Raw genomic sequence first — 54,729 nt, forward strand, 5'->3', positions numbered from 1 at the left:
GCGCCGCCCGGACCTCACCCACTCACCAGGACCAAATTGCTGAACTTGACGCACACAACTGCCCGGCCGAGCCGGTTCCGATCCCGTGTGTTCGTCAAGAACTCGTTCAGGTTAACGCTCGAAAGCCTCGCCCCGGCGAGCGTCCTGTCCCGCGCGAGACCCATTTCCGCGGTATTCGATTCAAACCCGAACGATCCGGAGGATTCATGGCGGCCGCATCGCTCGATCTTTCCTGCTCGCACGATCCGCAAGCGTTCCCGCTCGCTGCGGAATCCGACATCAGCCGACCACTGCGCCGCGCCCGCCGCCGGCGCAGGCGCCAGCCGTGGCTGCGCCGGATCGTGCTGGCGTCGGCGTGCATCGCCGTGATCGCGCATTTCGCGACGGATCCGGAGCAGGAATCCGGGAAGGTCGCGGGCAAGCCGGTCCATGACCTGCAGACGGCGACCGAGGCGGCCCTCGTCGCGCCGCCGCCCCGCTGGGAGCCCTTCGAGGAGGCATCATCGCTCTTCGCGCTTCGATCCCCGGACGGAGTGCTGCAACCCGCGGACACGATCCGTCGCCACCGCTCCGGGGCTCGCCAGGATGGCTTTGTGTTCGGGAGCCCGGGCGACGAGGGCTATGCACAATTGACCATCACCCGAAACCTCGATGAGGCGCCGACGAGCTTCTTCGTCGAACTCGTCCGGTTGGCGGGGGAGGCCGGGTTGGCCATTACGCGCAGCCAGCAGGGCTTCTCCGTCGAGACGAAATTCGGGCCCTTCGAGGCGGCCGGCATCACGGCGTCCGGGCCGGCCCGGCAGGATTGCATCGCCTTCCGCTTCGCTGAGGCCTCCATGAGCCTGCGAATGGGCGGGTGGATTTGCGGATCCGAGGAGCGCCCCGTCGATCGCGGTCATCTTGCCTGCCTAATCGACCGTCTCGCCCTGATGCCGGGAGCCGATGACGAGGCGATGGACGAGTTCTTTGCACAGGCGGAGACCCGACGCGACCCCGTCTGTGCCCCGGCAGCGCCCGTCGCCCATCGCGACGGCACGGCTACTGCGGCGCGAAAGGGTTCTTGAAACCACCGGCGCGCGCGGGCGCACGCGGCGGGTAGTGCTCGGCAAGATAGTCGAGGATGCGATTCCGGTCGGCGCCCTCGACGGCCGGCATGCCATGGCGCTCCGTCATCCAGTCGAGCGTGCTGTCCCATTGCTGGCGGCTCATGCCTTGGCTCGAGACGAGCTTGAACCCGTGGCAAGCCGTGCAAAGACCGAAGGTCTCGTCACGGCCCGCGCCGGCCGGCAGGTCTTCGACCTGCTCGTCGCGGGGCGAGAACGCACCTTGAGCCACGGCCGGCCCGGCGAGGATCAGGGCAAGCACGCTGCCGAGAAGAAGGCTGTGCATCACGTCTACCCGATGAGGATCGCGACGCGTTGCATCGTGTTGCCGCCGTAACCCTGCGGATTCCAGTTCGGAGCGACGGGCGGCTGCATGCGGCCGCGCGAATCCATCGCCCGCGCCCAGATCTCGAAATAGCCGTCGCTGGGAAGGGTGAGCGTCGTCGTCCAGCGGTTCCAGTCGTAGCGATTGCGCACCGGCGCGAGCGTAGTTTCCGACCAGGTCTGGCCGTAATCGATCGAGACGTCCACGCGCGCCACGGTGAGATCGCCGGCCCAAGCCGCCCCGCGCAGGGCGACGCTGCGCGTTCCGGCCGGAAGCTTGGTGCCGTTCGCCGGGTTCGTGATGATCGACCGCACGGGCATGGATTCGAGAATGCGGAAATTCTTCTCGTCCGCCTTGCCGCCCGGAACCATCGGATTGATCGGCACCCACCCGATAGGACGTGCCGGTCATGCCGGGCCCGTCATGCTCGCGATCCCGGAGCGTGATCCGGTTGAGCCATTTGTGGCTGGCGGAACCCGGCCAGCCGGGGACGAGGAGGCGCACCGGGCCGCCGTGGATGTTCGGTAAGGGCTCGCCGTTCATCGCGAAGACGAGCAGGTTCATATCGTTCATCGCTTTCGCGATCGGGACACCGCGCGAGAGCGTCTTCTTGTCGGGATCGCCCGATAGGTGCAGGTCCGCCCCGTGATGGGCGGTGTAGATTCCGGAAGGCTTGACGCCGGCGGCCTTCAGGACGTCGGCGAGCGGCACGCCCGTCCAATCCGCGCAGCCGGCGCCGCCATTCGTCCATTGGTTGCCGCGCGCCTGGGGCTGGAAGAAGGACCGGCCGTTACCGCCGCACTCGAGAACCATTCGGTATGTCTTCGGCTAGAAGCGGCTCTTCAGCTCGCCGAGCGTGAGCTTCAGCGGCGCGTTCACTTCGCCATCGATCGTGATCTCCCAGGAATCCGGATCGGACGGGCTCTCGGGGATCTGGCCGTTGTTGCGGATGAAGAACTTCTCCGTCGGCGTCGTCTCGTCGTCGAGGAGGTGCTCGGGCGTCTCGGCCACGAGCGGGCGCTCGCCGAGCACGGAGAGGTTCGGATTCTTGCCCGGGAAGTCGAGCGGCTGAGGCCCCGGGCTCGAGCCGCTTCCCGAGGATGTCCCTTGCGCGAAGGCAGCCGGGATGAACCCGGACGGAATCGCTGATGCGAACGGGATTGCGCCGCCGACCGCTGCGCCGAGCGCAGCAAGTCCGGCACCATTCAGGAATCCTCTCCGGTTGGGCCCTGTACGACGGCCGAAGATTTCCGCTTCGGCCCGCTCGGAATCGTCCGAATAGAGCTCTTCGAGTGAACGTTCGATCCTGGACATGGCGTCGTCTCCCTGCTGCCCGTCATCTTTGGCGATGAACTTGCCGGAACCGCCCGGGGCGGTTCCGGCGGCCAGGATCTAAGCCGCTTTGCCGACGGGCAACAAGCGTACATCCCGGATTCATGTGGACACGTTGGACAGCCGGAACTTTCGAGCCTCCGCGTCTTTGTCAAAGGGCTCTCATCATGAGGCGCAAATTCGCGCCAGGAGGGGTGTCGTGAAGCGCTCGACGTTCGTGGGGTTGGTCACACTTGCAGCATTGGCAGCCATCCCGACGCTGGCGGAGGCGCAGAGCCGCCGGGCCAACGGACCGCTCATCTTGCGCGTGCAGCCGCGCAACTTCCTGGATCCCGGCACGGTCGTGGAGCCGGGCTCACTGAACCGCGGCGCGAGCGCATTCGCGCAAACGCAGGCCTACGTCCTCTCACCACCCTACGCGAACTGGGGTGACCGCTTCGGTGAAGGGCGGCTGCCCAATCCGATCACCGGACCCTATGTCGGCGCGACCAATCCTTTCGGCCCGATCAGCTGGCGGTAACGCCCCACCTCTCCCGCCAGGGGAGAGATGAAGAGCAAGGTTGGTACAACGACGACGTCGATCAGTCGCGTACCATCCTACGACAGAGTCTCCAGCTCCTTCACGATCGCGTCGCCGAGATCACTCGTGGCGACCGCATTCGCGCCGGCCGGTGCGATGTCCTTCGTGCGCAGGCCCGCGGCGAGCACTTGGGCGATCGCGCGCTCGAGGAGATCTGCTTCCTCGATGAGGCCGAAGGAATAGCGCAAGGCCATCCCGAAGGAGCCGATCATCGCGAGCGGATTGGCGAGGCCTCTTCCCGCGATGTCCGGCGCCGAACCGTGCACGGGCTCGTAGAGCGCGCGCCGGTGGCCTGTCTGCGAATCCTCGGCGCCGAGCGAGGCCGAAGGCAGCATACCGAGCGAACCCGTGAGCATCGCGGCGATATCTGAGAGGATGTCGCCAAACAGGTTATCGGTGACGATCACATCGAACTGCTTCGGCCAGCGCACGAGCTGCATGCCGCAATTGTCAGCGAGCACGTGCTCGAGCTGAACGTCCGCGAACTCGTCGCCGTGCACCTGCGTGACGACCTTGCGCCACAGCACCCCGCTTCGCATGACGTTGTGCTTTTCCGCGGATGAAACCTTGTTCCGCCGCTTGCGCGCGAGATCGAAGGCGACGCGCGCGATGCGCTCGATCTCGCCGGTCGTGTAGATCTGCGTGTCGATGGCGCGCTGCTGGCCGTTCTCGAGCGTCACGATCTCCTTCGGTTCGCCGAAATAGACGCCGCCCGTGAGTTCGCGCACGATCATGATATCGAGGCCTTCGACGACCTCGCGCTTCAGCGACGAGGCATCGGCGAGCGCGGGATAGCAGATGGCTGGCCGGAGATTGGCGAAGAGGCCGAGATCCTTGCGCAGCCGCAGGAGACCGGCCTCCGGACGGGCCTCGTAGGGCACGCCGTCCCATTTCGGTCCGCCGACGGCGCCGAAGAGGACCGCGTCGGCGTTCATGGCGCGCGCCATCGCGGCATCACTGATCGCGACGCCGTGCGCGTCATAGGCGGCTCCACCGACGAGATCGGTCTCGGTCTCGAAGCCGGTGCCGCGCTTGCGGAACCAACCGATCAGCTTCTCGACTTCGCGCATGACCTCCGGGCCGATGCCGTCGCCCGGCAGGAGAAGAAGTTTGTGTGTGGCCATTGCGGTGCCCCTTTCGATGCCGTGGGTGTAGGCGGGGCGATATGGGCTTGGCAAGCAGGGCTGCGGGTCCCGCACGGCCCGGCGGAGCGTGCCCTACGTGCGCAGGGCAGTGACCTCGATCTCGACCTTCATCTCGGGCTTCAGGAGCCCGGTAACCGTAAGGGTCGCGGCCGGACGGATATCCTTCAAGACCGTGCCGCAAACGGTGAGCACCGGCTCCGCGAAGGCGCGATCGGTGACGTAATACTGGCAGCGGACGATATCTTCGAGCGAGGCCCCGCATTCGTCCAGGACGCGCGCGATCGTCGCCCAGGCATTGTGCGCCTGGGCGACCGGATCCTCCGGCATCGTCATCGTGGCATAATCGTAGCCGGTCGTGCCGGAGACGAAAATCCACGGCCCGTGCACGAGGGCTCGGGAATACCCGAAGGCTTCCTCGAACGACGAGCCCGTGGAGATCCGGCGGCGCATGCCATCAGCCTCGGCGCAGGACCGACAGAACCTTGCCGCCCGGACGCCCGGTCTGCGGCATCCCGATGCGCCGCTCGATATCCTTGATGGCCTCCCGGGTTTTCGACCCGACCCGGCCGTCCGGTTCTCCGACATCATAGCCCTGGGCCGTCAGAAGCCGCTGCAGTTCCCGCCGCTCGGCGCGCGACAGCGGCGGATCGTCCGTTGGCCACGCCGTCTGGATTCCCGGCCGGCCCCTCAGGATATCGCTGAGGATCGCGATCGCGAGGCCGTAGGACTCGGCGGCATTGTAGGAATAGAGCGCATCGAAGTTCCGGGTCACCAGGAAGGCGGGGCCATTGAGCCCGGCCGGCGCGATGATTCCGGCCGGGTAGTCACCCGAGAGCGGGCGCCCATCGACACGCGTCACGCCCATGGCGGCCCAGGAGGAGACCGCACGCTTGTTCTTGCGTCCCAGCAACCCTGCCTTGAAGCCGCCGGGCAGCCTGACCTCGTAACCCCAGGGCATTCCTGACTGCCATCCGGCGCGCTTGAGGAAATTGGCAGTCGATCCGAGGGCATCCGGGACCGAACTCACGATATCCCGCCGGCCGTCCCCGTCGAAGTCGACGGCGAGGCGCTGAAACGTCGAGGGCATGAACTGGGTATGGCCGAAGGCGCCGGCCCAGGATCCGCGCAGGCCGGCCGGAGCGATGTCTCCGTCCGCGATGATCTTGAGTGTCGCCATCAGCTCGCCCGTGAAATAGTCCTGCCGGCGCGGGGCGTAGCAGGAGAGCGTCGCGAGCGACTGCACCAGCGGTCGGCCGCCGATATCCTTGCCGAAATTGGACTCGACGCCCCACACGCCGGCGATCACGTAGCGGTCCACGCCGAAGCGCGCCTCGGCTGCTGCGAGAGCCTGGCCCCAGCGGCGCATGGCGTCACGCCCGTCCCCAACCCGCTCCTCGTCGACGAGGAAGCCGAGATAATCCCAGATCGGCGTCTTGAACTCCGGCTGGTTGTTCATGAGGTCGAGGATCGTCAGATCCGGCTCCACCCCTGCCAGGGCGGCATCGAAGGTAGAGCCGGAAATGCCGCGCGGGGCTGCCTTGGCCTTCAGGCCGGCGAGACAGGATCTGAAATCCGCCTGCGCGGCGGCAGGCGTTGCAACGAGAAGCGGAAGGAGGAGAAGGAGCGAGCGTCGAATCATGGCAGGACGCTTGTAACGGGATTGTGGTTAAGACGAGGGTAAGGCGGAGAGACCGAAGGTCTCAGGGCCTGCAGCGATCCCCGAGGACCGCTCTCCCGTTTTCGCCGCAATGCGCCTATATGAGGCGTCCGAACCCCTCATTGTGAAGGCCCTCTCATGGCGACGGCGCTCGACATCGCCAAGCTCGACTCTCGTACGACCTCGCCCGTGGCACGGGACGCCGCCGGCATCGAGAAGACTCCCGATATCGCCAAGGTGACGCCTGCCGCGGATGCGCGGCGCTCCCTCGTGGGTCTGACACGGGAAGAGCTTCACGCGGCGCTCGCGGAGATCGGGGTGCCGGAGCGGGAGCTCCGCATGCGTGTCACGCAGCTCTGGCACTGGATCTATCTGCGCGGCATCCGTGACTTCGACGCAATGACGAATGTCGGCAAGGCGTTGCGCTATCGGCTTGCAGAGAGTTTCACGCTCGACCGGCCCGAAGTTGTGTCGGAGCAGGTGTCCCGCGACGGGACCCGCAAGTGGCTCCTGCGCATGACCTCGACTGGCCCCCTCGACAAGGGAGCCGAGATCGAATGCGTCTACATCCCGGAATCAGATCGCGGCACGCTCTGCGTGTCGAGCCAAGTCGGCTGTACGCTCACCTGCTCGTTCTGCCATACCGGGACGCAGCGGCTCGTCCGTAACCTGACGACCGCGGAAATTGTCGCGCAGGTCATGGTCGCCCGCGACCGGATTGGCGACTGGCCCGGCGCAATGCCGCCGGACGGCGCGCGCGAGCAGGGCCTTCTGCCTACCGAGGGCGAGCGCTTCGTCTCGAACATCGTCTTCATGGGGATGGGCGAGCCGCTCTACAATCTGGATGCGGTCACGGCGGCGATCCGCGTGATGAGCGACAACGAGGGCCTCGGCCTGTCGCGGCGGCGCATCACGGTCTCGACCTCGGGCGTCGTCCCGCAGATCGAGCGCCTCGGCGCGGAAGCGAACGCGATGCTCGCGATCTCGCTGCATGCGGTGCGCGACGAGCTCAGGAACGAGCTCGTTCCGCTCAACCGGAAATATCCGATCGCGGAACTCCTCGAAGCGTGCCGCAACTATCCGAGGCTCTCGAATGCGCGGCGCATCACCTTCGAATACGTGATGTTGAAGGACGTCAACGACAGCGATGCGGATGCACACGCGCTCGTGCGTCTCCTCAAGGGCATTCCCGCCAAGATCAACCTGATCCCGTTCAATCCCTGGCCCGGCACGCGCTACGAATGCTCGGATTGGGAGCGCATCGAGCGCTTCTCCGAGATCGTGTTCCGGGCCGGCTACGCCTCTCCGGTGCGCACGCCGCGCGGGCGCGATATTCTCGCGGCCTGCGGTCAGTTGAAGAGCGAGACCGAGAAGCTGCGGGCGCGCGCCCGCATGATGATGGAAGCCGGAATCGGCGCCGAGGGTGTCTATGCCCTCGGCGACTCGGCTTCATGAGGATTCTCGGCCGGCTGCTTCTCGACGCCCTCGCGCTCGTGCTCGCCGTCCCGACGGGAGCGGTCGTCCTGTCCGTGGCGCTTGTCACCATGTTTGGCGAGGAATTCCTCCGCATGGCGCCGGACTTCCTCGATCTCATGGTTTCCGCCGCCATCGTGGACCCGCTAATCGTCGCGGAGGGCTTCGCAACGCTCCTGTTCCAGATCCTGCCGGTGCTGCTGCTGCTCCCGCCGGCCTTGACGCTGCTCGCCGGCGAGATCCTCGATATCCGCAGCATCCTGTTCCACGCCGGCGCGACCGGCGTTGTCACGGCTGCCCTGCCGTTCCTTCTCCGCTCCGCGGAGCGCGCTGCCACGCCCGAGGAGATCCGCCTGAGCCTCGCGCTGGGGATCGCAGGTCTCGCCTCGGGCACGATGACCTGGCTGATTGCGGGGCGCTCGGCCGGGTTCTCACGGCCCGAGCCCGTGATGCGCTGAAGCCCCTCGGGTCTCGTCCTATCGCGAGGCGACGAGGATTCTCAGCGCAAAGGCGGAGAACAATCCCGCGAAGCCGTAATCGATCGCCCGCAGGAGCCGCGGCCGGCTGCGCAGGAGCGCAATCACGCGCTCTGCCGCCAGGATCATGAGTACTGCGAGCGGCACCGAGAAGGCGACGAAATACAGCCCCAGGAAGAGAAGCTTTCCGGAAGCGTGCGGATCGCCGGCCTCGACGAATTGCGGCAGGAACGTCACGAAGAAGAGAACGACCTTCGGGTTGGTGAGATTGATGCCGACGCCGAGCATGAAGCTGCGCCAGAACGAGGCGGAGCCCGGACGATCCGTGGAGACGTTGAGGGCCGAGCCGTGCCGGACCGCGTCGACGGCCAGCCAGAGCAGGTAAAGCGCGCCAACGATCTTGAGCGCCGTGAATGCGGTCGCGGAGGCCGCGAGCAGCGCGCTCAGCCCGAGCGCGGCGAGAAGCGTGTGACAGCAGCAGCCCGCCATGGCGCCGAGCATAGCCGCGATGCCCGCCTTTCGGCCGCCCGCGATGGTCTTTGCCAGGAAGAGGCTCATATCCGGACCGGGCGTAATGAACAGCGCGAAGCACGCCAGCGAATAGGCGAGGAGCACCCCGGATTCGGGGAGAAAGCTCATGGGATCCTCGAAGTGTCGAAAAAGGCTAGGCCCTGACGCGTTCGCCCGGGTTTCGCTGCAAGGGCTGCATAGCAGGATCTTGCCGAAACCGCACCGGGGCCCCATTCGTTGTGACCGCCGGTGATCTGCCGAGGTTTAGGGAGAGGGGAAACGATGTCCGCACACGCCATGACCGCCCGCGCCGGGAAGGGCATCGTCCGAACGATCCTCGTTGCGAGCGCCGTCTTGTTTCTGCAGGCCTGCGGAATTAACAACATTCCGACTCTGGAGGAGCACGCCAAATCGGCCTGGAGCGAGGTGCAGAACCAGTATCAGCGGCGCGCCGACCTCATCCCCAACCTTGTCGAAACCGTACGCGGCTATGCCCAGCACGAGCGCGAGGTCCTGCGCGAGGTCACGGAGGCCAGAGCCCGGGCGACCCAGGTTCAGGTCGATGTCTCGACAGTCACGAATCCCGAAAAATTCCGGGAATTCCAGGAGGCTCAGAATCAGCTCACCGGCGCCATCGGGAGGCTGCTCGCGACGGTCGAGCGCTATCCCGAACTCAAGGCGAACGGGAACTTCCTGGCATTGCAGTCGCAGCTCGAGGGCACGGAGAACCGGATCGCGGTAGCGCGGCGTGACTACATCGAGGCAGTCCGGCAGTACAACACGGAGCTACGCACGATCCCGGGCCGGTGGATCGCCGGGTTCGTGTATCCGGATGCCAAGCCGATGGAGACTTTCGCGGCCAGCGCCGGCTCGGAACGGCCGCCGCAGGTTCGGTTCTGATCCGGACCGGGTGGAGCGAGCCCCATCGTGATCTCGCGGCTCTCGCAAGGCACGGCCCGGGTCATCCTGATCTTGGCCGTGATCCTGCTCCCGCTGGTTGCACTCGCGCAGAGCTTTCCCGCTCTGACCGGCCGGGTCGTCGATGCGGCCGGGATTCTATCTCCGAGCGATGAGGCGGCCATTGCCGAGCGGCTACGGGCTCATGAGGAACGCACGACGAACCAGGTCGTGGTCGCGACCGTGCGCAGCCTCGGCGGCACATCGATCGAAGATTATGCAAACCGCCTCTATCGCACCTGGCAGCTGGGGCAGAAGGGCAAGGACAACGGCGTCCTTCTGCTCGTCGCCCCGAACGAGCGGCGGGTTCGCATCGAAGTCGGCTATGGCCTTGAAGGCACGCTGACGGATGCGCTGGCGAGCGTCATCATCAACACGACCATCGCGCCCCGCTTCCGCCAGAACGACTTTGCCGGCGGCATCAGGGCCGGCGTGGACGCGGTGATCTCGATCCTGAGCGACGACAGCGGGGAATGGAAACGCCCGGTGGAGGTGCGGGACGACAGCCGGACCGAGATCGATCCGTTCACCGTCCTGATCCTGCTCATCGTTCTATTCTACATCATATCCCGGTTTCTCTCCCGCGGTGGCCCACGCGGCCCGCATCGAAGGCGCCGCGGCGGCTGGATCATCCTCCCGGGGCCAGGCTGGGGCGGTGGCGGCTGGTCGGGTGGGGGCGGCTGGTCCGGCGGAGGAGGCGGCGGATTTTCCGGTGGCGGCGGCTCGTCCGGCGGTGGCGGCGCGTCGGGAAGCTGGTAGTCGGGTCGGGAAGCCGCACAGCCGGCCGTCGCCGGGGATCGCGCGCATGCCGGAATAGGGGTCGTGATGATCAATGCCGAGGAGCGGGAACAGCTCGCGCAAGCCATCCGGGATGCCGAAGCCCGGACGGCCGGCGAGATCGTTGTCGTCGTGGCCGCACAGGCGAGCGACTACAGGTCCTTTCCGATCCTTTGGGCGCTGCTCCTCGCGCTCGTCACGCCCTGGCCGCTGATCTGGCTCACCGGCCTGTCGCCGACGCGGATCTTCCAGATCCAACTCGTCGTCGCCCTCGTGGCGAGCGTCATCCTCTCTCTTCCGGAGCGCCGGCACCGGCTCGTGCCGGACCGCGTCAAGCGCGCGCGCGCCCACCAGGCGGCTTCTCACGAATTCGTGTCACGCGGGCTGACCCGCACCCGAGGGCGTACCGGGGTCCTGATCTATGTCGCCGTCGCGGAGCATTTCGCCGAGATCGTCGCCGACACGGGGATCAGCGAACGCGTCGACCCGGACATCTGGCGTCACCTGATCGAGGAACTGCTCGAAGCGGTCCGCCAGGGCCGGGCTGCAGAGGGGCTTCTGAAAGCGGTCGAGGCCGTCGGACGTATCCTCGCCGAGCATGCGCCGCCCCACGCAGATGACGAGAACGAATTGCCCAACAAGGTCATCGTGACTTGAGAACTGGCGCGGATTGGGCGGGAGGAGATTCTTGTCGAAGACGGAGTCGCATCCGATGATGCGACACTGGCCTTTTTCGTCATACCGGAGCAAGCAAACCCGGAAGGCGCCTCGAACGGCTGAGGGAGCCCTACCCCCCGCTCAGCCAGGCCGGCCGCCGCTTGTGCCAATCCGTTGCCTGCTGGTAGGCGAAGCCGATTCTCAGGACGAGTCCCTCGTCGTAGCCCCGGCCATTGATCTGGAGCGCCGTGGGCAGGCCCTCGGACGTGAAGCCGTTCGGGATCGACAGGGCGCAGAGATCCAAGAAATTGGCGAGCCGCGTGAAATGGGCCGGGGTCACGGCCTGGTCGACCTCGTCGAGCGGGATCGCTGCCGTACGCGTGGTTGGCGTCAGGAGCGCGTCGATGCCCTGCATGGCCTGCGCATAAGCGGCCTTGACGTCCGCACGCCTCTGCAAGGCCTGAAGGTAGTCCCGGGACGAGATGCTGCGGCCGGCCTGGACACGCCCTCGGACGTCGGGATCGAGAGCGAGGCGTGCGTCGTCGACGGTCTCGGCGAGAATGGCATAGGATTCGGCACTCATGATCCGGCCGTTGCTCACGGCGACATCGTCGAAGCCGCAGGGCAGCGTCGCGTCGACGATTTCCGCGCCGAGCTGCTCGAGTTGCCGGAGCGACTCGTCGTAGGCAGCGAGCACCTCCGGCGCGACATCTTTCCGTTCCGAATCCGGCATCCGCGCGAGGCGCAACCCGCGGACTCCCCGCTTGAGGTCCGACAGCGGAGCTCCGGCCGGGCAGGCCAGGGTCTTCAGGTCGCGCGGATCGAGCCCCTGCATGACCTCGTAGAGGAGCGCCGCATCCTCCACGGAATGGGCCATCGGCCCCGGGGTGTCGAGGCTCGGGCTCAGCGGCAGGACCCCATAGGTGCTGACCCGTCCGACCGTGGTCTTGAGGCCGCTAAGCCCGCAGAAAGAAGCCGGCAGGCGAACCGAACCGCCCGTATCGGTGCCGATCGCCCACGGCACGAACCCGGCGGCCACGGCCACACCGGAGCCGCTGCTCGATCCGCCCGGGACGCGCGCGGTTTGGAGATCCCAAGGATTCCAGGGCGTGCCCATGGATTTGTTCGTGCCCCAGCCTCCATAGGCGAATTCCACAGTATGGGTCTTGCCGATCACGATCATGCCGGCTGCGATCAGGCGCTGCACCAGGGTCGCGGTCACGGCGGAACGGCGCTCCCGCCATATGGCGGCGCCCCCGGTCGTGATCCGGCCGGAGATCTCGACGAGATCCTTGATCGCGATCGGAACCCCGTGCAGCGGACCGACGGCATGTCCGGCCCGGATCGCCTTGTCGGCCGCTTCGGCGGCCAGCCGGGCCTCCTCGGCATAGACCTCCGTGAAGGCATGGAGCTTGGAGTCCCGGCTCTCGATCCGGGCGAGACAGGCCTCGACCACCTCGACCGGCGAGAGCCGGCGCGCAGCGATGCTCGCCGCGAGTTCGTGCACGGGCAGGATTGCAGGGTCAGTGGTCATGGAATGCTCCAGGCGATGCCGAAACGGGTTGACGATCACGATCGATAATGAAGCGGTTGCGCTTTGTCACACCGGTAGGCTCTGCGACGCGCATGGGAACAGTCTCTCCGACTATGCCTTTATGCGGGCCTGATGTCGGGTGACATCAGAGACCAAGATAAGCCTTCCTGATCATCGGGTGGCCCTGGAGTTCCGCGGATGGTCCGTCGAGCACGAGGCGGCCATTCTCCAGCACATAGACGCGATGGCTGACATTCAGGACTTGCTTGACGTTCTGCTCGACGAGCAGGATCGGCAAGCCGGTCTCGGCCACGCGGCGGATGGCAGCCATCACTTCCTTCACGAGAAGGGGAGACAATCCAATGCTGGGCTCGTCCATGATCAGCATTTTCGGGCCGAGCATGAGGGCGCGCGCGATCGCCACCATCTGCTGCTGCCCACCGGAGAGCTGCGCCGCCTTGGCATTCGCAAATGCAACGAGATCCGGAAACAGATCGTAGACGCGCTTCAGATTCCTGTCCCGTTCGGCACGGGCCCGCGGGAGATACGCGCCGAGCATGAGGTTGTCCTCGACCGTCATGTTCGGGAAGAGCTGCCGTCCCATGGGGACATGGGCGAGGCCCTTCTCGGCCATGTGATGCGGACGAACTGCGCTGATTTCTTCGCCGTCGAAGACGATCCGGCCGCTCCACGGCGCAATCATCCCGGAGATCGCCCGCAGGATGGTCGACTTTCCGCTGCCGTTGCCTCCGACGAGGCCGACGAGCTCGCCTTCGTCGACGTGAAGGGAGACGCCGAACACAACCTTCAGGCTGCCATAGCCGAGTTCGAGGTTTTCGACTTCGAGGATAGGACGCCCGGCCATCAGTCGGTCCCGAGATAGGCTTGGATGACGCGCTCGTTATCCATGACTTCTCTCGGCGGCCCCTCCGCGATCTTCGCGCCGCTCGCCATGACGATGACGTGGTCCGACAGCTCGATGATCGCTTCCATGATGTGCTCGACCATCAGGATCGCGAGGCCCTTGTCACGCAGTCCCGCGACGAAGCTGATCATCTCGCGGAGCGACGGCGGATTTAGGCCCGCCATGATCTCGTCGAGGAACAAGACGCGCGGCTTGACGGCGAGCGCCCTGGCGAGCTCGAGCCGCCGCCGGCGCGCAAGGTTGAGGTCCATGGCCGGCTGGTCATAGCGATCCGCCAGCCCGACCTGCTCCAGAACATCCATGGCGAGCCTTTCCGCCGCCGCGCGCCTTCGCTCGGTCAGGAAGGCGGGCACGAGCACGTTCTCGAGCACCGTGAGCTCCTCGAACGGATGTTCCGTCTGGAAGGTCCTGCCGCAACCCTCGCGGGCTCGCTTGAAGGGCGGGAGGCGACTGACGTCGCGGCCGAACAGAGTGACGGTTCCGGCCTCTGCGGGAACGAAACCGGTGAGCGCGTTGAAGAGGGTGGTCTTTCCCGCTCCGTTCGGTCCGATGAGGCCGAGAATCTCTCCGGCTCGCAACGTGAGAGAGACGTTGTCGACGGCGGTCACGCCGCCGAATCGGACGGTGATCCCGTCAGCCTTGAGCGCGCTTTGCATAGATTCTCCGCGTGAGCGTACGCGACCATTCGCCGACGATGCCGCGAGGCAGGAAGAGAACGACGATCAGGACGAGGAAACCGTAGATCAGCAGGTTCGCCTCGGCGAAGGTGGTCCGGAAGATTTCTCCCGCACCGATCAGAACGAGCGCACCGGTTGCAGGACCCCAGACCGTGCCGCGTCCGCCGATGATGGCGGTGAGCGCAATCTGGACCGACACGAGCAGAGAGAAGAGCGTGTGCGGCTCGAGAAAGGACAGGACGATCCCGTGGAGGCCACCACTGAGCGCCGTCAGAGCGCCCGACAGCATGAAGGCTTTGAGCTTGACGCTCGCTGGGTCGATCCCAGCCGCCATGGCGGAATCCTCATCCTCGCGAACGGCGCGAAGCTGATATCCGAATCTGGCGCGCGAGATCAGAACGACGCTCCCGATCGCCAGCACCGCAAAGGCCAGCGCGAGATAAAACTGTGTCACGCGGGAGAAGAGATCGATCCCGAAAGGCTCCGGCAAAGTCGCGATGAAGACGCCCGTCGCGCCTCCCGTGAGCCAGCCCTCGTTGATGGCGATCATGCGGAAGATCTCCGCGAAGGCGATCGTCGAGAGCGTGAAATAGGGGCCGCGCAACGTGAAGGTGAGACGCCCCCAGCCATAGGCCAGGGCTGCCGCAACCAGCATGGCCAGCAGCACAGACCACCAGGGATCGATTCCGTAGCGCGATTGGCCGAGCGCAACGAAATAGGCGCCCAGCCCTACGAAGGAGGCATGTCCGAGACTGACCTGACCGTTCCAGCCGCCCAGGATATCCCAGGCCGTCGCCCAACCGGCGAAGAGCAGCACCGTGATGGCAATCGTCAGATACGCCGGAAACGCAAGAGGATAGAGGGCTCCGACGACGATCAAGGCGCCGAGGCCGAGTAGATGTCCGTTCATACGCGTTTGACCGTGCGACCGAAGAGACCCTCGGGACGCAGAAGCAGGACGAGCAGGAAGGCAATGAGTCCATAGGCGTCACGGTATTCCGATAGGAAATACGATGCGCCCAGAACTTCGGCCAAGCCCAGGAGCAGCCCGCCCGCAATGGCGGCCGGAATGTTCCCGAGGCCTCCGAGGACCGTCACGACGAAAGCCTTGAGGGTGTAGGTCGCGCCGGCGAAGGTCGGCGTCGCGAACAGGAGCGGAATCAGCGTGATGCCGGCGATCATGGCGAGCGTCGTGCCGATCCCGAAAACGATGCTGTGGATGCGCCGCGTGTCGATTCCGACGAGCTCCGCGCCGAGCCGGTTCTCGGCGGTGCCGCGGATCGCGCGTCCGATCTCGGTGCGGTTCAAGAGCCAGTAGAGGGCGGCGATGATCACCGTGGTTGCCGATCCGGCGAGGAGCAGCACCACGGAGATATTGACGCTGCCCAGAGTGATCGTGGCCGAGGCATAAGGGACCTGGACCGAGCGCGGCTCGGCGCCGAAGGTCAGAAACAAGAGATTGCCGATGATGAGCGAGATGCCGAGCGTCGCGAGCAGCGATGCTTCCGGAGGCGCATCCGCAATCGTGGCGAGCACGAGCCGCTCGATCGCAAAACCGATCGCAAAGCCGAGGGGCAGGGCGATGAGGATAGAGAAATACGGGTCGAGGCCGAAGACGAGATTGAACAGGATCGCGCTGTACATCCCGAGAACGACGAAATCGCCATGCGCGAAATTGATCGTGCGCATCACGCCGAAGACCAGCGTGAGTCCGACGCCGATCAGAGCATAGACGCCGCCGATCAACAGCCCGTTCAGGATGTTCTGCAGGAGGATCGCGATATCGGTCACCGTCGCTGAACTCCGGGTTGCCTGCCGGGAACCGCCACGGCGTTCCCGAACTCGCGAGACGAAAGGTTCGACCGAACCTGTCGAGACCGGGGGAGCGACGGCGCCGTCGCTCCCCCGCATTCATGTCAGCGTTCGGACCATGGCGGCGTCGGGTGACGGACCTCCGCGGCTGCGAGTTCGGCCGGGAAGACCGTCACGTGCTGGCCTCCCTGGATCTGCAGAACCAGGCTGCGGATCGGATTCTGGTTCTTGAAGCCGTCGAAATTCTCGAATCGGACGGTCGTGACCGGTGTCTTGAGATCGGTCTTCTCGAGAGCTTCGCGCACGGTCTCGCGTGACGTCGATCCGGCGCGGCGCAACGCATCGGCCGCGACCGCAAGGGCCAAGTAGCCTTCGGCCTCGTAGAAGGACGGTTCGGAGCCGGCGCGCGCCTTCAGGCGCTCGTAGAGATCCTTGGCGCCGGGATAATTGACGTCCCTGCTCCAGCTCACGACCGTTGCAATGTATTCCGAGATATCGCCGACCTGCTGGATGAAACTCGGCAGCGCGGCCGAGGTGTCGATGGCGATTGCTTTCGCGTTCAGGCCGACCTCGCGCATCTGCCGCGCAATCGCCACGCCGTCGTCGGCGTATGAGACGATGTAGAGGACATCGGGCTGTACCGACCGGAAGCGGTTGAGGATCGGACGGAAATCCGTAACGCCCTGGTCATAGGCCTGATCCCCGACGATCTTGTAGCCGCGCTCTTCCGCGAGACGCTTGCCGGCTTTCGCCAGCGAAGTCGGCCATGCGCCATTGCCGTACAGCATGGCGACATTGGTCAGGGGAATATCCGGCTTCTTTTTCTTCAGAAAGTCGAAGTAGTTGAAATAGGTGGTCGCAACGATCGTCGAGTTGTGCTTGGCGCGAAACACCCAGGGAGAGCCTGGATTCGTGATGCTGTCGTCGGCGCTGCCGAGCACGATGAGCGGAATCTTCCGGCGTGTCATGAACTGCGCCATTGGGCCCGTGATCGACGACGCGTAGGAGCCGATGATCAGCGGAACGCCCTGCCTGTCGAGCGCTTCGACGGCTGCCAGAGCGCTTTGCGCCTCCGAGCGATCATCCTGGACGACGAGTTCCAGCGGCTGGCCATTGATGCCGCCATTCGCGTTGATCTCGTCCAGCGCGACCTGCATTCCCGTCCGGTAGCGTTCGCCGAACGTCGCGAAGTTGCCCGAGAGAGAATTGACGACGCCGACCTTGACCTGGGCTTGGCTCGGAGCCCCGAACGTCACCAGCGACGCGGCCAGGGCTGCTGCAAAAGCGAACCTCATTACCTCCTCCGTCCGTGTTGTCACCCAGATGGTGACGGAGCCGCTCTCGCTGAATGCGGACGCTCCTTCGCATAGTCATAGATTGGTCGGTGACTGAGTGTCAGCCCGAAAAGCGGCGGATCCAAGCGGTTATCCCGCGCTGCGGAACCGCAACCCGCCGTGGCTCCGAAGCCTCGTGAAAGCCCCGCCTCGGGCGAGGCGAAACAAGCTTTCGGATCAGCGCAGAAGGCGTTCGATCAGCGACCGGGTCCGTGTCGTGTAGGGCGGATCGAGTAGGCGTGAGAGTGCAAACCGGCTCTGACGCACGACAGCCCGTCGGTTCGAGAAGGTGTCGAAGCCTGCCCGGCCGTGGTAGCGCCCGAAGCCGGAGGCTCCCACGCCGCCGAAGGGCAATCCATCGATCGCTGCCTGGGTTACGGTCCCATTGACGACGAGCGCTCCAGCCCGCGTGCCGTCAAGAACTGCGCGTTCCGCGGCACGGTCGCGCGTGAAGAGATAAACGGCCAGCGGGGTCGGTCGCGTCCGGATCCGGCTGATCGCGTCGCCAAGATCTGCGACCGTTTCGAGCGCGAGCACGGGTCCGAAAATCTCCTCGCAGGACAGGGGCGATCCAGGCCGGACAGGCGCGAGCACCAGCTCCGCGGGACGTGTGCCGCACCCGGCTTGGCCAAGTGCCTCGATCCGTTCTCCCGCTACGAGCGCATCGAGACGAGCTCTCTGACCATCCGAGGCTATTCCGGTGACAAGGCCATCCGGGTAGAGGCGGCGCACTGCCTCCTGCAGGGCTGCCGTAAAGGTCTCGCGCGCGATGCCGACGAGCAGCACGGTGTCGGGAGCGATGCAGGTCTGGCCGGCATTGAGCCCCTTTCCCGCCACGATCGCGCGTGCCACCTCGCCGAGATCGGCGTCGGGCAGCACCAAGACCGGACACTTGCCGCCGAGTTCGAGTGTCATCGGTGTGAGATTCTGCGCGGCAGCTGCCATGATCCGGCATCCGGTCCCGGTCGAGCCGGTGAAAAAGAGATGGTCGAACGGCAGCCGTGTGAAGGCCTCGGCCACGTCGGGACCGCCGGTGACCACCTGTGCGATCTCGGGCCCGAGCGCCTCGTTCAGGAGATCGGCCAGAAGGGCGGCGGTCCTGGGTGTCGCCTCCGAGGGTTTGAGGGCCACCCGGTTGCCGGCGGACAGGGCGGATACCAGCGGCAGGACCGCGAGCTGGAACGGGTAGTTCCAGGGGGAGAGCACGCCCACCACGCCGAGTGGCTGCGACACCTCCCAGGCGCGCCCGGGCCAGAACGGTAGGCCCACCGCCACCCGCCGCGGCTTCGCCCAGCGTGCGAGTCGCGGCCGGGCGTTGCGGATGGCTCTCACCGTCACCAGCACCTCGGCAATCAGCGTCTCCTCGCGAGCACGTCCACCGAAATCCGCATCGATCGCCGCTGCAATGGAGACGCGAGCCTCGAGGGTTGCCCTTTCCAGGTTGGTGAGCAGGCCTTTGCGGGTGGCGATGGGCAGGCCGCCATCGCGGCGATCCGCCATGCGCAGGACCTCGTAGGCGGCTGCAGCGGCGCTCGTCACCGGGTGACCGTTTCCCCGAGACGGTCGAGCGCACCGAGATCGACGGGAGCGAAGGTCACCCTTTCTTCTGCCACCGTGACCTCTTCGACCGCCACGGTGCGCCAGCCTGCAAGTTGTGCGATCGTCTCCTGCACGATCGTTTCCGGGGTCGAGGCTCCGGCGGTAAGTCCGAGGACGGATATGCCGTCCACGAATGTCCGCGGCAGCTCGCGCGCCTCCTCGACGAGGACGGTCGGACGGTTCGCAGCCTCGCCGAGGTCGCGCAGCCGGTTCGTGTTCGAACTGTTGCGGGCACCGCAGACCACGAGGCGCTCTGCCCTCGCGGCGACCGCGCGCAGGGCCGCCTGCCGGTTCTGCGTGGCGTAGCAGATCGTCTTCGTGTCCGGCCCCACGATGGCGGGAAAGCGCGCCTTCAGGGCCGCGATGATCTCGCGCGTATCGCTCACGGAAAGCGTGGTCTGGGTCACGTAGGCGACTCGTTCGGGCTGGGGGAGCGTGAGCCGCGCCACGTCGGCGATGCTCTCCACGACCAGGACCCGCCCCTCCGTCTGGCCGCAGATGCCTTGGACCTCCACGTGGTCGGCATGGCCGATCACGATCACCGTGCGGCCCTCGCGGGCGTGCCTGCGCACTTCTGTGTGCACGCGCCGGACCAGCGGACAGGTGGCGTCCACCAGTGGGAGCCGGCGCAGGTCCGCCTCGTCATAGACCTCCCGCCCGACACCATGGGCGCTGAGCACCGTAACGGCCCCATCCGGGATCTCGGATAGATCATCAACGAAGACGACATCGGCCTGTTTCAGGGTTTCGACGACGCGGCGGTTATGCACGATTTCGTGGCGTACATAGACCGGCCCGGCCGCTCGGCTGCGCACCATTTCGACGGCGTGGATGGCGCGCTCGACGCCGGCGCAGAAGCCTCGAGGAGAAGCAAGCAGGACGGTCAGCGGCTCCACGAGATCGCCTCCTTGGCTCGGGCAGGCCAGTCGAGCGCGGCGTTGCTCCGCTGCCAGCAGGCCAAGCGCGCCGCCGCTTCTCCGGCCCTGACCGAGGCCTCGATGGTGGCCGGCAGCGGCCCTCCCCAGTCTCCAGCGAGATCGAGGTTGACGAGACCTGTCGGCGGAAATCCGAGAGAATCGCCCACAGCATGACGGACGGTGGCACGCTTTTCCATGACGACGCGTGCGGGCGGCGCGGTCTCGGGCGCTGCGATGCCGATCGCCTGCAGTGCCGCGCGCACCTCGGGCCAGAGGCCGCCAGCGACTCTCGGGTCGGGCGGATCGATCACGCTCTTCGACGCCGAAATGGTGACGCTCGTGTGATCGGACCGCGCGAGCACCCATTGCGTCCGTGCCCCGCGCAGACCCACGAGTCTCGGCGCGGAGGCCCCCGGGGTCCGGTAGTGCACGTTGAGAATCGCCTCGGTCTGTCGTGGCACGGCGAGAGAGGGCAGCAGACGCCCGGCCTCCCAGGGTGGTAGGGCCAGCGCAACGCGATCGCCTTCTCCGAGATCAATGATTCCGTCCGCGAAGGCGAGGCCGGCCACTCGATTCCCTGTCCGAACGAGACCACGCAGGCGCGCATTGGTGACGATTTCGGCAGAAAGGGCTCGCAGGCGTCGCAGCGCCGGAGCGACGAGATCTTCCGTCAGGCCATGGCGGGCCACGAGGAGGCGCGCCGAGCCCGGCCAGGCGACTCGCCGCACGACATAACCGAGGCGGCGGGTCGAGGCAGTGGCTACGGGCGTATTCAGCACGGCGACCGTCAGCGGCTCGACGAAGCCCTCGAGGAGCGAGCTCTGAGGGAATGCTGCAGCGACGGGACGGTCCCGCAGCGGCAGCGCCAGCCGGGCGAGACGCAGGAGATCGGTGAGACGCAAGCCTGCCGGGCGCTTCGCAGGGTCGATCCAACTCCATGGGGAGAGGCCGACCCGGGCGAGGCGTCCCGACCGCAGGTCGAGAACGGGAATGCCGCCCGGTTCCGGCTCGATCCAGCCGGCGCGCGCGCCGATCTCTTCCAAGAAGGCGAGCGCCCTGGTGTTCGCAGTCAGGAGAGCATGCGTGCCGTTGTCATGAACGAACCCGTCCCCTGTCGCGATCGTCCTACACCGGCCACCAGCCTGCGCAGCCGCCTCGTAGAGCGTTACGGGAAGTCCGGCCTGAGCCGCTGTGATGGCTGTCGCCAGACCCGAGATGCCCGCGCCGATGACGTGAAGCGCTCCTGTCATGCCGGCCTCGCTGCGAGGGTCATGAGGCGGAGACGATCCGGGAGACCAAGATGTGGTCGGCTGGTGCACTCAGACCAGCCCCGCTTCACGAGCCGCGCCAAGACACAGCGGTAAGCTTCCATCATGAGGATCGCAGGCTTGAGCGCGCGGCGGTCGAGGCGCGCCAGCATGATATCGGCCGCGGCAAATCCCGCCTGCGCTTCGGCCGCAAGATCTCCGCAGGCTGCGACCAACCGTGGATCGCGCAAGAGGTCGGTCGCCGGGCGAGAGGCAAGCCCGTCGCCGATGCGAGACAAGGGGATGTAGACGCGGTCGAGGCGTGCATCCTCCTCGACGTCGCGCAGGATGTTGACGATCTGGAGGGTGCGGCCGAGCAACAGGGCAAAGTCCCGCGCTTGCGGGACTCCGAACGCCGCAATCGACAGAAGGCCCACGGAGCCCACGACACGGCGGCAATAAAGATCGAGAGCGGGATCGTCGGCGAGACGAACCCGGTCGACTGCATCCGCCTCCATGCCGTCGAGGACGTAATGAAACTCCTCGCACGGGAGTGCGAAATGCCGGCAAGCCCAGGCGAGCTCGCGCCCAAGCGCGGTAGCCGGGGCATGCGCCAACGCGTCGATATCGCGCCGCCAGCCATGGAGGAAGCGGATCTTCTCGGCCGGTGGAGCAGCAGAATCGGCAATGCCGTCGACCACGCGGCAGAAGGCATAGATTGCGTTCATCGCCCGCCGGCGCTCGCCTGAAAGGGTCGCGATGGCAAGCCGGAACGAGGATCCCGACCGGCGTACGATGGCTCGCGCCACACGTGCCTCGGCCCCCTGCCGATACCGAATCCGAACGGCGGCTGCAGCAAGGGCGAGCCCCACGTCGATTCGTCCGAGGGAAATCCGCCGGAGGAGCGGATCTTCCCGTCGCAAACGCGATGCGAGCCGTTCCGCAAGAGTAATCGTCACCGCGCTCTCGGCAGCCAAGCGCCGGCTGCGCAGCCGCTCGGGCAGGCAGGCTGCCTCCTGGAGCAGGGCGTCTACTTGGTCGAGCGCCGCATCGAGCACAGGGCGTCGCTCCGGGGCCGCCTCGGGGCGGAGGAAGATCACCTCTCCGCCGGCTCGCGCGAGCCAAGGCTGCGGCAGATAGATCCGGTCGAGACGCGCCGCGTCCTCGCCGAGATCCTGGAGATGGTTGAGGATCTGAAGAGCCGTGCAGAGAGCGTCCGCCGGTGCCGCCGCATCGGCTCCCTCTTCATGCAGCGCCAGCAGAAACCGCCCGACCGGGACGGCGCTGCGCTCGCAATAAGCCAAGAGGTCTGCCCAGTCGGAATAGCGCGATTTCGCGGCATCCTGGCGGAAGGCTTCGAGCAGGCGCTGCGCCTCGGGGATGCCGACCCCGAGCCGTTCATATACGGCGGCAAGATGGGCTGCATGTGGCTCGGCCGGATCGGCCGCCAGCAGCGACCGCTCCAGGGCCGCCAAGCGTGCAAGCTTCTCCGCCGGGTCGAGGGCCGGATCGTCCGCGATGTCGTCTGCCTTCCGCACGAAGCGGTAGAAGGCGAGAATCGGCTCCCGCAGGGAGGGGGCGATGAGGCGGGACGCAACCGGGAAGTTCTCGTCCCGGTGCGCCTTGGCAGGCCGGCGCGTTCGATCCGCCATGCTCACCTCGCGGGATAAAGCCGGCCTTTCCAGCCGGCGGCGTGGCGGCGTCCCCGCAGGAGCGCCGTCCACTGAATCATGAGGGCGGTCGACACGCAGAATGGATGCAGTACGACCGTCCAGGCGCTTTCACGAGCCGCGAGCGTCACCGCGGCGCGAAATCCGAAGGACAGGGCCAGGGCTGCCGCGACCAGAAGGGCCGGGGCAGCGCCGGACAGCGCTGCGGGGAGGAGGAGCACCGGGAGCACGTGCCCGCCGAAGAGGAGCGCTGTCCAGATCGGCAGGGCTCGTCCGTTAGCCATGCCCTCGCGGGCGTTCTTGTCGAAGCCGGCCCAGGCTTCGACAAGGCCCCGGTACATGCGGCAGGTGGCGAGATCAGTGCCCGAGACGATGTCGGTCACGAAGCCGTGGCGCCGGAGGAGGCGTGGCAGATGCAATCCATCGTGGATGAAGCCGCGAATGGCGCCGTGCCCGCCCACCCTTCGATAGACATCGGTGCGCACCATGACGAGCTGGCCACAGGCCGCGCCGAGGCTTGGATCGGGCGCGCGACGCATCAGCGCGACAGGGAGATAGCCGATCATCAGAAGGTTGATCGCGGGCACGGTCAACAGCTCGCCGAGTGTGCGCATCTCCTGTCGGGGCACGCCGCTCACCAGCGGAAAGCCCTCATCCTCCATGTGAGTCGCCAGGGCCGCAGCCGCATGAGAAGCGAGACGCACATCCGCGTCGATGAAGAGAAGATGCGTCCCGGTGGCGGCTTCGGCGAGCCGCTGGCATGCGTGGACCTTGCCGGTCCAGCCATCGGGCAGGGGCGGCGCTGTGACGAGTCGAAGCCGCGGGTCTGCCGCGGCGAGATTACGGACGATCCCGGCGGTGCGATCGGTCGAGCCGTCGTCCATCACCACCACCTCAAGATCCACGTTCCGGCTCGCGAGGGCCGCCGTGACCGCCGTGCCAATGTTGTGCTCCTCGTTGCGGGCGGGCACGAGGATCGATACGCGGGTACCGGATGGCGCCCGTTGGTGGGACAAAGGCCTCATCAGGCGAAGATTCCAGCCTCCGAGCAGCGCCGGCATCGCCGCGAGCGCGAGCGCGACGAAGGCGAGCATGATCATAACGCCCTCCTCTCGTGCGCAGGGTCCCATCTGTTCCCCTTGAGCCGGGCGACGAGAGCCCTCCAGTGGTCGTAGATCCCGCCGATGCCGGCACGGCCGGCCAGCAGGACCTCGAATCGGGCGGGATCTCGGGTGATCACATCGGCACTCAGCCGGTCGAGAGTCCGGGTCAGGGCCGTTTCGAGAAAGGCCAGCCGGTCTCTCCGCGGCATCCCGGCGAGATCGCGACCGGCACATGGCTCACCGAAGGCGAGGCAGGCCTCTCCGCCTCGCTCCGTCCAGAAGGCATATTCGATGGCGAGCGGGACCACGACGGCGCCTGGCGCGAGTTCGCACAGACGCGCGATCCCGGGCTTCAGCGCCAGAGGCCGCTCGCGCACATCAGCGAAGCGCCCCTGGGCGGCAATCCAGATCGCCCGGTTCGGCCGAGAGAGAATATCGGCGCTGTCGCGCAGGAAGGCCGCCGCTCCTCTCGGGCCGGACAGATCGATGCCGTAGCCGCCGATGCGGCCGAAGAAATAGTACTTGTCGAGCATCGCGGCATCGAGCGGCGCATAATGCTCGTGCTTGGGGAAGAACCGGCTGGCCGAGAGAATGTAGACGACGCCGTCCCACCAGGCCGGGTGGTTCGAATAGACCACGAGCGGCCCCTCGCCCGCGGCAAGGTGGGGCGGGCCGCCCCATTGGGCGAGACGCAGGGCATTCATGTGCCGCACGAAGAAGCGGGCGAAGGACCGAGAGAAGAACCGGAAGAGAACCGGGGAGTGGCGAGCGGTCGGCGTCGCGCTTCCGCGCCATGCCGGAACATATGCACGAACCGCTTCGTCCCGCAGGAAGGTTCCGCGGCTGGCAGGTGTCGTGTCGCGGTCGCCTCTCATGACGCGTGCCGCAGGCTGCCTCCGGAGTTTGTGTCGAGAGCCCCTGATGTCGACGGCAGGCTACGCTTGAAATCCGCGTCGAGGGCATCTGCCGCGATCCATCCCGACATCATCACCATGGGCATGCCGGGCCCGGGATGGGCGGCGCCTCCCGCCAGGTAGAGTCCCCGCAAGTGCCGGCTGCGATTGCCAGGCTTGAAGGCGCCGAGAAAGCGGCCGTGGCTGGCGAGCCCATAGATGGCGCCGTTCAGCACCTTGTAGCGCTCGTGGATGTCCTGAGGCGTGAGGTGTCGCTCGATGATGATGCGCTCTTCGATGCCGGTAAGGCCTGCAGTACGCTCGAGCTTGTCGAGGATCACGCGCCGGTAGTCCGGCAACAGACGGGTCCAGTCGTGATGCGGGCGCAGATAGGGCGCGTGGACGAGCACATAGAGCGCCTCGCCGCCCGGAGGGGCGACGCTCGGGTCGGTGCAGGAGGGCGCGGCGATGTAGCAGGTCGGGTCCGGCGCCGGCTCGCCCCTGCCGTAGATGAAATCGAACTCCTCTTCGGGATCCCGCGAGAACACGAAATCGTGGTGGAGCAGGTGATCGTAGCGCCGGTCGAGGCCGAGGTAGAGGACCACGCCCGAGCAAGCCGGCTCGAACCCCTTGCGTTCGTAGCGGGCCGCCGCATCGCCTCCCACGAGTTCGCGATAGGTGCGGATCGAATCCATGTTGGACACCACGGCGTCGAAGGCGAGCCGCTCGCCGGCGGCGGTGCGCACTCCGCTTACCGTTCCCGCCGCGTGGTCGAGACCTGTGATCTCAACGCCGGGCCGGAACTCCGCACCGAGCTCGGCCGCGAGCCGTGCCAGCGCTTCGGCGACGGCGCGCGTACCGCCCATCGGGTACCAAACGCCCTCCGCGGCCTGCATGTGGGCGATCGCGCACAGGACCGCCGGCGAGCCGTACGGCGACGAGCCGACATACTGCGTGAAGTGATCGAGCATCTGCGCGAGCCGGTCGTCCTTTACCCTCGCGCGAATGGTGCCGGCCACCGAGGTGCCCATCCGAAGCGCCAACACGTCGCGCAGGGTCGACGGGTTAAGGTTGGCGCGCAGGTCGATCGTATCGAACAGATCCTCGACGGGTTTCCAGAAGAAGAAGCGATCTGACACGGCGTGCAAATGGGCCGAGAGCTTCTGGAACCGACGGTAGCCTTCGCCGACACGGCGGCCCGGAGCAAAGCGGTCCATGCTCTCCGCCATGGCCGATATATCCTCGACGAGATCGATCCGCGATCCGTCGGCGAAGAAGCAGCGCCACTGGGGATCGAGCCGGCGCAGATCGAGGTAGTCCGTGATGTCCCGCCCCGCCTCGGCGAAGATGCGCTCCAGCACCCGTGGCACCGTGAGGATGGTCGGCCCCATGTCGAAGCGGAAGCCGCCCTGATGCAGCACGGCCGCCTTGCCGCCCATCCATTCATTCTTGTCGAAGAGAGTGGGTCGATATCCCCGCGCTGCGAGCACGCACGCAGCGGCAAGCCCTCCGAGCCCGCCTCCGATAACCGCAACCGATCTGGCCTCGGTCATCGGGCCATCCCTTCCTCTTCGAATTCCGTCGCGATGGACACCGCGAGCTTGCGGATTTTCTTGAGGCCTTCCACCGACATAAGGGCACTGGAGGGCCCGATCTCCGCGACAGGCACGCATCTCATTGCGCTTCCTCCAGGGCTGTGGCGATCTGTCGGTTTCGGAAGAACCAGCGCGCCTGCGTCCGCTCGGCCCGCAGGTCCTCGAGCAGCAGACGCACCGTGATGCGGGCGCCCTCGTAGATCACCGGCAGGCCGCTTCCGGGATGCGTGCCGCCGCCCACGAGATAAAGCCCCCGCCCAAGCCGATTGTGCGGACGGAAATAGAGCATCTGGCGCAAATCATGGGCGAGATTGAAGGTTGCTCCCTCGTTGACGGTTTGGGTGTCGCGCCAGTCGAGTGGCGTGAGAATGCGCTCGTAGCGGATGCGTCTCTCGATTCCCGCCAGACCGAACGCTGCAAGCCGCTTCAGCACGAGCTCGCGGTAACGGGGGGCCTCGACATGCCAGTCGACCCGCGCGCGCAAATTCGGCACGGGCACGAGCACATAAAGGCTCGTGCAGCCGGGCGGCGCCATGCCGGGATCGGTGCGCCCGGCATGCTGCACATAGATCGACGGCTCCTGCGAGAGCACGCCCTTGCCGATCTCGCGGATGTTGCGCTCGTAGTTGCGGGCGAGGAGGATCGTGTGGTGTTCGAGCGCTCCGACTTCCCCTTCGATGCCGAGATAGAGCATGAAGGTCGAGCATGAGAGGCGTGCCCGTTCGATCTTGGCGTCGGGCCAGCGGCGGCGATGCTCTTCCGGTACGAGGCGGCGCACAGCATGGCCGAAATCGCCGTTCACCACGACGGCATCGGCCGGAATGCTTTCCCCGCCCGCCACGACCCCCACGGCGCGGTCGCCCCGGTAGAGCACCCTCTCCACGGGTGTGCCGAGCCGAATGTCGACGCCCATGCGCCGGGCCAGCGCCGCCATGGCATCGGACACGGCTCCGCAGCCGCCGACCGGATGGTAGACTCCGTGCTCGTATTCCAGGAAGCTCAGGATCGTGAAGAGGCTCGGGCACTGGAATGGCGACATGCCCAAGTACTTGCTCTGGAAGGAGAATGCCAGACGGACGCGCGGGTCGCTGAAGTACCGGCGCAGATCCCGGTCGACGCTCACGTGCGGCCGCAGGTAGCGGAGTGCCGCCATCATCGCGGGCGAGGCGATCGCGCCAGGGTGGCAGAAGGCCTGCTGCAGGACCGGCATGAACGCCGCAAACTTGGTCCGGTTGTCATCGAGGAAGCGTCGCACCTGGCGTGCATCCGCCCGGGACAGGAGCGCGATCTCGCTTTCCAGCCGATCGACCCGGGGCGTTGCGCGGATCTCCCCTCCACCTTCGAAGATCAGGTGGTACTGCGGATCGAGGCGTTTCAGGCTGATGTGATCTTCAAGCCGCTCGCCGCACGCGGCGAAGATCTCCATGAGAATTCGCGGATATAGGAAAAAGGTCGGGCCGACATCGAAGCGAAAGCCTCCGGGCGCGGTAAACGTCCTGGTCCGTCCGCCGACGAACTCACTCTTCTCAAAGAGCGTAACCGACAAACCGGCTCGGGCGAGCAGGAGCGCCACGGCAAGCCCGCCCGGTCCTGCTCCGGCAATTGCGACCCGTCGTTGAGCAACGCCGTTCCGGCCCACTCGGCTGAAATCCAAGCTCAGCTCCCGCTCCCTGCGCCGCCTGATGCAGGTCGCAGGATCTGGTTTCGGTCGACGCTACAAACGGGCCTTCAGAAGCATAGGTCGCACCTGGACAGATTCCAGCGTCTGCTACAAATCCGGTCTCCGATTGCCGGATACCGGTCAGGAGGCAGCATGGCTTTTCCGCGTGGGCAAATCGCACTGACTGCATGCCAGGTTCGCATGGCTCGCGCTGCACTTCGCTGGAGCATCGAGGAACTGGCCCGGCATTCGGGGGTCAGCGAGAAGACGATCCGCAGGATCGAGAAAGTATTCGGTGTGCCGCCCAATGTGACGCTCGACACCTTGGAGAAGCTCCAGGCTTGTTTCGAGGCAAGAGGGATGACTCTGATACCCGAAGATGGAAGCCCTAATGGACCTGGCGTGCGCTATGGACGCTACCCGGGGCGCGAGATCGATGGCATTCCGACTGCCGGGAGAGAAATGGCAGCGGAATGACGTCACGCAGCAGCGGGAGCTATCTGTTGTCGGTGGTTGCTGCGCTCCGCATCGTCGCGACGATGTGGTCTACCATCGCCTCACCCCGTTGCGTGAAGCCGACCCGGTCATTCTCGATGCTCACGAGACCGAGCCGCTCCAGTTCGGCAATGGCATCCGGATCCGCATGGTGGCCGGCGCCGTCATCCTGGATGATCTGCTTGACGCGACTGCCACTTTCCAGTTGGTGATAGATCGCGAAAGCGAAGACCGCGAGCGCTTTGTCACTGATCTGGACCGCATCCGGCATGGTGTCCTCCCGAAAGCCTGCTGGCGAAGGTTCGCGCCCGTTAAGCCTCGTGACGTCGTCGAATTCGCGAAAACTCGATGCAGTTCGAGAAGGTTCCCCAAAAGCTGCGAGCTGCCGGCGCGGACGGAAATTCGCCGCAAGCTCTTGTCCCCGGCAGGAGTCTTTGCAGCGGGGCTGTGTTTGTGCTGCTCGCGCATCGTACGGGAAAAGTGGCCCCGCTTTTCCGCCTCGAACGATGCGCTACTCAAGGACCAAAGCATCGGATTAGCCCCAATAGTGGAATCCACTTTTGGGTCCGATGCTATAGGAGCGCGTGAAGGCGGGATGCGTTTGACGGCGCTGTTCGCAGGACGGCCTGCGGAATGGGTGACCGCCGAGAAGCTGACTTCTCGATCGTGGGGCTGAAGATGGTCTTGGCGGTATCTTACATCCCGCTGCTGATGGCCGCCCCGAGGATCGAGCCGGGCTTGGCCCCCCTCCGACCCTGAACCAGCACGACGAAGCCATCGCCGGAGCCGCGCGCCACCAACAGGGGAACGTCCACCCGGGAGCTGCCTCCGGTGAATTCGCCGATCCGTGTGACTGCCAGGACGACATTCGCATAGGTGATGGTGCGACCCCGGTTCTCGCCGCGGCCGATCTCGACGGTGCGGGCCTTGACGACGGGCAGAACATAGAGATCGGCCGGGTCGCGGGTCGGCTCTCCTTCGATCATGATCGAGGCCTGCGCGCCGTTCTCGGCAAGGCTCACCCGCAGGGGCAATGCGCTCTGGTGCAGGGCCTGCTCGATCTGCGCGCGATCCGAGCCGATGACGGAAATGCGCCCGTTGATTACGGCTTGCGGCGTGAAGACCTGCCGGTCGCCGCGCGCATGGGAATAGCCCCGCTGGCGCGCGGAGAAGGAGGCATGCGCGAGCGTGTCCTTCCAGCCGAGATAATCCCAGTAGTCGACCGGCAGCGTCAGCGCGATCACGTCGGGTCTGCGGGCCAATTCCGCCAGATTTGCATCGGCAGGCGGACAGGACGAGCACCCTTGGCTCGTAAAGAGCTCCACGACGGCGCGCGGGCTCCTGTCGGGCTCGGATTGCGCGAGAGCACCGCTCCCCGCCAGAAGTGTGCCGGCGAGGATGCCGAGGCTGCCGAACAGCCGGACGAGACTCGTAACCATGGTCGCGACTCAACACGAAACCGTCGTCGACGGAAACTCACGTTGCGTTGAAGCGTGGTTCGAATTGCATGCGGTGGACTGATTCAGCGCCGGCTCGGGCGGCCGGCCGGCGCGGGAGCACGCCAGCGCCGATGCATCCACAGCCACTGGCCGGGATGCTCTCTGACCCAGTCTTCGACGACGGACGTCATCGCCTGCATCGCGCCGGTCACGTCGATCTGGCCCTCCGCGTCGCGCGGCAGATCGAGGGGCGGCGTCAATTCGAGACGGAAGCGGTACTCGGGCAGGCGGATGACGCGAACGCCGTGGACCGGGCATTCAAAACGGCGAGCGAACTTGGCGAGAATCGGATTGGCGAGGGCAGGCCTTCCGAAGAACGAGACTCCGACGCCGCGGGTGAAGTGCTGGTCGACGAGCATGCCGAGATGCCCGCCGCGCTCGAGAACACCCTGCATCGCGAAGGCCGCACCCTGGCGCGCCGCCTCAAGGCCGCCCATCGTCCCGCTGCGGACCTCGTGAACGAGGCTCGCGACCGCCGGGTCGTTCGGAGCGCGGAAGACCGCAGTGGCTTCGAGCCCGAACCGCGCCGCGCAGATCGCCGGAAGCTCCCAGTTTCCGAGATGCGCGGAAAAGATGATGCCGGGCCGGCCATCATCGCGGAGCGCGAGGAAATGCTCGATTCCCGCGACCTCGATCCGGCCTTCGTCCGGGTGCTCCGGGTCCCAGTCGAACAGATGCTGGAGATGGGCATATTCCGCACCCGTCCGGCCGAGATTGTCCCAGGCCTCGAGAGCGATCTCGCGCACCCGCTCTTCCGGGAGGTCCGGGAAGGCGGCGCGGATGTTCGCAAGCGCCGTGTGGTGAGCCGGCAGGAGGCGGCCGAATCGGCGTGCCAGCGCTCCCCCGACATCGCTCGCCCGATCCGGTCCGAGCTTGCGCGCGAGCGCGAATACACTCCGCGTAAGGCCGACCATCGCGGGCGCTGCGGCGCGGGCCGCGAGGTTGCGGCGCCGGGACGGCGCCATGGGAAGCGGGCGCATCTTCAAAGGGTGATCACCACTTTGCCGAAGACGCGCCGGCTCTCGAGCCGTTCGAGGCCTCTCTGGAAATCGTCGAGCGGGAAGACGGAATCGATCACCGGATGGAGACCCGACGCCATCTTGTCGAGGGCGTCTGCGATGTTCCGAAGCGTGCAGCCGAAGGAGCCGAAGATCCGGTATTGCTGCTGGAAGAGCTGCATCAGGTTCATCGTCGTCGAGACGCCGGAAGTCGATCCGCAGGTCACGAGCCGGCCGCCCCGCTTGAGACACAGGAGCGAGCCGTTCCAAGTATCGGCGCCGACATGCTCGAAGACGACGTCGACGCCCTTCCGCTTGGTGAGACGGCGGACCTCGCCCTCGAAGCGTTCCGTCCGATAGTTGATCACGTGATCGGCGCCGAGCGCGCGCGCCTTCTCGGCCTTCTCGTCGTCGCCGACGGTCGTGAACACCGTGCAGCCGATCGCCTTCGCCATCTTGATCGCGGCGCTGCCGATCCCGGAGCCGCCGGCATGGACGAGGATCGACTCGCCGGGCTCGAGCCGGGCATTGTCGAACAGCATGTGCTGGACGGTTCCAAAGCCGATCGGCGCGCAGGCGGCCTGCTCGAAAGACACTCCCGGCGGGACCTTCACGACGAGGCGCTCCGGGCGGTTCAGCAATTCGCGGGCAAAGCCGTCGATGTGGAAGCCCATGATCCCGGCGACGTTCTCGCAGAGATTGTCGCGGCCCTCCCGGCAGGCCTTGCAGGTCCCGCAGGTATCGGCGCCGTACATCGTAACGGGATCTCCGGCCTTGAAGCGTGTGACATCCGGCCCGACGGCCACGACCTCGCCCGCAGCCTCGACGCCCGCAATCTGGGGCATCTTGCGCTTGGCGAAGGCCATGCCGCGGAAGCCCCAGACGTCGAGATAATTGAGCGCCAGCGCTCGGACGCGGATCTGGACCTCTGCGGCTTCCGGCGCGGGAGGCGGATCGATGTCCGTCAGGCGAAGGTCGCGGTCGCCGAAAAGCTGAAGGGCGCGCATGGGATCGGGTCGCTCCAGGTGAGACCGCCATGGAGAGCGGGTAGCGGGGCCGGCAAGGCAGGAAGGTGCGGATTACAGGGTTTGGGACGCGAGCGAAATCACGATCCCTGTCGCAACATACCGCACCGCGTCGGAGCGGAGCGGAATATCAGCGATGCACTCCGATCATGGCAGTGAGCCCGCCATCGACCGGAAGGGTTGTGCCGGTGATATAGGCCGCGGGCTCGCTGAGGAGGAAGGCCGCCATGCCGGCGATCTCCTCGGGTTTCGCAAAGCGGCCGGCCGGGATCTGCTTTTCCATACCGGCCCGGTAGGTGGCATAGGGCGCCATCATGTCGGTGTCGATGAAGCCGGGCGCGATCACGTTGACCGTGATGCCGCGTTTGGCGGTCTCGATCGCGAGCGTCCGGGCGTAGGACAGGAGCGCGCCTTTCGAGGCCGCATAGGCCGCGTTGCCGGGATTGCCCTGCAGCGCCGCCACCGAGCCGATGGCGACGATGCGGCCGTTGCGGCTGCGGATCATGCCGCGCAGGAGCGTCTTGGCGATCCGGGTCATCGACCAGAAATTCACCTGCATCGCCGCCTCGGCCTTGTCCTGGGCCATGGTGGCGGCGAGCACGTCATAGGGCTGGCCGGCATTGTGCACGAAGCCGAAATAGGCCTCGTCGGCGAGCGTCTCGCAGAACGCCTCGATGGCGGTCTTGTCGGCGAGATCGAGCTCGCGCGGCGTGACGGTTGCGCCGGGATGGGCGGCGGCGAGATCTGCCGCGAGCGCCTGCGCGGCCTCGCCCGAGGACCGGTAGGTGAAATGGACGTCATGGCCCGCCGCCACGAGCGCCCGCACGATGGCCGCACCGACGCCCTTGCCGCCCCCGGTGACGAGAACGCGCTCTCGCATCGCTAATGCGGCTCCACGCCGAAGACGAGACAGGTGTTCTGTCCGCCGAAGCCGAAGGAGTTCGAGAGCACGCGCGTCACCGGCACATCACGGGCGACGTTCGGCACGACATCGAGGGGAATGGCCGGGTCCGGAATCGCGTAATTGATCGTCGGCGGGATCCGGCCGCGGCCGATCGTGAGGAGCGAGACGACCGCCTCGACCGCGCCCGCGGCAGTCAGGGTGTGGCCGAGCATCGACTTGTTCGACGAGATCGGCACGCTCTTCATGCGTTCGCCGAACACCGCCATGCAGCCCATGGCCTCCATCTTGTCGTTCTCGGGCGTGCCGGTGCCGTGGGCGTTCACGCTGTCGATGGCGTCGGGCTCCAGCCCGGCATCGTCCAGGGCGTTCCGGATCGCGGCGATGATCGGGGCTCCGTCCGGGCTCGAGCGCGTCCGGTGGAAGCCGTCGCCGCGCTCCCCGCAGCCCAGGACATAACCCAGGATGCGGGCGCCGCGGGCCCGCGCGTGCTCGGCATCTTCGAGGACGAGGGCGGCGGCGCCTTCGCCCATGACGAATCCGTCCCGGTTCTTGGAGAACGGCTTCGAGGCAGCTTCGGGCGTGTCGTTCTGGGTCGAGAGCGCCGAGAGAAGCGAGAAGCGGATGAGTGATTCCGGGTTCACGGAACCGTCCGTGCCAATGCAGAGCGCTGCCTGCGTTTCGCCGCGCCGGATAGCCTCGACGCCGAGTTGGATTGCCGTAGCGCCGGAGGAGCAGGCGGTCGAGAGCGAGATCGGCGATCCTCGGGTCCCGAACCGCTCGGCCAGCCGGTCGGCGACCGTTCCGAAGATGAAGAGATCGTGCCAGTTCGCGAAGCGGCCGGTTGCCGCCGCCGCGAGGAGATCGCGATAGGTCAGTTCTCCGGCTTGGCCCGACGCCTCGGCCAGCGCCTCGCGCTGCGGCCATTCCATCTCGACTGGCGGGACCGCGACGAACAGTGCCCCCGGAAAATCGTGGGACGCCAGTCCCGACTCGCCGATCGCCTCCTCGGCCGCAAGCGTCGCGAGCCGCTCCGAGAGGACGGGCGCGCAGAATGGTTTCACCGGAACATCGTCGACCGTCCCGGCGATGCGCGTGCGCAATCCCTCGGTCGGGAACCGCGTGACGGTCTTGATGCCCGATCGTCCAGCCGTGAGGGCGGCCCAGGTATCCTCCTTGCCGTGCCCGACCGATGTCACGACACCCATGCCGGTAACGGCGACGACGGGACGGCCTTTTCGGTCCTTCAGCGCCATGATTCGATTCTTTCTCAGGAGACTCGCGTCACGCGGATCATGCCCTCGCCGCGGCGGTGGCCCATTGCCGTGACGAGCGCTTCGCCGGCCTCGCCGCGCGCGATCATTGCCGCTGCTAGCCCGACGCCAGCGGATGCCTGGGCTTCGAGGAGATGTCCGGTGACATCCCCCGTTGCGTGGAGGCGCGCTCGGGGTGCCAACTCGCGCAGGGCATCCTGTTCCTCGGCCGTGATCGGTGCAACACCCGTCGCGCCGGAGATCACGAGATCGGGATGGGCCTCAAGGCGCGCGCCGAGCGTCGCAATCATCCGCTTCACGCTGCCGGGCTCCCGGCGCGAGCGGTCGGAGACGACACCTGCCACCTTCGCGAGCGGCCTGACACCCCGTTCCTCGGCATGCTCCCTGGCTTCCAGGACCAGGAATGCGCCGCCGCTTGCTAGCACCAAGCCACCCTCGGGGCCACGGTCGAAGACCGGGCGATACGGATGCTTCCAGAGAAACCCGCCCATGGCGTGGACGAGGAGAGCGTCGGGCCGCTCGGCATTGTAGGAACCGCCGACCAGGAAGATGTCGTCCTGCCCCGAAGCGATACGGGCCTGTGCGATGCGGATCGCATCGGTTCCGCTCGATTCCTCGCCCATGAATGTGCGTGAGGCGCCGGTCACGCCGTGCACGATCGAGATGTTGCCGGCGAGGAGGTTGGACAGCTGCGCGAGGAAGAGCGTCGGCCTCAGATCGCTCATGAGATGTTGGTTCAGGAAGACGCCCGGGTCTGGCGCCGTCCGAAGTCCGCTCAGGATCGCGGAATCGGCCGCGTAATCCCGTTCCCCGCCGCCCGCCGCGACGATGAGGTGCATGCGCGCCTTCAGGTCGGTATCGTCCTTCGCCGCGGCCGAATCGAGCGCCATGCCGGCGGCATAAGTGCCGAGGCGCTGCCAGGCCTCCATCTGGCGCTGATCGGATTTCTTCGGGATCTGGCGGTCGAAATCGACCGGCACGACCGGGTGGACCGGGTAAGGCGCGTAGGTTTCCGCATCGGCGCGCGGCGGCGCACCGGACGACATCGCCTCGAGATGCGCCTCGACGCCCTCTCCCGCGCAGGAGACGAGCCCGATGCCGGTAATGACCACCTCGCGCGTCATGCGGACTCCTGGGGCGGATTGTGCTCACTCTGCGGGCGTGGGGTTTCCCCCCTCACCCGGACGCTCCGCGTCCGACCTCTCCCTCTGGGAGGGAGGTGACGTGCGAGCGCCGCCCTCTTCACCTCTCCCTTGACGGGAGAGATCGCCCCGAAGGGGCGGGTGAGGGTGGCAGCGCCGACGTCGCAAGGACAGCGTAACACTAAGGCGGAAGTCATACCCCCTCCGGCATCCCAATGCGCCGCCCCTGGGCGCGCATCTTCTCGTCGAGGCCGGCCGGGAAGGGCATGGTCTTGAAGCGGAGCTCCGCGTCGCAGATGGCCTTGCCGTCGACCGCGATCTTCGCCCGCGTGACGGCGTAGCCCGAGCCTTCGTGCTCGAGATGCGCCTCGGTCGAGAGGATCGTGCCGGGGCCCACGAAGGTGCGGAACCGCGCCTTGTCGACGGCCATGAGAAACGGCATGTGCGTAAAATTCATGAGCCCGAGCACGAGATAGCCCGAGGCTTGTGCCATGGTCTCGGTCAGGAGCACGCCGGGGACGAGCGGATGTCCCGGGAAATGGCCTTCAAACACCGGACTCTCGTCCGGCACCGTCGACCGGGTCTCGATCCGCTGCGCGTCGCGATCGAACGCAACGACGCGGTCGATCATCTCGAAATATTCCAGGCGCATGCGCGCTATGCGTTCTTCGCAGCCACCAGCGCGTCGATGCGGGAGACGAGATTCTTGAGCACGAAGTATTCCTCTGCCGGAACCTTCCCCTCGTTAACCTCCTGCGTCCACTGCTCGAGCGGGAGCTTGATTCCGAAGGCCTTGTCGACCGCGAACGCGATATCGAGAAACGCCAGCGAATCGATCCCGAGGTCATCGATCGCGTGGCTCTCGGGTGTGATCTGCTCGCGCGGAATATCGGCTGTCTCGGCAATGATGCCGGCAACGGTGTCGAAGGTGGAGGACATCGCCTCGCTCTCCTGAACGGGTTTTTCTGGAAGCGCGACGTCCGCCGGGCTTAAGGCCCATCCCCCGGTCGCCAGTTCCAACGTGCTTGAGTTGGCCCCCTTACACGAGGGGAACCGGGGCGGCAACACCCGCCGCCCCAGCCATCTGGTGAGGTGTCGCCCGGATTCCGGGCGGTCACCCTTTATTGATCATTCAGGCCGCGAGCTGACGCAGGACGTAGTGGAGGATGCCGCCGTTGCGGAAATATTCCAGCTCGTCGAGCGTATCGATCCGGCAGATCACCGGAATGCGCTTCACGGCGCCGTCCGCAGAGGTGATCTCCACCTCGAGACGCTGCCGAGGCCGCAGATCGCCGGCCAGGCCGCGGATGGTGACGGTCTCGTCGCCCTTGAGTCCGAGGCTCTGCCAGGAGGTCCCCTCTTCGAACACCAGCGGCACGACGCCCATTCCGACCAGGTTCGAGCGGTGGATGCGCTCGAAGCTCTCGGCGATCACCGCCCGGATGCCGAGAAGCTTCGTTCCCTTCGCGGCCCAGTCGCGCGACGAGCCGGTGCCGTATTCCTTGCCGGCGATCACGACGAGCGGAACGTTCTCGCTCTGGTAGCGCATGGCCGCATCGTAGATGAACATGCGCTCGCCCGAGGGGTGGTGGATGGTGTAGCCGCCCTCGACCGCATTGCCGGACTCGTCGCGCACCATCTGGTTCTTGATCCGGATGTTCGCGAAGGTCCCGCGCATCATCACCTCGTGATTGCCTCGCCGGGTTCCGTACTGGTTGAAGTCCGCGACGGCGACCTGGTGCTCCTGTAGGTAATGGCCCGCCGGCGAGTTCGCCCGGATGTTGCCGGCCGGCGAGATGTGGTCGGTCGTGATCGAATCGAGGAACAGGCCGAGGATGCGCGCGGAGACGATGTCCGTCACGGGCTTCGGCTCCCGCGTCATACCCTCGAAATAGGGCGGGTTCTGCACGTAGGTGGAGCCGATGTCCCACTCGAAGGTGAGGCCGGGCTCGACCGTGACCTTCTTCCAGTTCTCGTCACCCGTGAACACGTCCGCGTAGCGAGTTTTGAAGAGCTCGCTCGTGACTGTGCGATCGATGAACGCCTGCACCTCGCTCGAGGACGGCCAGATGTCCTTGAGGTAGACGGGCTGTCCGTCGGAGCCTGTCCCCAATGGCTCCGTCGTGAGGTCGATGAGCATCGTTCCCGCGAGCGCGTAGGCCACGACGAGCGGCGGCGAAGCCAGATAGTTCGCGCGAACATCCGGGTTGACGCGACCCTCGAAGTTGCGGTTGCCCGAGAGCACCGACACGGCCACGAGATCGTTGTCGTTGATGGCTTTCGAGACATTGGCGGGCAGCGGACCCGAATTGCCGATGCAGGTCGTGCAGCCGAAGCCCACGAGGTTGAAGCCGAGCCGGTCGAGGTCCTCCTGCAGGCCCGCCTTTGCGAAATACTCGGCGACGATCTGCGAACCCGGCGCGAGCGACGTCTTCACCCAAGGCTTCGTCTTGAGGCCCTTGGCGACGGCATTGCGGGCGAGAAGTCCGGCGCCGATCATCACGCTCGGGTTCGACGTGTTCGTGCAGGAGGTGATCGCCGCGATCACGACGTCGCCGTGGCCGATGTCGAAATTGGCATCCTCGACCTTCACGCGACGGCCGAGTTCGGAGGCCTTGCGGAACTCCTTGTCCATCGCGTTCGTGAACTCGGTCTTCGCGCCTTCGAGAGTCACCCGATCCTGCGGGCGCTTCGGGCCGGCAAGCGACGGGCCGACATCGCCGAGGTCGAGTTCGAGCGTGTCCGTGAAGACGGGATCCGGCGTGTCCGCAGTGCGCCACGTGCCCTGCGCCTTGGCGTAGGCCTCGACGAGCGCGATGCGCTCGTCCGTCCGGCCGGTGGTGCGCAGATAATCGATGGTTTTCTGGTCGACCGGGAAGAAGCCGCAGGTCGCCCCGTATTCCGGCGCCATGTTGCCGATCGTCGCGCGGTCGGCCACCGTCATGTCATTGAGGCCGGGCCCGTAGAACTCCACGAACTTGCCGACGACGCCCTTCTTGCGGAGCATCTGTGTGACCGTCAGCACGAGGTCCGTCGCCGTGACGCCCTCGCGCAAGCGGCCGGTCAGCTTGAAGCCGACGACCTCGGGGATGAGCATCGAGATCGGCTGGCCGAGCATCGCGGCCTCCGCCTCGATTCCGCCGACGCCCCAGCCGAGCACAGACAGGCCGTTCACCATCGTGGTGTGGGAATCGGTTCCGACGAGCGTGTCCGGATAGGCCACTTCCTCGGCCTCGGCCTCGTATTTCCGGGTCCAGACCGTCTGCGACAGGAATTCGAGATTGACCTGGTGACAGATGCCCGTCCCGGGCGGCACCACCGAGAAATTCGTGAAGGCCGTCTGCCCCCATTTCAGGAAGCGGTAACGCTCGCCATTGCGCTTGTATTCGAGGTCGACGTTCTTCGCGAAAGCCATCGGAGTCCCGAACTCGTCGACGATCACCGAGTGATCGATCACGAGATCGACCGGGACGAGCGGGTTGATCCGGCGCGGATCGCCGCCGAGTGTTTTCATGGCGTCGCGCATGGCTGCGAGATCGACGACCGCGGGCACGCCGGTGAAGTCCTGCATGAGGACGCGCGCCGGCCGGAAGGCGATCTCCTTCTCGACCCTGCCGCGGTTCTGGAGCCAGGCGGCGACCGCCTCAATGTCGGCGCGGGTCACGGTGCGGCCGTCCTCATAGCGCAGCAGATTCTCGAGCAGCACCCGCATCGAGAAGGGCAGTTTCGAGATGCCCTTGAGGCCGTTCTTCTCGGCTTCGGCCAGGGAGAAATAGGTGTAGGTCTTGGCGCCGACGGTCAGGGTCTGGCGCGCATTGAAGTTGTTGGAATGCGTCATGGCTATCCTCGCGAGCGGTTTCACACGAACGATCGTTCGGCCGAATTGCGCGAATGCGCGCGCCGCCCCGGGAGCGCCCGGACTGGTGGAAACGCGCGAGACGGATTGGACGCCTTGGCGCGCGGCGCAGCCGTCGGCTCTATAGATCAAATCGGCCGCGCCCGCTACAGCGTTCCGCCACGGAGCGGCTCGGCACAGGGCTGCCGGCCGCCATCGAGCAACAGGGGTTGGGGTGAGAATCCTCGTCGAGAATCTGGCCTGCCGGCGCGGCGGGCGCCTCGTTTTCGAGGGTCTCTCGTTCCGGATCGGATCCGGGGAGGCTCTCGTGGTGACGGGCCGGAACGGCGCCGGGAAGTCCACCCTTCTGGCGGCGCTCGCGGGCGCGATCACCCCGTCTGCCGGACGCATCACCACGGAGGGGAACGGGTCGGACGACACGCCGCTGGTGGAGCGCCTCCATGCCGTCGGCCACCGTGACGGGCTGAAGGCAGTCCTGACGGCGCGCGAGAATCTCGCTTTCTGCCGTGACCTGTTCGGCAACCCCGCCCTGGAGCCCGAAGAGGCCCTTGAGCGGGTCGGCCTGGCCCATGCAGTGGATTTGCCGGTCGCCTATCTTTCGGCGGGCCAGCGCCGGCGCGTCGCGCTCGCCCGCCTGCTTGTGGCGCATCGCCCACTCTGGCTGCTCGACGAGCCGACGGCCGCGCTCGACGCGAGATCGCAGGCCACGCTCCTGACCCTCATGCAGGAGCATATCGCCGGTGGCGGCCTGATCATCGCCGCGACCCATGCTCCTCTCGGGCTAGCCGCCCAGGAGATCCGGATCGGATCCGACGGGGCCGGCAGAGGAGCGGCGTCATGAGATCCGCTTTTGCGGCGCTGCTCCGGCGTGACCTCGCTCTCGCGACCCGGATCGGAGGCTCGGGGGCGCTCGGGCTGATCTTCTTCCTCATGGTCGTCACGCTGGTCCCCTTCGCGATCGGGCCGGACCTCAACCTTTTGTCCCGGATCGGCCCGGCGATTCTCTGGATCGCGGCGGTGCTGGCCACGTTGATCGGGCTCGACCGCCTGTTTCAGGCCGATGAGGAGGACGGATCGCTCGATCTCCTGCGGGCCGCGCCCGTGCCGCTCGAGATGATGGTCCTCGCCAAGGTTCTCGCCCACTGGCTCACGACCGGGCTCCCGCTCGCGCTCGCCTCTCCCCTCTTCGGGCTTCTCGTCGCCCTCTCGCCAGAGGCCATGGCCGCCATGGTCGCGACGCTCGTCGTCGGCACGCCGGCGCTGACCTTCGTGGGGGCCGTCGGCGCGGCGCTCACGGCCTCGCTACGCCGTGGCGGCCAGATTCTCGCGATTCTCGTCCTGCCGCTCATGATCCCGACGCTGATTTTCGGGGTTTCAGCGGCGAATTCCGCCACCGGGGGCACGATTCCCTTCGCGACCCCCATGCTCATCCTGGCCGCAATCACCCTCGTGTCGGCCGTGATCGGGACGATCGGCGCGGCGGCGGCTCTGCGGTCGCCCGAATGACTGGCCGCCCTTGTCCGGCCGTGAGCGAGCCGCGGGGCCGACCTCATGGCAGGTCGAGGGTAAACGTCTCCTCGATCGCCGGCTCGCCGCCGCGGATCACCTGGTAGCGGGCCGTGTACCGCCCCGAGAGCCACCCTCCGGGTGGCCGTTTCAATCCGACGAACTTGAAATACTGTGCCTTCGGGCCGTCGAGGGGCGGATCCGTATCAGCGGCCATGATGCGGCCGTCGGGTCCGGCAAGAGAAAGATGCTGCACGTCGCCGGCCTTCAGCCCGATGGCACGGATGAAGGCGACGATGGCCGGGGCGTCCCGCTCCGGTGCAACCCGGCCAGCCTCTCCTATCTCGATGGCCTTCATGGTCACGGCGCCGGACGCAAAGCCTCGGTTCAGCAAGGCGCCGGGACGGTAGACGAGCGACTTTGCGACGCTCTCGCTCCAGAGGGATAGCCCCTCTCCACAGGCTCCAGGTTCAAGATCGGCCGCGAAGGGATCGATGATCCTGCCGTTCTGACGGACCGTGAAGTGCAGGTGCGGATATTCCGTGAGGCCGGAGAGACCGACGCGACCGATCGGGTAGCCGGCTGGGATGCGGTCTCCCGGCTTCACGCGCACGCTGCCCCGTTGCAGATGGCAATATTGCGTTTCGAGGCCGTCCTCATGGGCGATCACGATGCCGTTGCCGCATTCAACCCCCTGCACCTGGCCTTCCGGACGAGCGCGCACCGGGATATCGGGCACGCCGTCGCGTATCCTTTTCACCTGCCCGGGTGCCGCCGCGAGAACCGCGACGCCGTTGTTCATGTCGACGAGCGTGGGCACCCGGAAGTCGGTTCCGGTGTGTCCCTGATAGGTGAGCGTCCCGCAGGCGAAGTCCCGGGCTTCCGGACCGGGATCGTGATCGACGTAGTTCTGGACGAAGCAGGTGTGCCCGATCTCGCAATCGATGGGCAGTTGAAACCTGGTCTCTTCCGCAGTGGCTGCCGTCGGCACCAGCGCGATGCCGAGACAGAAAGCACGGATCCAGCTCATCGGCCCACCCCGCCCGTCCGACCTGCGGATCGCCTGGACCGCGCCGCTTCTTGCGAAAGCCCGGCCAGAAATCTCGGGTCGATGAGCCATCATGCGCTTTCCGACCTGGAAGTCACCCGAAAAGCTCCGCCTCTATCAGGTCATGCGGAAACGAGGCATGGCCGCTGGCCGTCCGGCCGCCTTTCCTCGCAGGCATCGGCGGAACCGGCCCATCCGTGCCGCATTGCGGGGGCGAAACGGGAAGGCTAAATCGGCGTCCATGATCCTTGCGCTCGCAAACCCGGCTCGCTTCATGAGCTACAGCGGACGGCTCCTGCCTTGGCTTGCAGGTGCCGGGGCCTTGCTCGTGCTCGCGGGGCTTTATCTCGCGTGGTTCGTCGCGCCCCCGGATTACCAGCAGGGCGAGACGGTCCGGATCATGTTCCTCCACGTGCCCGCCGCTTGGCTCGGGATGTTCTTCTACAGCCTGATGGCCCTGTCGGCGATCGGCACGCTGGTCTGGCGGCATCCGCTGGCCGACGTGTCCCAGAAGGCGGCGGCGCCGATCGGGGCGGCCTTCACGCTCATCTGCCTCGTGACAGGCTCCCTGTGGGGCCGGCCGATGTGGGGCACCTATTGGGAATGGGATGCGCGCCTGACCTCAGTGCTCGTGCTTTTCCTCTTGTATTGCGGCGTCCTGGCGCTCTGGCGTACGGTCGAGGAGCCGGCCCGCGCGGCCCGCGCCGTGTCGATCCTGACCCTGGTCGGCGCCGTGAACCTCCCGATCATCAAGTTCTCCGTCGATTGGTGGAATACGCTGCACCAGCCTGCCTCCGTGCTGCGTCTCGATGGGCCGACGATCCATCCGAGCATGCTGTATCCGCTTCTCGTGATGGCACTCGCGGCGACCGTCGTCGGAATCTCCCTGCATCTCGCTGGCATGCGTACGGAGATCCTCCGGCGCAGGGTTCGCACCCTCACGATTCTCGAGGCCGAGCGTCTCGACATGCAGGCCGCCTGATGGGCCCGCATGCGACTTTCATCATCGCGGCCTATCTCTTCACGGGCCTCGTCGTGGCAGTCCTGATCGCCTGGGAGATCGTCGACTATCGGGCGCAGACCCGCGCGCTTGAGAAACTCGAGCGCCGCGGCATGCGCAGGAGGGCCGATCGTGGTTGAGACGGAGCCGTGGTCGAGGCGGCGCCTCCTGTTCCTGCTTCCTGTCCTTTTTTTCTTCGGGCTCGCGATCCTCTTCGTGTTCCGCCTGTTCTCGGGAGATCCGTCCCGTGTGCCGTCGGCACTCATCGGCCGCCCCGTTCCGACTTTCAATCTGGAGCCGCTCGAAGGATTGCATGCCGCCGGCAAGCCGATCCCGGGCCTTTCGACCGAGGATCTGAAGGGCCGCACGACCGTCGTGAACGTCTGGGCCTCCTGGTGCGCGCCCTGCCGGCAGGAGCACCCGCTCCTCGTCGAACTCGCGCAGGATCCGTCGATCCGCGTCGTCGGGATCAACTACAAGGACAAGGCCGAGAATGCCCGCCGCTTTCTCGGCGCTCTCGGCAACCCCTACGCTGCGGTCGGGGTCGATCCCAACGGACGCACTGCCATCGACTGGGGCGTCTACGGGGTGCCGGAAACCTTCATCGTCGGCCCGGACGGCACGATCCGCCACAAGCATATCGGCCCGCTGACCCCGGAAGCGCTGCCCGGCTTCAAGGCGGCGCTCCAGGCGCAGAGTTGATCTCAGCCCGCGGGATTTTTCGCTTCAGCGCTCCAGAACTAACGAACTCCCCGCTCTAGCGGGCAGTCGACCGGAACATTGGCATGGTGCCCGTCCGGACACACTTGGAGTAGCGGTCACACGTGGATGCCGAGCCTTCACAGCCTATTGAAGATCCGCCTCTGCCGTCGTCCGGCTCACGAATGTTGTGAGTAGGGCATGAGCGGCACAGCACGTGCAGGCAGACCGGGATCCATCCCGAGCGGCGGACGCCGGGTGGCTCGCTGGTGAAGACGCTCGTCCCAAGATTGGCCGCTGTCCTCGGCCTGCAGGGATTGCGCTCCTCCCTTTGGCGGCGCCTTGCAAATCCCGCGGCCATATTCCGGCTCAACCCGGACGAGGCGACGAGACGTCTCCTGAGCGAAGCGGCGCAGCTGGCCGAACTCCGCGCAGGCCTCGCTCGGGTGAGTGTCGCAGTTCTGCTCCTGCTTACGATCGCCGTCGCAGTCGACGAGGTGCCGCGGAACAATCCGGTGCTCGTTCGCCAGCTTCAGGCGGCGCAGATCACGATCGTTCTGTTCGGGATCGTCGGCGTGATAGGCTGGTGGCTTGCCTCGCGACGCAGGCCGCTGCGCTTTCTGCCCGTCGCAACGGCGACGACGGACGCAGTCCTAGTTTTGGGGAACATTGCCTACAACCTTCGCGCGTCCGGCATCGCGGGCGATTTCGTCGCCGCCATGCCGGCGCTCTGGGTGGTGCCAATCATGATCGCGGCGAGCGCTGTCCATTACCGGCCTCGCCTCCAGGCCTATGTGACACTCCTCTATATCGTCGGGCTCTCCGCGCTCATCCTGAACGCCGGCTCCCTCGAACTTTCGGAGCGCCCGCAGGCACTCGCGCACTTTGGGCTGGAATTCGGCCCACAGGCGAATTTCGTGCGCCTGGCGATGCTGCTCGCGATGGCGCTGATCCTGATCATCGTAGCATGGCAGGGACGCGCTCTTCTCGAACGCGCCGTCCGGGAAACGACGATGCGTCTGACCGTGGCGCGCTATCTGCCGGCAGAATTCGCCCCGATTCTCTCGAACGAGAGCTTCGCAGCTCTGCGCAAGGGAAGGCGGCAGGAGGTGGTCATCCTGTTCGTCGATATGCGCGACTCCTCGGCGCTCGCGGAAACGCTCGATCCTGCACGCTTGGCGGTTTTCATCTCCTCTTTTCGCCGGCGCGTGTCCCGCGCGGCCGCGCAGCACGGCGGCGTCGTCGACAAGTTCATCGGGGACGGCGCACTCATCCTGTTCGGCGTGCCTGCAGAGGGTAATGACGATGCTGCCCGGGCGCTGGCCTGCGGGCGCACGCTGATCCGTCTCGTCGAGCGCTGGAACCGCAAGCGGCGTTTCGATCCACCAATCCGGATCGGGCTCGGAATCCATGCCGGCGAGGTCTTTTGCGGCGTTGTCGGCGACGAGTCCCGCCTCGAATTCACGGTCGTGGGCGAGGCCGTGAACATCGCAAACCGGATCGAGCAGGCCAACAAGGAAGCCGGCACGACGATGCTGGCCTCCGCAGAGGTCGTCGCACGCGCCGGTGAGATCGAAGCCTGGGAGCCGGTCGGAAGGGACAGGCTGCCGGGAATGACGCGTCAGATCACGCTGATGCGGCCGAATCCGGATCGTCCGGAGCGCGCCGGATAGGGCACTTCACCCGGCAGTGCCGCTCTCCTTGCGCTTCTCGTATTTCAAGAGCAGCGGCGTCTGCGCGAACGCGAAGACGAGCGTCAGCGGCATGATGCCGAAAACCTTGAAGCTCACCCAGAAATCCGTGGTCTGGGTGCGCCAGACGATCTCGTTCAGGATGGCCAGTACGAAGAAGAACAGCGCCCAACGGAACGTGAGCTTGCGCCAGCCCTCCTCCGTAAGGTCGAGCACGCTGTCGAGGACGAGAGCGAGCAGCGACTTGCCGAAGAAGAGTCCGCCGAGAAGCACCACGCCGAACAGGGTGTTCACAATCGTCGGCTTCAGCTTGATGAAGAGCTCGTCCTGCAGGGCGAGAGTCAGACCGCCGAACACGACCACCACGACTCCGGACACGAGGGGCATGATCGGGAGCTTGCGGACGAGCACATAATGGATCGCCAGCGCAATGAGCGTCGCGGCCAGGAAGAGCGCCGTGGCCGTGAAGATGCCCGCCCGCTGGTTTGCCAGGAAGAACAGCACGAGGGGGCCAAGCTCGAGCGCAAGCTTCGCGATCGGGTGGAGCGCAGGGCGCTGTAGCGGTTGAACTGCCTGGTCGGTCATCTCTCATCTCTGCCAAAGCGGTCACGACAAGTCACCCTGGATCCGGATGGACCCGGCCGGGCCACATCATCGCAAGGGCTCGTCGTTTCGGATCCCTCTCGTGTGGCCACGCTATCGCTCGAGCCCTGCGATCGCGCGGGCGAAATCGCGTGCCGTGAAGGGCTCCAGATCCTCGACGCCCTCGCCAACACCGATGAAGTGCACCGGGATCCCGAACTTGCCGGCGAGCGCCACGAGGATGCCGCCGCGCGCCGTGCCGTCGAGCTTCGTCATCACGAGCCCGGTGACGCCGGCCGCCTTTCGGAACAGGTCGACCTGGCTCATCGCGTTCTGCCCGACCGTGGCATCGAGAACGAGCAGCGTCGCGTGCGGGGCGTCCGGATCGATCTTGCGGATCACGCGGATGATCTTCTCGAGCTCGGCCATCAGCCCGGCCTTGTTCTGAAGGCGCCCGGCCGTGTCGATCAGGAGCACGTCCGTACCCTGCTCGCGGGCGGCCGTCAGGGCATCGAAGGCCAGCCCGGCGGCATCGGCACCCTGCTGGGTCGTGAGGACGGGCGCTCCGACGCGCTCGCCCCAGACCTTGAGCTGCTCGATCGCGGCCGCACGGAACGTGTCGCCGGCCGCGAGCATGACGGACAGACCCTGCCGGCGGAATTTCTGCGCCAGCTTGCCGATGGTCGTCGTCTTGCCCGAGCCGTTCACCCCGATCATGAGGATGACGAAGGGCTTCCGGGTGCGTTCGATCGTGAGCGGCCTCGCCACCGGCGCGAGGGCCTTCTCGACCTCGGCCGCCAGGATGCCCTTCACCTCGTCCGGTGAAATCTCGCGGTTGTAGCGCCCCTCGCCGACCGCCTGCGCGATCTTGAGGGCGATATCGATGCCGAGGTCGGCCTGGACCAGCGTGTCCTCGAGATCCTCGAGAGTGGCGGCGTCGAGCTTGCGCTTGGTGAACAGGCCGGTGACGCTGTCCGACAGGGAGGTCGAGGTCCGGCGCATTCCTTGGCGCAGGCGCTGCCACCAGCCCTCCTTTCCGACCTCGGCCTTGGGCTCGCTCCGGATCTCCGGCTCCTCCCGGGGCTTCGCCTCGGGTTCCGGCACGGCGCGCGGGATCGGCTCCCGCGGTCCCCCGCCCTCAGGCTCGATGCCCTCGACCGGCTGCAGGTCCGCTCCGGCGAGTTCCGAGGACACCTTCACGGCATCCGGCGTGTCCGGCGAGGCCGTAGTGACGCCCGGCGGCGCGGCGGGCAGGTCGCCGGCTGCATTGGCCGGGGGCGACGGGGTCGGCGGCGCATCCGGCACGCGCTCGGTGGGTTCGGCGGCATCGCGCCGCCCGAACAGCCGCGAGAGGAATGATGGCTTGTCGGCTTTCGGATCCACCATGGTTACGCGCTATCTCTTGCAGAAGGAGGGACGCCTCGATAGCCGAGGAGCCGAAGGTTGGACCAGGGATGAATCCGGAAGAGATAGTGTCGCGACTGCTCTATCGCGATGCCCTGATACTCGTCATCGACAAGCCGGCCGGGCTTCCGGTCCATCCCGGGCCGCGGGGCGGCGAGACCCTGCACCGCTATCTCGATCATCTGCGGTTCGGATTGCCGCGGCGCCCGGAAGTGGCGCACCGGCTCGATCGGGACACGGCCGGCTGCCTCGTGCTGGGACGACACGCCAAGGCGCTGGCCCGGCTCGGCGAGCTGTTCCGCAACGGTGGAGTCGAGAAGATCTACTGGGCGGTCGTCGAAGGTAACCCCGCGGAGAACGAAGGAGAGATCGCGGAGCCGATTGCTCCGATTTCGCCCGAGCGTACCTGGCGGATGAAGGTCGATCCGAGCGGCCAGCCGGCCCTGACGCGCTGGCGCGTGCTCGGACGCGGAGACGGTCTTTCCTGGCTCGAGCTCGAGCCGGTGACGGGGAGAACCCATCAGCTGCGGGTCCACATGGCCGCGCGTGGCTGGCCAATCGTGGGAGATCCAATCTACGGCACTGCGCCCCGGTCCGGCAGGGTCCAGCTGGAGCTCCTGGCGCGACGTATCACGGTGCCTCTCTATCCCCGGAAGCCGCCGATCTCGGTGGAGGCGCCGGTTCCCGATCACATGACGGCCGGCATCGCGCGCTGCGGCGGCGCGTAGGCATCAGGCCGCCAGCAGGTCGTGGCCGTCGTACCCCGCAATCGTCACGGCGCGGATTTCGCCGGCGGTTACGATCTCCTGGAAGCGGACCGTCGTGAAGCCTTCCGTGCGGCCGATATGGTCGGTCTCGACGAGAACTTGCCGCCTTGCGCCAATTTCCGATGCGAGATGCCGCCGCAGGGCCTCCTCGCCTTTCTCGCGCAGGCGCCGTGCACGGTCCTTCACGACCTCCCGGGGCACGGGCGGCATCCGGGCAGCGGGCGTGCCCGGGCGCGGCGAGAACGGGAACACGTGGAGATGCGTCAGCCCGCATTCGTCGACGATGTCGAGCGAGCGCCGGAACATGTCCTCGTCCTCGGTCGGAAATCCCGCGATGATGTCGGCTCCGAACACGATGCCGGGCCGCAGGCGGCGCAGGGTCTCGCAGAACGCGATTGCGTCGGCGCGCAGATGACGGCGCTTCATGCGCTTGAGGACGAGGTCGTCGCCGGCCTGCAGGGACAGATGGAGATGCGGCATCAGCCGTTCCTCCTCGCCGATCGCCTGCAGGAGCTCGGGATCCGCCTCGACGGAATCGATCGAGGACAGGCGAAGCCGCTCGAGTTCGGGCACGTGGCGCAGGATCGCGCGGACCAGCGTCCCGAGCTTCGGGGATCCCGGCAGGTCGCCGCCATAGCTCGTCATGTCGACTCCGGTCAGCACGACCTCGCGCGTGCCGTTCAGGGCGAGCGTCCGAACCTGGTCGACGACGACGCCCATGGGCACGCTGCGGGACGGGCCGCGCCCATAAGGAATGATGCAGAAGGTGCAGCGGTGGTCGCAGCCGTTCTGCACCTGGACGAAGGCGCGCGTGCGTCCCGCGAAACCGTCAACGAGGTGACCGGCGGTCTCGCGGACCGTCATGATGTCCTCGACGAGGATCTTTTCGCTCGCCGTCTCGTCCTTCAGGCTGACCCAGGTCTCCGTCTTCAGCTTCGCGTGGTTGCCGACCACATGGGCGACTTCCGGCATGGAGGCGAAGGAGCCGGGCTCGACCTGCGCCGCGCAACCCGTCACGACTATGCGGGCCTCGGGGCGCTCGCGCGCAAGCCGCCGGATCGTCTGGCGAGCCTGCCGGGTCGCTTCCGCGGTCACCGCGCAGGTGTTCACGACCACGACATCGCCGAGCCCCGCGGCCTCGGCCTCGCGCTGGATCGCCTCGGACTCGTAAGTGTTGAGTCGGCAGCCGAACGTGACGACGTCGACGCTCATCAGGCCGCTCCGGCGAAGAGGGCGGGGGCCAGGACACCCTCGTGCTCAAGCTCGGTCGGGCCGGTCATCAGCACGTGCCCGTCGCTCTCCCGCCAAGTGATGTCGAGATCGCCGCCCGGAAGGCTGACCGTGGCGCGGCGCCCGGTCAGCCGCCGGCGCGAGGCGGCGACGAGGGCGGCGCAGGCCGCCGATCCGCAGGCGCGCGTCAGCCCGGCACCGCGCTCCCAGACGCGCAACTCGATATGGTCCGGCGCCGCGACCCGGGCGATCGAGATGTTGGCGCGCTCCGGGAAGATCGGATGATTTTCGAGGAGCGGCCCGATCCGGGAGAGGTCGAAGCCGTCGAGCTGGTCGACGAAAAAGACCGCGTGCGGGTTGCCCATGTTGACGGCGGCCGGCGTATGCAGGATCGGCGCATCGATCGGGCCGATCTGAAGCTCGATGTAACGGGTGTCCTGGAACGGATCCCGCAGCGGGATCTCCTCCCAGGCGAGCCGCGGCGCGCCCATGTCGACCGTGAACGTCTCGTCGGCGACGCGCCAGACCGGGAGCAATCCTGCCGCCGTCTCGAGAAGGAGAGAATTGCCCTGCCGCCCGCCGCTCGCCATGTCGCGGTCCGAGAAGAGCGCCCAGGCCACGCAGCGCGTGCCGTTGCCGCAGGCTCCCGATTCCGAGCCGTCTGTGTTGTAGATCCGCATGAAGGCGTTGATGCCCGGGCTCCTTGGCTCGTGCAGTACCATGAGCTGATCGAAGCGGCTCCGCGGATCGGACGCGATCGCCCGGGCCTCGGCGGCTTGGACGATGTGCCCGCTACCCCTCAGGTCGAGCACTGTGATCTCGTTGCCGAGACCGTTCATTTTCAGATAGCGGCGGTTCGCGAGCGGAGTCATGGGCCTTCTTGGCCGTGTTCGGGTGATCTCGCGCGTATATGGCGGATCGGCTTTAAAAGCGCGAGTCTCGCTGCCGCGGCCGCGTTGCTCCTGCAACTGCCGCGCTCGCAGGACGCTCGAAAGGCCATTATGGTGGCGGCCGGCGCGAAGGTCGATTCGCGGCGGGGACCTCCTCGGATGTTGCGTGTTCTTCTCGTTCTTCTGGCGCTGTCGCCGGCCGTGGCGGCCGCACAGGCACCATCGGCTTCTCCCCCTGCAACCGCGCAGCCCAGCCTGCCGACCCTCGTTCCCGACTCCGGGGATCCGGGCAATGCCGACGAGGTCGTCCTGCCTTCGAAGCCGGCCGCAATCCTGCGCGGCACGGCGATCTGGGACGAGGGCTTCAACGCGCTCAAGGGCGCCTTCCGCCGCATTGAGGAGGAGCTTGCCCGCGCCGCGATTCCGCCGGCGGGACGGCCCCTGACGGTCTTCGTTGAAACGGACGACCTCGGCTTCCACTACGAGGCCATGATCCCCGTCGCCGCGATCCCCGAGGGCCGGAGCGGCCTATCCGAGGGCGTGGTCTTCGGCACGACACCCGGAGGGCCGGCGCTCCGTTTCGTCTACAAGGAGCCCTACGAGGACATCGACTCGCTCTACGAGACGATCACGGCCTACCTCGATGCAAAGGGCGTCACGGCCAAGGACGCTTTCATCGAGGAATACGTCACCGACCTCACCGAGCCCTCGGATCCGAATCTCGAGGTCAACGTCTTCGTGCAGCCGAAATAGGGCCCGCGGAGCGGGAGGCTGGAAGGCACTGGTTCAGTCAGGCATCCATGTTTCGCCCGGCCGGAGCGCTCTGAACCGCTCGGCGGGCACGCCTGAAATCGCAAGGGCCTCGGCAAGAGCGCGGGGCGGGTCGTCGACGCCCTCATTCGTGAGGCGGAACGTGCCCCAGTGGTGCCCGAGCGCCATCCGCGCCCCGCACTCCTCCAGGGCCTTCACGGCATCGGCCGGGTTCATGTGCTGGGGCTCCATGAACCAGCGCGGTTCATAGGCGCCGATCGGCAGATGCGCGAGCACCGGGGCTCCGTATTGCTCCCGCACGCGCCGGAAGATCGCGCCGTCTCCGTAGCCGGTATCGCCGACATGGTAGATCGGGCCGGACGGGGTCGTGATCACATAGGCGCACCAGAGCGCCATGCGCCGGTCGTTCATGCCGCGCGCGGACCAGTGATTGCACGGCTCGCAATGCACCCGCACTGCTCCTCCGAGGTCCACAGCCCCACCCCAGTCGCAACTCTCCACCTCGATTGCAGGATCGGCGTCGCGAATGATCGCGTCGTTTCCCAGGGGCGCGATGATCTTCGGACGATCCCGGTTCCAGAGCCGGCCGAGGGCTTCGAGATCGAGATGGTCGTAGTGGTTGTGGGTGATGAGGACCGCATCGATCGGCGGCAGGTCCTTGAACGCGATGCCCGGCGGATTGACCCGTCGCGGGCCGATGAAGCTCAGGGGGCTGGCGCGCTCGGAGAAGACCGGGTCCGTGATGATGTTGAGGCCTGCGGTCTGGATCAGGATCGTCGCGTGGCCCACGAGGGCCACCCGCAGATCTGCGACCCTCGGGGGCGGGCGATCCCGGAACGGGCTCTCGAAGGTCTCGGGCCAGGGAATGCGCCCGCCCCCGATATGCCAGCGCAGCAATTCGGCAACCCCCTTGTCCTGCGGCTGTCCGGGCGAGAAGAAACGCACGCCGTCGAAATGGTCGCTCACCGGTCCGCGATAGTAGTGGTTCTGCGACCGGGCTGCGCTGACATAGGTCGCGCCCCCTGCAACGGCGGCGGCCGGCAGGGCCAGCATCTTGAGCAGCGTGCGACGTCTCATGAAGGCTCCTTGTGGACGAGGTCGGGAGATGGCGACCCGGAGGCTTGACGGCAAGCCGCGCATCTCCTTGCGCAGCCGCACATTTCCTTGACTTTGCCGCCATGTGCCGCTAATCGGCCGCCACAATCTTAGAGCGAGCCCATCCGAGCCGCCGACCAGCCCGAGAGGCTGGAGGTCAACGCCCGACAGCGCGATGCGCCCTCGGGCGCGTTTGGTTTTGGGCTGCTGGACGGGAATACATGATCGAGACGATCCGCCTCGACACGACATACCATTCACACCGCGGGTTCGGACCACCAACTCGCGGAGTCGGCACAGCCGGACTTGCCTGCGCAGACTCGGCGAGGGGGCGAGAGTCCCGGTCGTCGGCATCAGGGACGGAGTAGGCCATGTTCGAGAGCTTGTCCGATAGACTCTCCGGCATTCTCAGCGGCCTCACCCGCCGCGGAGCGCTCACGCCCGAGGACGTGAACGTCGCGATGCGGGAGGTCCGGCGCGCCCTCCTTGAGGCCGACGTCGCTCTCGAGGTCGTGCGGTCGTTCACCGATAAGGTGCGCAGCCGGTCCGTCGGCGCCGAGGTCATCAAGTCGGTGTCGCCGGGTCAGCAGGTCGTCAAGATCGTGCACGACCAGCTGGTCGAAATGCTCGGCTCGGAGGCCGAGACGGTCGACCTGAACGCTCCCCCTCCGGTCGCGATCCTGATGGTCGGCCTTCAGGGCTCCGGCAAGACGACGACCACCGCGAAGATCGCCCGCCGCCTGATGGAGCGCGGCAAGCGCAAGGTCCTGCTCGCCTCGCTCGACACCCGCCGCCCGGCCGCGATGGAGCAGCTCGCGGTGCTCGGCAAGCAGGTCGGCGTCGACACGCTGCCGATCGTGGCCGGCCAGTCCGCCGTGCAGATCGCCCGGCGCGCCATGGAGGCTGCCCGTCTCGGGGGCTACGACGTCGTGATGCTCGACACGGCGGGACGCGTCACCGTCGACGAGGCCCTGATGGCCGAGGCCGCCGAGGTGAAGGCGGCGACGAACCCGCATGAGGTGCTTCTCGTCGCGGACGCCCTGACGGGTCAGGACGCGGTGAATACCGCCCGCGCCTTCGACAGCCGTCTCGGCGTCACGGGTATCGTGCTCACCCGCATGGACGGCGATGCCCGTGGTGGCGCCGCTCTGTCGATGCGGGCCGTGACCGGTAAGCCCATCAAGCTCGTCGGCACCGGCGAAAAGGTCGACGCTCTCGAGGAATTCCATCCCGGCCGCGTCGCGAACCGCATCCTCGGCATGGGCGACATCGTCTCGCTCGTCGAGAAGGCGGCGGAGACGATCGATCACGAGAAGGCCCAGCGCATCGCCGACCGAATGCGCAAGGGCAAGTTCGATCTCGAGGACCTGCGCGAGCAGCTCGCCCAGATGGAGCGGATCGGCGGCATCGGGGGGATGCTCGGCATGCTGCCCGGCATCGCCAAGATGAAGTCGCAGCTCGAGAACGCGAAGCTCGACGATCGGATCATCAAGCGCCAGCGAGCGATCATCGATTCGATGACCCCTGCCGAGCGCCGCAACCCTGACGTCCTCAAGGCCTCCCGCAAGAAGCGCGTCGCGGCCGGGTCCGGCACCAAGGTCGAAGACGTCAACAAGCTCCTCAAGATGCACCGCCAGATGGCGGACGTCATGAAGATGATGGGGCAGGGCAAGCGCGGGGGGCTCGCGGGCGCCCTCGGCAACATGTTTGGGATCGGCGGAGGCGGCATGCCCCAGCCGACCCCGGAGCAGATCGAGGCGCTGCAGAAGCAGATGGGGGGCGGCGGATCGCTTCCTCCGTTGCCGCCCGGCCTCTCGAACCCCGCCAAGGGTCCGGCGCTGCCGGGCCTCGGCGGACCCAAGATCCCCGGCCTGCCAGGCCTTCCCGGCCTCGGCCTGCCGTTCGGAAAGAAGAAGTGAGGCCTCGGGCCTCGAACCCTCGACAGCACAATCACAGGAGAAATCGATGTCGCTGAAGATCCGCCTTTCCCGCGCCGGCGCCAAGAAGCGCCCCTACTACCGCATCGTCGTCGCCGATGCGCGCTCGCCCCGCGATGGGCGCTTCATCGACAAGGTCGGCACCTATGATCCGATGAAGGGCCGGGACGATCCCTCCCGCGTTGTCATCGAAACCGAGAAGGTTCAGGCTTGGCTCGCGAAGGGCGCCCAGCCCACCGATCGCGTGCTCCGCTTCTTCGATGCGGCCGGTCTCATGAAGCGCGCGCCGCGCAACAACCCCCAGAAAGGCACGCCCGGCAAGAAGGCCCAGGAGCGCGCCGAGGCTCGCGCCGCCAAGGCCGCTCCGGCCGGCGAGGCCGCCTGAGGCCCATGCCACCCCGCCGCGAGCGGTCGGGCAGCCCCCAGCCGCGTCCGCGGGCAGGATCAAGCCGGCCGGAACGGGCTGGAGCCGGGCTCGTCCTCCTGGGCGAGCTTGGCCGCGCCCATGGTCTGAGAGGCGAGGTCCGGCTCAAGTCCTATACGGCCGATCCTGCCGCGATCGCCTCCTATGATCCCCTGGTCACGGAGGACGGGCGCCGGGTGACGATCAGCGGCCTGCGGGTCGCACCGGGCGGCCAGCCGGATGTTCTGGTCGCGAAGCTGGATGGCATCGACACCCGTGACGCGGCCGACGCCCTCAACGGCGTCCGTCTCTATGTCGAACGCGACAGGCTCCCCCCGCCCGACGAGGAGGACGAGTTCCTTCTCGCCGACCTCATCGGCCTGCCGGCCGTCACCGAGGCCGGTGAGATCGTCGGCTCCGTGATCGCCGTGCCGAATTATGGCGGCGGCGATCTTCTCGAAATCTCTCCCGTGGGAGGCGGGGCAAGCGCGCTCTTGCCGTTCACCCGCGCCTTCGTGCCAGCCGTCGATGTTGCAGGACGGCGCATCGTGATCGCGC

Annotated in this window: 57 protein-coding genes and 1 pseudogene (1 of these 58 cut by a window edge); 19 read left to right on the top strand and 39 right to left on the bottom strand. The window is 66.7% G+C overall.

Annotated elements, in window-relative coordinates; all coding sequences use genetic code 11:
* Positions 1–206 precede the first annotated feature (206 nt).
* The gene (locus tag BN1233_RS01645) at positions 207–1,064 is read left to right on the top strand and encodes a hypothetical protein (protein ID WP_046861750.1); all 858 of its coding nucleotides are present in this window, start codon (positions 207–209) and stop codon (positions 1,062–1,064) included.
* Here BN1233_RS01645 and BN1233_RS01650 read toward each other — a convergent pair.
* From BN1233_RS01650 to BN1233_RS49455, 4 genes and pseudogenes are all read right to left on the bottom strand, one after another.
* Positions 1,039–1,389, bottom strand: a complete 351-nt coding sequence (locus BN1233_RS01650) for a hypothetical protein (protein ID WP_052763664.1) — start codon at positions 1,387–1,389, stop codon at positions 1,039–1,041. The genes BN1233_RS01645 and BN1233_RS01650 overlap by 26 nt on opposite strands.
* Before the next feature lie 5 nt (positions 1,390–1,394).
* On the bottom strand, positions 1,395–1,799 hold the full coding sequence (locus BN1233_RS49445; protein WP_244470865.1) for a molybdopterin-binding protein: 405 nt from the start codon (positions 1,797–1,799) through the stop codon (positions 1,395–1,397).
* Positions 1,800–1,905: 106 nt separating this feature from the next.
* A pseudogene (locus tag BN1233_RS49450) lies at positions 1,906–2,241 on the bottom strand (molybdopterin-dependent oxidoreductase); the annotation flags it as partial.
* Positions 2,242–2,256: 15 nt separating this feature from the next.
* The gene (locus BN1233_RS49455; protein WP_244470862.1) at positions 2,257–2,742 is read right to left on the bottom strand and encodes a twin-arginine translocation signal domain-containing protein; all 486 of its coding nucleotides are present in this window, start codon (positions 2,740–2,742) and stop codon (positions 2,257–2,259) included.
* A 217-nt stretch (positions 2,743–2,959) separates the two neighbouring features.
* Between BN1233_RS49455 and BN1233_RS01660 the strand changes: the two genes are divergently transcribed.
* On the top strand, positions 2,960–3,280 hold the full coding sequence (locus BN1233_RS01660; RefSeq protein ID WP_046861751.1) for a hypothetical protein: 321 nt from the start codon (positions 2,960–2,962) through the stop codon (positions 3,278–3,280).
* A 77-nt stretch (positions 3,281–3,357) separates the two neighbouring features.
* Here BN1233_RS01660 and leuB read toward each other — a convergent pair whose 3' ends face one another.
* The 3 genes from leuB to BN1233_RS01675 all read right to left on the bottom strand — a co-directional run bounded on the left by leuB (position 3,358) and on the right by BN1233_RS01675 (position 6,124).
* Positions 3,358–4,464 (bottom strand): 3-isopropylmalate dehydrogenase, encoded by a 1,107-nt coding sequence (gene leuB, locus BN1233_RS01665; protein ID WP_046861752.1) that lies wholly within the window; start codon positions 4,462–4,464, stop codon positions 3,358–3,360.
* Positions 4,465–4,557: 93 nt separating this feature from the next.
* Positions 4,558–4,935, bottom strand: coding sequence for a RidA family protein (locus BN1233_RS01670; RefSeq protein WP_046861753.1), 378 nt, complete (start codon positions 4,933–4,935; stop codon positions 4,558–4,560).
* A 4-nt stretch (positions 4,936–4,939) separates the two neighbouring features.
* The gene (locus BN1233_RS01675; protein ID WP_046861754.1) at positions 4,940–6,124 is read right to left on the bottom strand and encodes a lytic murein transglycosylase; all 1,185 of its coding nucleotides are present in this window, start codon (positions 6,122–6,124) and stop codon (positions 4,940–4,942) included.
* A 156-nt stretch (positions 6,125–6,280) separates the two neighbouring features.
* On the opposite strand from BN1233_RS01675, the gene rlmN reads away from it, so the two are divergent.
* A complete protein-coding gene (gene rlmN, locus BN1233_RS01680) occupies positions 6,281–7,597 on the top strand; it encodes a dual-specificity RNA methyltransferase RlmN (protein WP_046861755.1) in 1,317 nt (438 codons plus the stop codon).
* Positions 7,594–8,073, top strand: a complete 480-nt coding sequence (locus BN1233_RS01685; protein WP_046861756.1) for a hypothetical protein — start codon at positions 7,594–7,596, stop codon at positions 8,071–8,073. The genes rlmN and BN1233_RS01685 overlap by 4 nt, the downstream gene beginning before the upstream one ends.
* 18 nt (positions 8,074–8,091) lie before the next feature.
* Here the strand turns inward: BN1233_RS01685 and BN1233_RS01690 are convergent, their stop codons facing one another.
* Positions 8,092–8,730: a LysE family translocator gene (locus BN1233_RS01690; RefSeq protein ID WP_046861757.1), complete on the bottom strand. Its 639-nt coding sequence runs from the start codon at positions 8,728–8,730 to the stop codon at positions 8,092–8,094.
* Between the two features lie 153 nt (positions 8,731–8,883).
* On the opposite strand from BN1233_RS01690, the gene BN1233_RS01695 reads away from it, so the two are divergent.
* The 3 genes from BN1233_RS01695 (at position 8,884) to BN1233_RS01705 (ending at position 10,992) form a co-directional block, all read left to right on the top strand.
* Complete coding sequence (locus tag BN1233_RS01695; RefSeq protein ID WP_046861758.1) at positions 8,884–9,501, top strand: LemA family protein; 618 nt, start codon at positions 8,884–8,886, stop codon at positions 9,499–9,501.
* 24 nt (positions 9,502–9,525) lie between these two features.
* Positions 9,526–10,317 carry a TPM domain-containing protein gene (locus BN1233_RS01700; RefSeq protein ID WP_046861759.1) on the top strand — a complete coding sequence of 264 codons (792 nt, stop codon included), beginning with the start codon at positions 9,526–9,528 and terminating at the stop codon, positions 10,315–10,317.
* A gap of 66 nt (positions 10,318–10,383) precedes the next feature.
* Positions 10,384–10,992: a TPM domain-containing protein gene (locus BN1233_RS01705; protein WP_046861760.1), complete on the top strand. Its 609-nt coding sequence runs from the start codon at positions 10,384–10,386 to the stop codon at positions 10,990–10,992.
* A 130-nt stretch (positions 10,993–11,122) separates the two neighbouring features.
* On the opposite strand, the gene BN1233_RS01710 is transcribed toward BN1233_RS01705, so the two are convergent.
* The 15 genes from BN1233_RS01710 to crtI form a co-directional block, all read right to left on the bottom strand.
* Positions 11,123–12,526: an amidase gene (locus BN1233_RS01710; protein ID WP_046861761.1), complete on the bottom strand. Its 1,404-nt coding sequence runs from the start codon at positions 12,524–12,526 to the stop codon at positions 11,123–11,125.
* A 145-nt stretch (positions 12,527–12,671) separates the two neighbouring features.
* Positions 12,672–13,391 carry an ABC transporter ATP-binding protein gene (locus BN1233_RS01715; protein WP_046861762.1) on the bottom strand — a complete coding sequence of 240 codons (720 nt, stop codon included), beginning with the start codon at positions 13,389–13,391 and terminating at the stop codon, positions 12,672–12,674.
* Positions 13,391–14,107 carry an ABC transporter ATP-binding protein gene (locus BN1233_RS01720; RefSeq protein ID WP_046861763.1) on the bottom strand — a complete coding sequence of 239 codons (717 nt, stop codon included), beginning with the start codon at positions 14,105–14,107 and terminating at the stop codon, positions 13,391–13,393. Before BN1233_RS01720 ends, BN1233_RS01715 begins: the two co-directional genes overlap by 1 nt.
* Positions 14,085–15,038, bottom strand: coding sequence for a branched-chain amino acid ABC transporter permease (locus tag BN1233_RS01725; protein WP_046861764.1), 954 nt, complete (start codon positions 15,036–15,038; stop codon positions 14,085–14,087). The genes BN1233_RS01720 and BN1233_RS01725 overlap by 23 nt, the downstream gene beginning before the upstream one ends.
* Entirely contained in the window at positions 15,035–15,919 is an 885-nt protein-coding gene (locus tag BN1233_RS01730) for a branched-chain amino acid ABC transporter permease (protein WP_048708895.1), read from the bottom strand. The genes BN1233_RS01725 and BN1233_RS01730 overlap by 4 nt, the downstream gene beginning before the upstream one ends.
* A gap of 125 nt (positions 15,920–16,044) precedes the next feature.
* The gene (locus BN1233_RS01735) at positions 16,045–17,235 is read right to left on the bottom strand and encodes an ABC transporter substrate-binding protein (protein WP_046861765.1); all 1,191 of its coding nucleotides are present in this window, start codon (positions 17,233–17,235) and stop codon (positions 16,045–16,047) included.
* A gap of 216 nt (positions 17,236–17,451) precedes the next feature.
* Positions 17,452–18,813 carry an aldehyde dehydrogenase family protein gene (locus BN1233_RS01740; RefSeq protein ID WP_046861766.1) on the bottom strand — a complete coding sequence of 454 codons (1,362 nt, stop codon included), beginning with the start codon at positions 18,811–18,813 and terminating at the stop codon, positions 17,452–17,454.
* Positions 18,810–19,769: a 4-hydroxy-3-methylbut-2-enyl diphosphate reductase gene (gene ispH, locus BN1233_RS01745; RefSeq protein WP_244470860.1), complete on the bottom strand. Its 960-nt coding sequence runs from the start codon at positions 19,767–19,769 to the stop codon at positions 18,810–18,812. The genes BN1233_RS01740 and ispH overlap by 4 nt, the downstream gene beginning before the upstream one ends.
* Positions 19,757–21,040 carry a hydroxysqualene dehydroxylase gene (locus BN1233_RS44090; protein ID WP_046861767.1) on the bottom strand — a complete coding sequence of 428 codons (1,284 nt, stop codon included), beginning with the start codon at positions 21,038–21,040 and terminating at the stop codon, positions 19,757–19,759. Before BN1233_RS44090 ends, ispH begins: the two co-directional genes overlap by 13 nt.
* The gene (locus BN1233_RS42565) at positions 21,037–22,689 is read right to left on the bottom strand and encodes a squalene/phytoene synthase family protein (RefSeq protein WP_052763665.1); all 1,653 of its coding nucleotides are present in this window, start codon (positions 22,687–22,689) and stop codon (positions 21,037–21,039) included. The genes BN1233_RS44090 and BN1233_RS42565 overlap by 4 nt, the downstream gene beginning before the upstream one ends.
* 2 nt (positions 22,690–22,691) lie before the next feature.
* Positions 22,692–23,807 (bottom strand): glycosyltransferase family 2 protein, encoded by a 1,116-nt coding sequence (locus tag BN1233_RS01760; protein ID WP_046861768.1) that lies wholly within the window; start codon positions 23,805–23,807, stop codon positions 22,692–22,694.
* Positions 23,804–24,685 carry a lysophospholipid acyltransferase family protein gene (locus BN1233_RS01765; protein WP_425311668.1) on the bottom strand — a complete coding sequence of 294 codons (882 nt, stop codon included), beginning with the start codon at positions 24,683–24,685 and terminating at the stop codon, positions 23,804–23,806. The genes BN1233_RS01760 and BN1233_RS01765 overlap by 4 nt, the downstream gene beginning before the upstream one ends.
* Entirely contained in the window at positions 24,682–26,256 is a 1,575-nt protein-coding gene (locus tag BN1233_RS01770; RefSeq protein ID WP_046861769.1) for a phytoene desaturase family protein, read from the bottom strand. The genes BN1233_RS01765 and BN1233_RS01770 overlap by 4 nt, the downstream gene beginning before the upstream one ends.
* Entirely contained in the window at positions 26,253–26,381 is a 129-nt protein-coding gene (locus tag BN1233_RS50455; protein WP_280139431.1) for a hypothetical protein, read from the bottom strand. Before BN1233_RS50455 ends, BN1233_RS01770 begins: the two co-directional genes overlap by 4 nt.
* Entirely contained in the window at positions 26,378–27,952 is a 1,575-nt protein-coding gene (gene crtI / locus BN1233_RS01775) for a phytoene desaturase family protein (RefSeq protein WP_046861770.1), read from the bottom strand. The genes BN1233_RS50455 and crtI overlap by 4 nt, the downstream gene beginning before the upstream one ends.
* A gap of 159 nt (positions 27,953–28,111) precedes the next feature.
* Between crtI and BN1233_RS01780 the strand changes: the two genes are divergently transcribed.
* Positions 28,112–28,435, top strand: coding sequence for a helix-turn-helix domain-containing protein (locus tag BN1233_RS01780; RefSeq protein ID WP_048708893.1), 324 nt, complete (start codon positions 28,112–28,114; stop codon positions 28,433–28,435).
* A 19-nt stretch (positions 28,436–28,454) separates the two neighbouring features.
* Here the strand turns inward: BN1233_RS01780 and BN1233_RS01785 are convergent, their stop codons facing one another.
* From BN1233_RS01785 to acnA, 10 genes are all read right to left on the bottom strand, one after another.
* On the bottom strand, positions 28,455–28,724 hold the full coding sequence (locus BN1233_RS01785) for a hypothetical protein (RefSeq protein WP_046861771.1): 270 nt from the start codon (positions 28,722–28,724) through the stop codon (positions 28,455–28,457).
* 424 nt (positions 28,725–29,148) lie between these two features.
* Positions 29,149–29,892, bottom strand: coding sequence for a DUF1223 domain-containing protein (locus BN1233_RS01790; protein WP_063776684.1), 744 nt, complete (start codon positions 29,890–29,892; stop codon positions 29,149–29,151).
* Between the two features lie 83 nt (positions 29,893–29,975).
* A complete protein-coding gene (locus tag BN1233_RS01795) occupies positions 29,976–30,917 on the bottom strand; it encodes a lipid A biosynthesis lauroyl acyltransferase (RefSeq protein WP_046862363.1) in 942 nt (313 codons plus the stop codon).
* Between the two features lie 17 nt (positions 30,918–30,934).
* Positions 30,935–31,957: a zinc-binding dehydrogenase gene (locus BN1233_RS01800; protein ID WP_046861772.1), complete on the bottom strand. Its 1,023-nt coding sequence runs from the start codon at positions 31,955–31,957 to the stop codon at positions 30,935–30,937.
* A gap of 148 nt (positions 31,958–32,105) precedes the next feature.
* Entirely contained in the window at positions 32,106–32,855 is a 750-nt protein-coding gene (locus BN1233_RS01805; protein WP_046861773.1) for an SDR family NAD(P)-dependent oxidoreductase, read from the bottom strand.
* Between the two features lie 2 nt (positions 32,856–32,857).
* Positions 32,858–34,132, bottom strand: a complete 1,275-nt coding sequence (locus tag BN1233_RS01810; protein ID WP_187144238.1) for a beta-ketoacyl-ACP synthase — start codon at positions 34,130–34,132, stop codon at positions 32,858–32,860.
* A 14-nt stretch (positions 34,133–34,146) separates the two neighbouring features.
* Complete coding sequence (locus BN1233_RS01815; RefSeq protein WP_046861775.1) at positions 34,147–35,274, bottom strand: beta-ketoacyl-ACP synthase; 1,128 nt, start codon at positions 35,272–35,274, stop codon at positions 34,147–34,149.
* A 211-nt stretch (positions 35,275–35,485) separates the two neighbouring features.
* A complete protein-coding gene (locus BN1233_RS01820; RefSeq protein ID WP_046861776.1) occupies positions 35,486–35,944 on the bottom strand; it encodes a 3-hydroxyacyl-ACP dehydratase FabZ family protein in 459 nt (152 codons plus the stop codon).
* A 5-nt stretch (positions 35,945–35,949) separates the two neighbouring features.
* Entirely contained in the window at positions 35,950–36,231 is a 282-nt protein-coding gene (locus tag BN1233_RS01825) for an acyl carrier protein (RefSeq protein ID WP_046861777.1), read from the bottom strand.
* A gap of 193 nt (positions 36,232–36,424) precedes the next feature.
* Entirely contained in the window at positions 36,425–39,130 is a 2,706-nt protein-coding gene (gene acnA / locus BN1233_RS01830; protein WP_046861778.1) for an aconitate hydratase AcnA, read from the bottom strand.
* Between the two features lie 232 nt (positions 39,131–39,362).
* On the opposite strand from acnA, the gene ccmA reads away from it, so the two are divergent.
* Positions 39,363–39,989, top strand: a complete 627-nt coding sequence (ccmA, locus tag BN1233_RS01835; protein ID WP_046861779.1) for a heme ABC exporter ATP-binding protein CcmA — start codon at positions 39,363–39,365, stop codon at positions 39,987–39,989.
* Complete coding sequence (gene ccmB, locus BN1233_RS01840) at positions 39,986–40,654, top strand: heme exporter protein CcmB (RefSeq protein ID WP_046861780.1); 669 nt, start codon at positions 39,986–39,988, stop codon at positions 40,652–40,654. Before ccmA ends, ccmB begins: the two co-directional genes overlap by 4 nt.
* 43 nt (positions 40,655–40,697) lie before the next feature.
* On the opposite strand, the gene BN1233_RS01845 is transcribed toward ccmB, so the two are convergent.
* Positions 40,698–41,684 (bottom strand): M23 family metallopeptidase, encoded by a 987-nt coding sequence (locus BN1233_RS01845; protein WP_046862364.1) that lies wholly within the window; start codon positions 41,682–41,684, stop codon positions 40,698–40,700.
* Between the two features lie 259 nt (positions 41,685–41,943).
* Between BN1233_RS01845 and BN1233_RS01850 the strand changes: the two genes are divergently transcribed.
* From BN1233_RS01850 to BN1233_RS01860, 4 genes are all read left to right on the top strand, one after another.
* Positions 41,944–42,684: a heme ABC transporter permease gene (locus BN1233_RS01850; RefSeq protein ID WP_046862365.1), complete on the top strand. Its 741-nt coding sequence runs from the start codon at positions 41,944–41,946 to the stop codon at positions 42,682–42,684.
* A complete protein-coding gene (gene ccmD / locus BN1233_RS44095; RefSeq protein ID WP_063776683.1) occupies positions 42,684–42,842 on the top strand; it encodes a heme exporter protein CcmD in 159 nt (52 codons plus the stop codon). Before BN1233_RS01850 ends, ccmD begins: the two co-directional genes overlap by 1 nt.
* Positions 42,835–43,404: a DsbE family thiol:disulfide interchange protein gene (locus BN1233_RS01855; protein ID WP_187144239.1), complete on the top strand. Its 570-nt coding sequence runs from the start codon at positions 42,835–42,837 to the stop codon at positions 43,402–43,404. The genes ccmD and BN1233_RS01855 overlap by 8 nt, the downstream gene beginning before the upstream one ends.
* 266 nt (positions 43,405–43,670) lie before the next feature.
* Positions 43,671–45,074 carry an adenylate/guanylate cyclase domain-containing protein gene (locus BN1233_RS01860; RefSeq protein ID WP_048708891.1) on the top strand — a complete coding sequence of 468 codons (1,404 nt, stop codon included), beginning with the start codon at positions 43,671–43,673 and terminating at the stop codon, positions 45,072–45,074.
* Between the two features lie 6 nt (positions 45,075–45,080).
* Here BN1233_RS01860 and BN1233_RS01865 read toward each other — a convergent pair whose 3' ends face one another.
* Positions 45,081–45,677 carry a septation protein A gene (locus BN1233_RS01865; protein ID WP_046861781.1) on the bottom strand — a complete coding sequence of 199 codons (597 nt, stop codon included), beginning with the start codon at positions 45,675–45,677 and terminating at the stop codon, positions 45,081–45,083.
* A gap of 111 nt (positions 45,678–45,788) precedes the next feature.
* Positions 45,789–47,060, bottom strand: coding sequence for a signal recognition particle-docking protein FtsY (ftsY, locus tag BN1233_RS01870; protein ID WP_046861782.1), 1,272 nt, complete (start codon positions 47,058–47,060; stop codon positions 45,789–45,791).
* A 68-nt stretch (positions 47,061–47,128) separates the two neighbouring features.
* Here ftsY and BN1233_RS01875 point away from each other — a divergent pair, with 68 nt between their 5' ends.
* A complete protein-coding gene (locus BN1233_RS01875) occupies positions 47,129–47,806 on the top strand; it encodes an RluA family pseudouridine synthase (RefSeq protein WP_046861783.1) in 678 nt (225 codons plus the stop codon).
* Positions 47,807–47,809: 3 nt separating this feature from the next.
* Here BN1233_RS01875 and mtaB read toward each other — a convergent pair whose 3' ends face one another.
* Entirely contained in the window at positions 47,810–49,057 is a 1,248-nt protein-coding gene (mtaB, locus tag BN1233_RS01880) for a tRNA (N(6)-L-threonylcarbamoyladenosine(37)-C(2))-methylthiotransferase MtaB (protein WP_046861784.1), read from the bottom strand.
* Entirely contained in the window at positions 49,057–49,947 is an 891-nt protein-coding gene (dapF, locus tag BN1233_RS01885; protein WP_046861785.1) for a diaminopimelate epimerase, read from the bottom strand. Before dapF ends, mtaB begins: the two co-directional genes overlap by 1 nt.
* A 177-nt stretch (positions 49,948–50,124) precedes the next feature.
* Between dapF and BN1233_RS01890 the strand changes: the two genes are divergently transcribed.
* Positions 50,125–50,718: a GyrI-like domain-containing protein gene (locus BN1233_RS01890; RefSeq protein ID WP_187144240.1), complete on the top strand. Its 594-nt coding sequence runs from the start codon at positions 50,125–50,127 to the stop codon at positions 50,716–50,718.
* 33 nt (positions 50,719–50,751) lie between these two features.
* Here BN1233_RS01890 and BN1233_RS01895 read toward each other — a convergent pair whose 3' ends face one another.
* A complete protein-coding gene (locus tag BN1233_RS01895) occupies positions 50,752–51,813 on the bottom strand; it encodes an MBL fold metallo-hydrolase (protein WP_046861786.1) in 1,062 nt (353 codons plus the stop codon).
* Positions 51,814–52,202: 389 nt separating this feature from the next.
* Here BN1233_RS01895 and ffh point away from each other — a divergent pair, with 389 nt between their 5' ends.
* The 3 genes in view from ffh to rimM are tightly spaced (at most 46 nt apart) and all read left to right on the top strand, a layout consistent with a single transcriptional unit that may run on beyond the window.
* Positions 52,203–53,750 (top strand): signal recognition particle protein, encoded by a 1,548-nt coding sequence (ffh, locus tag BN1233_RS01900; protein ID WP_046861787.1) that lies wholly within the window; start codon positions 52,203–52,205, stop codon positions 53,748–53,750.
* Positions 53,751–53,796: 46 nt separating this feature from the next.
* Positions 53,797–54,153, top strand: a complete 357-nt coding sequence (rpsP, locus tag BN1233_RS01905) for a 30S ribosomal protein S16 (RefSeq protein ID WP_046861788.1) — start codon at positions 53,797–53,799, stop codon at positions 54,151–54,153.
* 5 nt (positions 54,154–54,158) lie between these two features.
* Positions 54,159–54,729, top strand: the 5' portion of a protein-coding gene (gene rimM, locus BN1233_RS01910) for a ribosome maturation factor RimM (RefSeq protein ID WP_082145088.1). It continues 50 nt past the right edge of the window; only the first 571 of its 621 coding nucleotides appear in the window; its start codon is at positions 54,159–54,161; its stop codon lies beyond the right edge, outside the window.

This window comes from Microvirga massiliensis (assembly GCF_001006805.1).
In the GTDB taxonomy this organism is placed as follows: domain Bacteria; phylum Pseudomonadota; class Alphaproteobacteria; order Rhizobiales; family Beijerinckiaceae; genus Microvirga; species Microvirga massiliensis.

Coding starts and splice junctions, on each gene's coding strand:
- BN1233_RS01790 (WP_063776684.1), bottom strand. CDS start 29,892: ATGGTTACGAGTCTCGTCCGGCTGTTCGGCAGCCTCGGCATCCTCGCC.
- BN1233_RS01690 (WP_046861757.1), bottom strand. CDS start 8,730: ATGAGCTTTCTCCCCGAATCCGGGGTGCTCCTCGCCTATTCGCTGGCG.
- BN1233_RS01895 (WP_046861786.1), bottom strand. CDS start 51,813: ATGAGACGTCGCACGCTGCTCAAGATGCTGGCCCTGCCGGCCGCCGCC.
- ffh (WP_046861787.1), top strand. CDS start 52,203: ATGTTCGAGAGCTTGTCCGATAGACTCTCCGGCATTCTCAGCGGCCTC.
- BN1233_RS01810 (WP_187144238.1), bottom strand. CDS start 34,132: ATGGCGCTGAAGGACCGAAAAGGCCGTCCCGTCGTCGCCGTTACCGGC.
- BN1233_RS01770 (WP_046861769.1), bottom strand. CDS start 26,256: ATGACCGAGGCCAGATCGGTTGCGGTTATCGGAGGCGGGCTCGGAGGG.
- BN1233_RS42565 (WP_052763665.1), bottom strand. CDS start 22,689: ATGGCGGATCGAACGCGCCGGCCTGCCAAGGCGCACCGGGACGAGAAC.
- BN1233_RS01725 (WP_046861764.1), bottom strand. CDS start 15,038: ATGAACGGACATCTACTCGGCCTCGGCGCCTTGATCGTCGTCGGAGCC.
- BN1233_RS01820 (WP_046861776.1), bottom strand. CDS start 35,944: ATGCGCCTGGAATATTTCGAGATGATCGACCGCGTCGTTGCGTTCGAT.
- ftsY (WP_046861782.1), bottom strand. CDS start 47,060: ATGGTGGATCCGAAAGCCGACAAGCCATCATTCCTCTCGCGGCTGTTC.
- BN1233_RS01670 (WP_046861753.1), bottom strand. CDS start 4,935: ATGCGCCGCCGGATCTCCACGGGCTCGTCGTTCGAGGAAGCCTTCGGG.
- BN1233_RS01850 (WP_046862365.1), top strand. CDS start 41,944: ATGATCCTTGCGCTCGCAAACCCGGCTCGCTTCATGAGCTACAGCGGA.
- BN1233_RS01650 (WP_052763664.1), bottom strand. CDS start 1,389: ATGCACAGCCTTCTTCTCGGCAGCGTGCTTGCCCTGATCCTCGCCGGG.
- BN1233_RS01785 (WP_046861771.1), bottom strand. CDS start 28,724: ATGCCGGATGCGGTCCAGATCAGTGACAAAGCGCTCGCGGTCTTCGCT.
- BN1233_RS01815 (WP_046861775.1), bottom strand. CDS start 35,274: ATGACGCGCGAGGTGGTCATTACCGGCATCGGGCTCGTCTCCTGCGCG.
- BN1233_RS01805 (WP_046861773.1), bottom strand. CDS start 32,855: ATGCGAGAGCGCGTTCTCGTCACCGGGGGCGGCAAGGGCGTCGGTGCG.
- BN1233_RS01825 (WP_046861777.1), bottom strand. CDS start 36,231: ATGTCCTCCACCTTCGACACCGTTGCCGGCATCATTGCCGAGACAGCC.
- BN1233_RS01735 (WP_046861765.1), bottom strand. CDS start 17,235: ATGAGGTTCGCTTTTGCAGCAGCCCTGGCCGCGTCGCTGGTGACGTTC.
- dapF (WP_046861785.1), bottom strand. CDS start 49,947: ATGACTCCGCTCGCGAACCGCCGCTATCTGAAAATGAACGGTCTCGGC.
- BN1233_RS01685 (WP_046861756.1), top strand. CDS start 7,594: ATGAGGATTCTCGGCCGGCTGCTTCTCGACGCCCTCGCGCTCGTGCTC.
- BN1233_RS01675 (WP_046861754.1), bottom strand. CDS start 6,124: ATGATTCGACGCTCGCTCCTTCTCCTCCTTCCGCTTCTCGTTGCAACG.
- BN1233_RS01765 (WP_425311668.1), bottom strand. CDS start 24,685: ATGAGAGGCGACCGCGACACGACACCTGCCAGCCGCGGAACCTTCCTG.
- mtaB (WP_046861784.1), bottom strand. CDS start 49,057: ATGAGCGTCGACGTCGTCACGTTCGGCTGCCGACTCAACACTTACGAG.
- BN1233_RS01875 (WP_046861783.1), top strand. CDS start 47,129: ATGAATCCGGAAGAGATAGTGTCGCGACTGCTCTATCGCGATGCCCTG.
- BN1233_RS49455 (WP_244470862.1), bottom strand. CDS start 2,742: ATGTCCAGGATCGAACGTTCACTCGAAGAGCTCTATTCGGACGATTCC.
- rpsP (WP_046861788.1), top strand. CDS start 53,797: ATGTCGCTGAAGATCCGCCTTTCCCGCGCCGGCGCCAAGAAGCGCCCC.
- BN1233_RS01715 (WP_046861762.1), bottom strand. CDS start 13,391: ATGGCCGGGCGTCCTATCCTCGAAGTCGAAAACCTCGAACTCGGCTAT.
- acnA (WP_046861778.1), bottom strand. CDS start 39,130: ATGACGCATTCCAACAACTTCAATGCGCGCCAGACCCTGACCGTCGGC.
- BN1233_RS49445 (WP_244470865.1), bottom strand. CDS start 1,799: ATGGTTCCGGGCGGCAAGGCGGACGAGAAGAATTTCCGCATTCTCGAA.
- BN1233_RS01865 (WP_046861781.1), bottom strand. CDS start 45,677: ATGACCGACCAGGCAGTTCAACCGCTACAGCGCCCTGCGCTCCACCCG.
- BN1233_RS01800 (WP_046861772.1), bottom strand. CDS start 31,957: ATGCGCGCCCTTCAGCTTTTCGGCGACCGCGACCTTCGCCTGACGGAC.
- BN1233_RS01720 (WP_046861763.1), bottom strand. CDS start 14,107: ATGCAAAGCGCGCTCAAGGCTGACGGGATCACCGTCCGATTCGGCGGC.
- BN1233_RS01845 (WP_046862364.1), bottom strand. CDS start 41,684: ATGAGCTGGATCCGTGCTTTCTGTCTCGGCATCGCGCTGGTGCCGACG.
- rlmN (WP_046861755.1), top strand. CDS start 6,281: ATGGCGACGGCGCTCGACATCGCCAAGCTCGACTCTCGTACGACCTCG.
- leuB (WP_046861752.1), bottom strand. CDS start 4,464: ATGGCCACACACAAACTTCTTCTCCTGCCGGGCGACGGCATCGGCCCG.
- BN1233_RS01890 (WP_187144240.1), top strand. CDS start 50,125: ATGTTGCGTGTTCTTCTCGTTCTTCTGGCGCTGTCGCCGGCCGTGGCG.
- BN1233_RS01710 (WP_046861761.1), bottom strand. CDS start 12,526: ATGACCACTGACCCTGCAATCCTGCCCGTGCACGAACTCGCGGCGAGC.
- ccmB (WP_046861780.1), top strand. CDS start 39,986: ATGAGATCCGCTTTTGCGGCGCTGCTCCGGCGTGACCTCGCTCTCGCG.
- BN1233_RS01645 (WP_046861750.1), top strand. CDS start 207: ATGGCGGCCGCATCGCTCGATCTTTCCTGCTCGCACGATCCGCAAGCG.
- BN1233_RS01705 (WP_046861760.1), top strand. CDS start 10,384: ATGATCAATGCCGAGGAGCGGGAACAGCTCGCGCAAGCCATCCGGGAT.
- BN1233_RS01780 (WP_048708893.1), top strand. CDS start 28,112: ATGGCTTTTCCGCGTGGGCAAATCGCACTGACTGCATGCCAGGTTCGC.
- BN1233_RS44090 (WP_046861767.1), bottom strand. CDS start 21,040: ATGACAGGAGCGCTTCACGTCATCGGCGCGGGCATCTCGGGTCTGGCG.
- BN1233_RS50455 (WP_280139431.1), bottom strand. CDS start 26,381: ATGAGATGCGTGCCTGTCGCGGAGATCGGGCCCTCCAGTGCCCTTATG.
- BN1233_RS01760 (WP_046861768.1), bottom strand. CDS start 23,807: ATGATCATGCTCGCCTTCGTCGCGCTCGCGCTCGCGGCGATGCCGGCG.
- BN1233_RS01695 (WP_046861758.1), top strand. CDS start 8,884: ATGTCCGCACACGCCATGACCGCCCGCGCCGGGAAGGGCATCGTCCGA.
- ccmD (WP_063776683.1), top strand. CDS start 42,684: ATGGGCCCGCATGCGACTTTCATCATCGCGGCCTATCTCTTCACGGGC.
- BN1233_RS01795 (WP_046862363.1), bottom strand. CDS start 30,917: ATGGCGCCGTCCCGGCGCCGCAACCTCGCGGCCCGCGCCGCAGCGCCC.